We start from the raw sequence: 57671 nt of genomic DNA on the forward strand, positions 1-57671 counted from the left end.
TTATCCCGTTTTTTGTCTGCTGAATCCAGCTTTTGATCGACATCTTCTGTAGAGAAAACATCAAGATGAATGATATCACTGATTTCATCAAGGATACCTTTCATTTCATTGCGCTGCTCCTGCATGATAGCTTGTGATGTATTCTTCGCATGTATCAACTCATGTTCTAAAAATGACTCTTCCACAAACGAATCGGCCAATCCGGCATCAGCTACTTTTCCTGAAATACTGTTAAGAAACGCAATCTTCATATCGATCAGATCAAGCCAGCTGTCCGTGACGCTGGCGTGGTCTTGGAAAAAGGCTTTGATATTGTCGGCGCCTTTGCCTGAAAACTCACTGTCGTCTAAGTCAGCCATTTCCTGAAACGCTTTTCTGAGATTAATAAATTGTTCTCTAATCTGATCGTATTGTTTAGCCCGCTTTTCTGCGGCTGAAATGAACGAGGCTGCTTCAAATACTTTCATTTACGTCTCCTTTCCGCTTCTTTCTGTCTAAATTTTACCATAGGATATAATGCCTGAAGAACTTCTTTTTTGTTGCGTTGAACTTTCTCCGTTCATAAAAATAACCATCAAACTGATGTTTTCTCCCGCAAGTCAAATCGCGGAAAATGCATCGGCTGATGGTTATAAAGAGTATGGATCCCAGTCTTAAATGCAGGGAAGTGAGATAACGAGTACACCTAGATTCCTTCATATGTGACAACCCAATATTATTTATGCCAAAAACAGCTAACAGCGCAGTAAAGGTCATTACAGAATTCATTTCCCTCGAAGTTAGTCTTAAGATAGTTTAAATTAAGCCATTGAGTATTTTTTCAAACTTATTCACGCTCATCATCTCATGAGTGAGAAATGTCCCATTATAAAACACGCTGAAAGTCGTCCAAACTGCCGGGGATTTTTGCGCCATATCTTTTGACGTTATTCGCCGGGCCTGAAAATGAAGTCCTTTCTTTTCAATCAGTTCCTTTAAATCCTTTAACAATCCGACTGCAAATGGGCATTGAGCTGTATAAAATATTGTGATTCCCTTATCATTAACGGAATTACTTTTCACCTGTTTTTTAAATACAGGAGGATGTGCATGTTCATTCCACGTCAGTGACACCAACTGAAAATAGGGTTCTGCTTCATCTTGCACAGCAAATCCCATATGCTCGAAGAAATGCTTATCACTTAAATAAGGGAGTTTTTTCTTCCCCACTATATGAACTATCCCATCCATACCTCGGGATTTTGCATCTGACACACATTTTTCTAACAAGTGTTTCGCATGTCCGTTATTCTTATATTTACCTGAGACCCAAAGACAATTAATAAACATAAAATTAGGTGCGCTTACCGGAACCCATGCTTCTTCTGCAGGTAAATATTCAATAAAAACTTTTGCCCGTTTGTTTAGGCGATAGAACACCAAGCCATCAATCATTCGATCTTTGAGCCAGCTCTTCTTTTCATTTACCGCATCCTCATATTGTTTCGTACCTAATGCACAGCAAATATGATTGTCATCAATATTGTCCCTAGTCAACTCAATGTATTCCATTTTTCCTCACCCGCTTTCTGGATTCATCACATGAATTTCAATTTGAACAATGCAGACTGTGCATGGCGCTAGTCGGTCTTTTTTAGAAAATCAGCTTTACTTCTGGGGAGTATTGTAATTTCTCAGAAATATAGAGTCCCAGAACCAATATATGAACGCAGCAACAATGCTCATTATGTAATAAATGAAAGTTCTAAAAACTGAGAAATCAATTGGCGGATTATCTATGTACCAGAACAAGAACACAGCTAAAAAAGCGACTGCTGTATAAATGAAAAGATGAACCAAACTAAACTTTTTAGGCTTCTTTCTTAGCCATAGTTGCACAGGAACAGCAAACAAAAGGTAAGTAATGAATGCGTAAAAAGCAATGATAACCACAGTAACCAATGCAAATGGCACAAAACCCGAGTATACAAACATATATAGCCCGAAGATCAAACCATACGACAAACTTGAAAAAGCCAATGTGTAAGTATAGCTTTGACTTTTGCTCCAAGACGCTGCTTCCATATATTTCACCTGCTTTTTATAAAAATAAAGTATCCATTTTTTCCTATTGTTTAAAATCAGTATATATCCATCACTTTAAAAGATCTATGTTTTTTGGCAGATCATCAATTCACTATCTTAATATCCAGAAATTTTATTGCCATTAAAAAAGGTCAAGGAAATACCTTGACTGTGTATCGCTCACCAATCTGCATCCGGCTCATCGTGTTCGAATCCGTAAAAGCCTTTAATCCACACATCTCCGCAGCCGGCTCCTTCACCTTATCAGCCGCGCTCAAGTTCAAATGATTACCCGTGAAATTCTTTTCACAAAGGGTAAAATCATCTCCTGCCAGTGTAATTCTCTGCAGTTTAAGCTCAAATATCGGCAGAAAGATTATGACCACAAATTCAAAGCAAGAAACGACAGCCCCCATGCAGATAGACCAAACATTACAAAGAACCTAAGCAAAGCTTCGAATTTTGTAAGTCTTCGCTCCCTTTTCGTTTTACCCAATTTCCAATAAACGGCGTAGCAGGAAAACACCAAAATGAGTTGTCCAAGTCGCGACACAGATTCTAAGAATTCTATACCATTCATTGATTTTCACCTCGTTTATTTAAACAGAAAGTCTTTCTTACAGCGTTTATCCAAAGCACTGATTTCTTCGGTTATAAAAACCGCTTGAGGAATTTGTTTGTAAAATGGTTTGCCTGCCGCTTGATAAAAACAGCCCATCCTTACTCCCCATGTATCAATCAATATAAATTTTATTATCTCAGATGGAAAGACGATTTCCAACAGTTATGTAAAAATAAGTAACTGTAATATGCTAATTGTATAAGAAAAGTTGTCTGTTCCAGCAGAACCATGAGTGTTGCATTTCTCCATTAAAGCGCTAAAGGAAAATTATAAAAGAGCCGATTTTAGGCTCATTCGCGAAGCTTTATCATTTTATTTTTATGATTGTATCCTCCTGTCAGTCCTGCTGGGATAAATTTGCGGGAAGATTAGTTTTAATCCGCCGCCCTGCTCACCTTCGAACCTTCTTGCAGCTTCCCCACAAATAAATATCCAGATGAACAGCTTTCACCTCTTCCCTTTGTGAATCCCTGTGTGAAATCTGACTCTTCCCAAAACTTATCTGGCCTTTGCATCGTGGAGCGCCAATTCTCATGCATCAATTTAATTAATCCAGGATATTCGTATTTTGCTTTTCCGTTAGCTGAATAACGCTTTATAAGAAGCGGGGAATTCTTGATTTACGCGCTGCACTTCCAATGTAAATTCACGTTCCTCTTCTGTCACTCGTCTGAGTCTGTCAGATTTTTTTGTGTATCTATGTCGGCACCTGGAGGAACGAACCGATTCGGTGCAATTCGTACACCATTTGTGATAACAGCATTGTATGAAATAAATGATCCTTTTCCTATAATTGCATTGTATACGATTGCCTTAAAACCGATGAACGTGTGATTTCCAAGAGGGCCATGAATGAGAGCATCATGTCCGACACTTACATTGTTTCCGATATAAGCTGATAAAGGGCGCAAACTTAGTGAGCCGGTGATTGTCAAATTTATCTTCCGTCAGCTTTTTATCGCTCAAAAAAAGGCCTCCTTTGAAAACGTATCTATTCATGTATATATGTAAATTCTGTGCATTTGGAGATGACAAATCATCAATAGAATCCTCCCTGCACAGCTCCCTCAATTTTTGTAGAGACACTTATCCGCAAAATGTAAGGGTTTTCAAAATAAGAGCGGTATGTTAAATTGTAAGATAAGTAAAAATTTTCTGCTAATATTTGAAAGGGGTGTATGATTTGAAAGCAGTAGTAGCAACAAAAGACAAAAGTATAGCGATCGTACAAAAAGAATTACGTCCTTTGCGACATGGTGAAGCCAAAGTTAAGATGGAATACTGCGGTGTATGTCATACTGACTTGCATGTTAAAAATGCTGATTTCGGGGATGTTACTGGCGTCACTTTAGGTCATGAGGGAATAGGCATTGTAACTGAGATCGGTGAAGGTGTAACAAGTCTGAAAAAGGGCGACCGCGTCTCTATTGCCTGGATGTTTGAAAGCTGCGGCTGCTGTGAATATTGCCTAACTGGCCGTGAAACCTTGTGCCGGGATGTAAAAAATGCCGGCTATACAGTTGACGGCGCAATGGCTGAAGAAGCAATCGTAGCGGTTGATTATGCAATAAAGGTGCCGGAAAATTTAGATCCTGCAGCAGCAAGCAGCATTACTTGTGCAGGTGTAACAACTTATAAAGCGGTTAAAGTCAGTGAAATTAAACCAGGTCAATGGATCGGTGTATTTGGAGTCGGCGGTTTAGGCAACTTGGCTGTTCAATATGCAAAAAATGTCTTTAACGCTAAAGTAATTGCTTTCGACATTAGCGATGAAAAATTGAATTTTGCTAAGAGCTTAGGCGCTGATGCGGTTGTAAACAGTTTAAACGAAGACCCCGTCGCTAAAGCAAAAGAAGTGACTAACGATTCAGGGCTTGATGCTGTGGTCATCACGGCTGTCTCTAAAACCCCTTTCAATCAAGCGATTGATGTTGTAAAAGCAGGAGCCCGTGTAGTCGCTGTCGGTTTACCGGTGGACAAAATGGATTTAGATATTCCCCGTCTCGTGTTAGATGGGATTCAGGTAGTAGGTTCATTAGTAGGTACCAGAGAAGATTTGAAGGAAGCTTTTCAATTTGCCGCAGACGGTAAAGTTGTACCTAAAGTGACAAAGCGCCCGATTGAAGATGTGAATGATATTTTTGAAGAAATGGAGCAAGGTAAAGTGACCGGCCGCATGGTTATCGATTTTACTTCCTAATCTTAAGGCTGCCGGGAATGATACGGCAGCCTTTGATCTCGATTCTTGCTCAGCGCCCCACCCAGACTGAATGAGACTTTGTCATTTAGTTCAGAAAAGAAGCTCTACAGACCATTCAGCGGACATTCATTTAGCGAGTACTGCCTGAACTAACCCTGATACCAATATAATGCAAGGTCAGTCATTGCCGAAGCGTAGCCCTGCTGTCTTAACATAGTTGTTATGCTGCCCCGATGATAAGTTCCGTGATTGGCAACATGGAATAAAATTTCTGAGTAAGCAGTTTCTCTGTAACCTAACCAAGGATTATTTAAGTTCATTTTTTGTTCTAAATCTGTTTGGCTATTCATCCATTCTTCAAACTGTGAAGCCAGTTCTTCATAAGACGCCGCAAATTCATCTGCAGAATATAAATGAGCCCTTTCTGAATAACCCATAGAAGCTTCCAATGCTTCCTGCATGTCTATTCCTTTAAGTACTTGTAACCACATAACATCCACCGCGCAGATGTGACTGAACGTTTGAGCAATTGTAGGATATGAACTGTGAACCTCTTCATAAAGGACATTACTTGGTAATTCCTTTATTCTTTCTAATAACGCTTTATTCGCCCAAACATGGTACTGATACATGTTTTTCACATGGTTCATTTAACATCTCTCCTTTAAAGTTGATACTTGTGATTATAAAAAAAGATATATGACAGCAGATTGTCATACATCTTTATAAATTTTCATTATTTTTTCAGCTTCATCTATTAAAATTGATTGCAGTTCCACCGGTTTTATAATTTTAGCGCCACTGCCAAAGCTCAAAAGAATTGATTTAAGCCATCCGGCATGCTGAGGCCGATACACAGAGATTGTAAACGTCATACTTCCATCGCTGTTCATGACTTTTGAAGCGTTCTGAAATTGATCTAATACTTTAGCTATGGAATTAGGATTAACCCAAATGACTACATCCGCAAACCCTCCCAGGTCGGATTCTGAATAAGATGGTTCATCTTTTACTTTGTGACTGCGCAAAAACTCTTCTTGAGCAAGCGTTATATTCATCATACGTGATACTCTAAATTCTCTATCATCTTGACGTTCTCTGCAGAAGCCATATACATACCAATTACGAAACTTATAATGAAGGTGGATAGGTTCTACTTCACGTGATGTAAATTCATTTTTATTACTGACATAATCAAAGCGTACTGCCTTTTTTTCCTGTATAGCTTTTCGCAGCCGGATTAATGAATTCGGTTCTGTTCTAAGGCTTTCCAAGTTAACATACAAAGTCCTGCTGCTTTCGCTTGTATCCAGAGATTTTAATCTATCTATCGTGTGTTCAACTTCCTTATCTTCAAAAACACTCGACAAACTGCTTAATACTGTAATTAAATTCAATACATCATGAGAACCGATTAAACTTTTATCAAATTTGTATCCTCTCATTATCCCAAAACCGCCGTTAGCCCCTTGGTATGAAACGACTGGTATTCCAGCTGCACAAATCGCTTCGATGTCTCTATAAATTGTCCGCGTTGATACTTGAAATTCATCAGCTAAACTGGAGGCAGATAAAATTTCATTATGTAAGAGCTTGAATATGATTGATAACAAACGTTCTAATTTCAATTCTCAATTCCTTCCTTATTAGGGTTGGAAGTGCTCTTTTGGCTTTGACACATTTATGCCGCTCACCTCCTGTCACTTCAAGAAACCACGCAGAAAGCTTAATTTTTCCACCTAACCGCATAATACGCGAATACCATATGCTTTATCCCCGATAAACCCTTCTATCGCTTCATCTGATATTCAATAAAACGCCTGTTGAACCTTTGCTTATGTATACAGCTTCATCTTCACTGAGTAATTTGACGCCCAATTTAATCTACATAATAGTTCACTGAATCTCTCAACAATTTTAGAAGAGATGTTCGTTCAATCGACATCCTTGTGATATATATGGTAAAATTTATAAAAACAAACAAAGGAGTGTTGTTACATATGAGTCTTATCATTTTAGCATCCATGCTTTTATGGGGTGCAGTGATCCACGAGCTAAACAAACCTTCAAAAAAACAAAGTAAACGAAAAATGATCCCTTTGGTATCCCTCAGTTCTTTATCTACTTTAATCATCACAATTTCGCTTTTTTCTAATTTAATTGGTTGATATTTGTTATGAGGAAACCCGCCAGAGGTTCCTCATAACACTAAACCTACTCACTGCACACTTTACAGCAGACCTTATCAGAGTGTTTGCTTAACACTTTGTCCATTCTCCCCACAGGCATCTTCTTCTCACTCGGAAGTGTAAGATAAGCTGTTATCTCATCCCCTGATTTTAATGTTTTTCCGCAGATAGAGCATGTTAACTCAGTATTAAAGAAATTTTTTAATCCCATTCAGAAGCCTCCTTACTTACCTTTATAAAGTAATACGTTAATGCTTTATAAAAGTTTCAGGTTAAAGAAATACTCCTTGCCTGGGAATATACTTCGTTTCAGTTGATCCGCAGCCGCCCCGGTCATCGTTGCCTATAACTTTATCTGCACCACAAACCCGCAAGCAGCCTCCTTGTATCGTACCTTCCGTCCCTTTGTGATTTGTTTTGATTTGTCGTATACTGCGCTTGCCCGGGAAATGATGAATATTTTCGTTAACTATAATTTCCCTGTATCTCTTCGTATGTGGCTCTGCATGATGAAGTAACTTCATGGCTCACCACTTTCATACACAGTTTTATTGCATGTTTAGCCATATCCCTCCTCTATTATTTATTGTCTTAGAAGCTCTTCATTTTAGACATAACATCCATTTTTTCTTATTTAGACTTAAATCTATGTCGAAATTTATCGTCCGGCATATTATGTACTATCCTAACAACAGGAGGTGGCAATAATATGGGGAACTACGGTGGAAATTACGGTGGAAGCTCTTTCGTATTGATCGTTGTGCTGTTCATTTTGTTAATCATTGTAGGTGCTGCATTCCTTTTCTAGCACATTGACGATTTATATTCGTCTCCCAAACATTGCATCCCTTAGTTCGGACAGACGCCATAAGAAGTTTTATGGCGTTTTTACTTTTGAAAACAAATCCATTTAAAATAAACATTTTATTTTTACTCTGAAGTTTTTTCATAAGCAGGAGAGTTTCTTCCCCTGCCTACGGCTGCTAATCCTTTTCAGATCTTTTATGAAATACTCGGACTAATATTGCCGCTATGAAGATTAAGGCGAACAATCCAAAAGCAATTGATCCATTCTTTAAAATGATCCCAAAGATCAACAATGCGCAACCAGACAAAATAAATAGTATCTTACTTAAAATATTAATCATTTACATTTCTCCCAATCAAAGCTTGCATTGACACCAATAATACCTGCAGTATTTATACAAGCATAGCAAGCAGTTCCACATAAAATAGTTAAACCAGTGATTGCCCATTGGCTAATATTCTTATCGCATAAACAATCTGATACACATCCAGTCCAACCCTTAGCACTCATCATGTTTGATGATGAGCCCGTTTTATCTTCTGCAGACTTTTCTGTCTCAAAGACACCAGACTTGTCTTCATCTTTAACACAAGACTTGTTCATGAAAATAACCCCTTTGTAAAAAAATAATTGTCATCCGGCACCAATACTACATATCAAACAGACCATCTCATAAATCACCTTCTCTCTTTAATAAAACGCTACCATTCATATAAATAATTGTTAAGCAAAATGGCTTTCACATAAAAAAAGCCGGATTCCTCCTTTAAGAGGTTCCGGCTTTTCTTATTGTTCGATCTTTGTTAGTTCAATGGGAACTTTTTATCATTGGTACAAATGCAGGAAATATCTGGTGACGTGCTGCACACCCCGCTATTATAATATTTCAATAGAGCCTTCTGTTCCATGAACGCGTATTCGCTGTCCATCTTTTATCAATTGGGTTGCATTTTCAACTCCAACAACTGCAGGTAAGCCGTATTCACGCGCGATAACCGCTCCATGGGTCATCAGTCCGCCAACTTCAGTGACCAGGCCTTTTATGGATACAAACAATGGCGTCCAGCTGGGATCAGTATAGGAGGTAACTAATATATCTCCATCTTCCAAATCGGCATCTTCCATGTTTAAAATAACCCGTGCCCGCCCTTCTATGACTCCCGAGGAAACGGGCAGCCCTGCAATCGCACCGGCCGGGAGATTTTCTCGTTTGTACTCGCCTGTAACGATTTCACCGTCAGATGTGATAACACGCGGCGGAGCTAGTTTTTCATATACTTTGTACTCGCCTTTTCGTGTGCTGATGATTTGGTAATCCAATTTATGTGTGCGTACGACTTCCTGAAGTTCTTCAAAAGTGAGATAGTATATGTCTTCTTTTTCATGAATAACGCCCGCTTCTGCGAGTTGTTCGGCTTCTTTCAGTAAAGCCTGCTTATAAACGAAGTAGCGGCTGATCATGCCGTATTTTGGATATTCTCTGAACCCGCTGAAGTTCCGGATGATGCGGATCATTCGTTTGGTTTCTTTGGCTTTTTGTTCACCATCCGGTAATTGCTTCAATCGGTCTAATAACTCTTGTTCTTTCTTCAACGCCTCCTGCCGCCCTTGCTCAAATTTCCGCTGGCTGGCATTTGGCTCAAAGTTTTTGAGATTATTAAGAATCATAGGGACAAGTGCAGTTGGTTTTTCGCTCCATCGAGTTCTTGTCATATCAATTTCTCCGGCACATCGCATTCCGTACTTGTTGAGATAAGCATAGATAGCGTCATGGGTTTCCCGCCCGCCTTCAAACGTCACCAGCCCATCCAAAAAGTGATCATCTTTTACATTCTCTAAATAGGCAATTACTTCTGGATAAGGGCGGATCACATCAGCGACGTCTAATAGCGCAAGCCCCATTTCTGAGGTAATATTATGGGATACAGATTGAGAAAGCGTGTCTGCTGCGTTTTTTTCACCTAACCACTCGTTCATTTTTTCGTTAATCCATGATGAAGCATCCATTGCAGTTCGAATCAACACCGAACTTTTTGGGTTAAATAAAATCTTCTTTAATTCCTGGATATCTTCCAAAATAAAACGAAATAAATCAGATCCTGATTTCGCCTGGATGTTTTGTTTTAACTCTTCTATCGATGCTTGACTGCTCTTAATCAAATCAGAAACAATTGCCGGATCGTTTTCAGCTTGTTCCGGCATATCTGCATTGCCTTTGCCGGGAATCGGTGCCGTTTTATCAGGTATCGGCTTAATGAAATCATCTCGCTCTATTATGGTCATAAGTGCGTCTTTTAAGAGCGGATCGTGCTGCCCCATGCCTTTTAAGAAAACTTCTCTGACATTAGGAGATGCCAGCTGATGTGTGACATCAACGAATAGCCTTCCGCCGGCTTTACGCATGGGTGCAGCAGTCGTCAACAGAAAAAAAGACAATCCAAGGGGTTTTATGGGATCCGTCATCATTTGCTGATGACCAACAGAGATATAGACGTGATTTTCTTGATCGTTCGCTTCAGGAACGGGGTATAACGTTGTGATCGGACGACTTTGGACAATATAAAAAGTATCGCGGTCCAAACACCATTCGATATCTTGCGGCTGGCCGAAATGAGCTTCGATCTGTCTCCCGATACGTGCCAGCTGTAAAATTTGTTCATCAGTCAGTGTTTGAATCTTTTGCTGATCAAGAGCGATCTCCTGTGTTTCTGTTCCGCCTTCTTTTCGTCCATAGATAGCCAATTTTTTAGTTTCTATTCTCTTATCGACGATTTGCCCGTCCTGTACTTTATAACAATCGGCAGAGACTAAGCCGGAGACAAGTGCTTCACCAAGTCCAAAACCGGCATCGATGGATAGCAGCTTTCGGTTTCCGGTCATCGGATCAGCGGTAAATAAAATTCCCGAAGCCTGAGGGAACACCATCCTTTGGATGATAACGGATAAATAAACTTGGCTGTGATCAAATCCATTTTGCATACGGTAAATGACCGCGCGATCCGTAAATAGGGACGCCCAACATTTACTGATATGCTGCAAGATCGCATCGACGCCGGTAATATTTAAATAGGTGTCTTGTTGACCGGCAAAAGAGGCATGCGGTAAATCCTCAGCTGTCGCACTGGAACGTACGGCATAGGCATGTTCTTCGCCGAATCGGGAGAGATGGCAAGCAACTGCTTTGACTACATCTGAAGGAATTTCTGCTTCCATAATGGTTTGCCGGATTTTTTTGCTGACTTCACCAATTTGATTCCGATTCTCCACTTTCAGCATGGTCAGTTGATCCAACAGCGCTTGTAACGTTTCGTTTTGTTCAATGGCTTTTTGATATCCTGCGGTTGTGACACAAAATCCTTCCGGTACTTGTATTCCTTGAATTTTTGATAATTCCCCTAAATGTAACCCTTTTCCTCCAACGAGCAAAGGCTGTGTTTTTTCAATTTCGTGAATGCCGAGAACCAAAGAACTCATTCTATATCTCCCCTTCAAAAAAATTTGACAAGAGCTTTTCAGTATGATATAATCATAATATAAGATGGATAACTATGACTTTTCACACAAAAAGCACGCGTGTTCTGATTATATCACCGTGTCTGTTTTTGTGCAATATAAAAAGAACCTGGCCAATTTGGCGAGGTTCTTTCTTCATTTTTGTCTAAAGCTCTTTAAAGCTGTATTGAGATCTTTTGTGTGAACGTAAATGTTCTTATACAACTCGAATAGTGTTTTATATTTTTGAACATTTTGTTCTTTTGGATAAAATGCAGCTGCTTCATGAATGAACTGCTCTGCACATTCTTCAAGAGAGTCAAACCACCCGCTTCCGAAGGCAGCTAACATCGCAGCCCCCATGGCGGGACCTTGTTCATTTTCTAACTTAACCACCCTCGTATTGAAAATATCAGCTTGCATTTGAAGCCACGTTTCATTTTTAGCTCCCCCGCCAATAGAGACAACCGTATCAACTGATTTTCCCGCTTCGCGGAATAGCTCAATTGATTCATATAAAGAGAATGTGATGCCTTCCATTATCGCCCTCAAAAAGTGCTCTCTTTTATGGGCTCCGTCCATTCCGATCAAGCTTCCCCGAATAGATGAATCAGCATGCGGCGTTCTTTCACCGACTAAGTAAGGAGTGTACAGCAGTCCATTTGCTCCTATCGGAACAGATTCCACTCCCCGCAATAATTGTTCAAACGATTCGTTTGGCGCAAACGTTTTTTTAAACCAGTCCAAGCTGTACCCTGCAGCGAGCGTGACCCCCATCGTATAAAAAGAATCCTTTTTTCCATGATTAAAAAAGTGCACTTTCCCTTTAAAATCTCTTTCTTTGTCTTCCTCACAGGAAAGTATGACTCCTGACGTCCCAATGCTGCATAACGTTTTTCCGGAAGAAAGAATACCGGCTCCGACAGCACCGCAAGCATTATCTGCTCCCCCGGCGTACACTTTTGTTTTTTCCAACAGCCCAGTCTCCGCCGCAACGCTCGGAAGCAGCGATCCTACACAGTCATGGGATTCAACAAGCGGAGGACAAATTTCCGCTGAAATACCAAATTGATTGCAAATCTCATCGCTCCACTCTTTGCGGGTCATATGTAAAAGTAACGTTCCCGCCGCATCGGAGTATTCGGTGTGAATGGCGCCAGTCATGCGGAATCTCACATAGTCTTTCGGAAGCAAAAAAACAGCGGTTTTGTTAAAAAGTTCAGGCTCATGTTCCTTCACCCATAACATTTTAGGTAATGTAAACCCTTCAAGAACACGGTTTTTTGTGATATCAAGCAGATGATCGCCAAATGTCTCGGTTATCCTGCTACATTGAGGCGTCGTTCTGGTATCATTCCAAAGAATCGCATGACGCAGCACCCGCCGATCTTGGTCAAGCAGTACTAACCCATGCATTTGTCCTGAATAGCTAATCCCGTCAATATCCCCGGCTTGAACGTTGGATATCGAAATCAATTCAGCCAATGCTTCAATTGTATGCTGCACCCAGTCTTCAGGATTTTGCTCACTATATCCCGCCTTCTCTTGGATGAGCGGGTAACTTTTGGACGTTTCTGCACAAACCTTGCCGTTTTGATTGACTAAAATGGTTTTAACGGCACTCGTTCCAAGATCTATTCCAATGACATACTTCATTTTTTCACTCCTTCCTCTCTAAATAGATCCCCATTGAAATGACCCGCCATAACAGTAACTTCATGACGGGCAATTCCGGGAACTTGGCTGCCTGCATCTTTTTACAGCGGGATCTGGAGCTTCTTTTTTCATTATACCTGTAAAATGTATTGGTTTAATATCGCTTTTAACCGCTCCTGTCTCCCTGATTCGTTTTTAATTGGCTGATTGTTCAGCGCATATTGCTCAAGTGTCTTAAAATCAGCTCTTCCTTCTGCAATTTCAAGACCAATCCCTTCAGTAAAACTGCGGTAACGGTGTTGAATCACATCTTCAAACACACGATCTTCGATTAATTTGTGGGCGGCTTTCAACCCTCTTGCAAATGTATCCATCCCTGCAACATGGGCATATAGTAAATCATCAGGCTCAAAAGAAGATCTTCTGACCTTTGCGTCAAAGTTTAATCCGCCGCTTCCAAGACCGCCATTTTGCAGGATTTCGTACATTGCTAATGTCGCAGAATATAAATCTGTCGGAAATTCATCTGTGTCCCAGCCTAAAAGGGGATCACCCTGATTCGCGTCAACAGAGCCAAGAAGGCCATGCACTCTCGCCATGCGTAATTCATGTTCGAATGTATGCCCGGCTAATGTGGCATGATTGGCTTCGAGATTTAATTTAAAATGATTGTCTAAGCCATATTGCTTTAAAAAGGCAATGGTTGTTGCTGCGTCCGTATCATATTGATGGGTGGTCGGCTCTTTTGGTTTTGGTTCAATCAAAAACTGCCCTGTATACCCGATTTCCTTCGCATAATCCACTGCCATATGCATAAATCTGGCCATATTATCAAGCTCAAATTTTAAATCGGTATTTAACAAAGTTTCGTACCCTTCACGTCCGCCCCAAAATACATAGTTCTCCGCGCCAAGCTCTTTTGCTGTTTCTAATCCTTTTTTTACTTGGGCTGCGGCATACGCAAATACATCTGCATTACAAGAAGTCGCCGCACCATGGACGAAACGGGGATTCGTAAACATGTTTGCAGTATTCCATAATAACTTAACGCCGCTGGTTCTCATGTAGTCTTTTATCATGTCCACGATTATATCCAGATTTTGATTTGTCTCTTTTAACGTACTTCCTTCCGGTGCGATATCCCGGTCATGAAAAGCAAAAAATGGCGCATCCAGTTTTTCAAACAGCTCAAACGCTGCATCTACCCTCGCTCTCGCCAGATCCATGCCTTTATAGTGATCCCACGGTCTCTGCATCGTAGCTGCGCCAAAAATGTCTGTGCCGTCAGCGGTAAATGTATGCCAATAGGCAATAGAAAATCGCAAATGCTCTTTCATCGTTTTTCCGCCAATTACTTCTTGAGAATTATAGTATTTAAATGCTAAAGGATTCGTGGATTCTTTCCCTTCGTAAATCACTTTGTTTACGCTTTCAAAATAGTTGACTGAACCGGAATGAGAGTGAGCCATGTGTGATTTCCCCCTTAAAAATAAATTCTAAACATGATCATTCAAATACAGATGCTTTTATGTCATGTTGCACATTAGTTTGTTGCCCAAACAAACTAACTTATTTTCATCTTATATAACCTCATCAGTATTTTCAATATTTTTTTTAGTTTTTTACGAACACATTAGATATAATAAAGGTTGGATTCGCTATGTACTGCGTTTCGCACGATAACACAGAACGTTCAACTTAATTTAAAGATTATACAAATGGAGTGGATGAAGTGGATATCGCTGATCAAGCCTTTGTCAAAAAAGTTAACCAAAAGTTATTACTAAACGAAATACTTAAGAATTCTCCTATTTCAAGAGCAAAATTATCTGAAATGACCGGATTAAATAAATCAACTGTTTCGTCACAGGTAAACACTTTAATGAAAGAAAACCTCGTATTTGAAATAGGTCAGGGACAATCCAGCGGCGGCAGAAGACCTGTCATGCTTGTTTTTAATAAAAAAGCAGGATACTCCGTAGGAATAGATGTTGGCGTGGATTATGTTAATGGCATTTTAACAGATCTTGAAGGGACGATCGTCCTTGATCAACACCATCATTTGGAATGCAATTCTCCAGAAATCACTAAAGATATTTTAATTGAGATGATTCATCACTTTATTGCAAATATGCCGCAATCTCCATACGGGCTTATTGGTATAGGTATTTGCGTGCCTGGACTCATTGATAAAGATCAAAAAATTGTTTTCACTCCGAACTCCAACTGGAGAGATATTGACTTAAAATCTTTCATCCGAGAGAAGTTCAATGTGCCCGTTTTTATTGAAAATGAGGCAAATGCCGGCGCATATGGAGAAAAAGTATTTGGTGCGGCAAAAAATCACGATAACATGATTTATGCAAGTATCGGTACAGGAATAGGAATCGGAGTTATAATCAACAATCATTTATATAGAGGGGTTGGCGGATTTTCTGGAGAAATGGGACATATGACAATAGACTTTAAGGGTCCTAAATGCAGCTGCGGAAACCGAGGCTGCTGGGAATTGTATGCTTCAGAGAAGGCTTTATTAACATCTCTTCAGACGAAAGAGAAAAAAGTGTCCAGCCAAGATATCATAGACCTCGCCCATCTGAATGATGTTGGAACTTTACAGGCATTACAAAATTTTGGTTTCTATTTAGGAATAGGCCTGACCAATATTCTAAATACATTTAATCCGCAAGCCATCATTTTAAGAAACAGCATCATTGAATCGCATCCTATGGTTTTACATTCAATTAAAAGTGAAGTGTCATCCAGGGTTTATTCCCATTTAGACAATAGCTATGAATTATTACCATCTATCCTAGGAAAAAATGCACCCGCTTTAGGAATGTCCTCTATTGTGATTGATCATTTTCTCGACATGGTTCATAACTGAAATGTACATACTTCTATGTTTTACGCTCATCTTTAAAGATGGGTTTTTTTATTCTAGGAGTATTTCTGAATCAATACTGACATAGGACACTTTCTTATATGAAAAAGGAGTTCTAAAATAGAAATCTCCTTTTTCATGTGCTAATTATTTTTCTTTATAACGAAAATATCTGAAGTCGGCCGGAATATGATGACCGCTCGTATCTTGGCATTGCATCCCCACAAAAGCTCCTGTAAAGAATCCCCCACCGCGGATGTAATCATCTGATAATTTTTTCGATTCCAATGCAATGTCAATTTTGTGCCAATCTTCGTTGTTAAATGAATAGAAATAATAATATTTTTCGTTTTCAATATTCACTTTTAAATAGACATACTTGACTTCACGAGGAATCACAATTTTATTTTTTAACGGTTTTGAAAAAGAGAAGTTATCACATATCGTTAATTCAAGAATACGGCCAAGTTCTTCATCATACGTGACTTGAAGAGCCGTCCAGTTCTCTGTATTGTAATAGTTCACCAATCCAGCGGCTTGCTGAAAATGTTCCGGATAAAACGCAACAGCCGTTTCCGCTTCAAAATGGAGACTTTGCCAGCGTCTGGCTACAAATGCCTGAGTAAATGTCGAAGTTAAGGATTCACGGCCGTATAATCGTAAATGATTTGGCACTTGAGTTAATGATCCTAATTTCTCCGTAAACGGAATTCTTAACGTTTGAAAATTAATATTTAATGTTGCATCCTCAAATTCATCAACTTCCGGGTACGTTGCTTCAAACATGGTTTCGGGTATAGAAGGCGCATCCACCTCCAAGCTCCCTTCTTTTCCGCCTGCTACATAAGGCCATTCATCTTTCCAATAGAGCTTTTGAATAGCTGTTTCTCTGCCTAGAGGACAATATCCTCTCTGCTGAAAAATTGAATCATTGTCCGGATGAATGGGACGTCCCGTTAAATGAGCTAAATACCACTCACCTGTATGTGTTTGTACAATGGATGCATGTCCGCATTTTTGCAGCGGATTTTCCGGCGTATGCCATGACGTTAAGATAGGATTATCAGGATGAACTTCATATGGACCCTCAATATTTGCAGAACGGGCAATTGTAGCAGCATGTTCGAACCGCGTTCCTCCTTCTGCGGTTAATAAATAATAATAGTTCCCGATACGGTAAAGGTGCGGCGCTTCTGTCAGCTTTCTTTCAGTTCCTTTAAATATCACTTTCGGTTTACCGATTAGTTTTTGCTCCTTATCAGAATATTCCTGCATGACAATGCCTCCAAAGGAGTGCCGATCAATACGCTGATCCCATAACATATTTAATAAATATTTTTTTCCATCCGTATCATGGAACAAAGAAGCATCAAAACCCGAGCTGTTTAATGGTATCGGCTCCCCCCACTCACCATTAATCGTGTCACAAGTCACTAAATAATTGTGACAATCTTTCCAGGCGCCATCTACGACCTTAACATCCGTATAGATCAGCCAAAACTTTCCGTCACTGTAACTTAAACATGGCGCCCAGACCCCGCCTGAATTAGGATTTCCTTTCATGTCTAATTGCGATACTCTCTGTAATGGATGTGCAACTAAGTGCCAATTGACTAAATCTTTTGAGTGGTGTATCTGGACTCCCGGAAACCACTCAAATGTAGATACAGCGATATAATAATCCTCTCCAACCCTGCAAATACTCGGATCGGGGTTGAATCCTTTAAGTACTGGATTGATAATCTTCATTTTGAACTCCTCCTCAGCTATTTTCTGTTGACTCATCATGTTTTAAGCTTTGAAATCGTCAATATGATCCAAATAAACTTTGTCTCTATTCTCTAATTCTCGAACCATGCTTTTATATTTTTTCTCATCTAAGTTATAGAAATTAATATCAATCATGGCCAGAACCAGTAAGAACACGGGAATAATGGTTGTTGTAATTAAAATTCCCGTCAATGCCTCCGGCGTTTGCACCTGATTTGCCACATATCCAAACTGATCTAGAACCAAACCCGGTACAACCCCTCCCAAAGCCATACCGAATTTAAAGAAAAATCCGATAATAGCGTATATGAGACCGCCCATTCTTTTCCCGGTCTTATACTCTCCATATTCTATTGTTTCAGGAATAAGCGCCCACATATATCCCCCGGCAGTGAGACTTCCGGCAGCGGCCAGTAATCGAAAGGAAAGTATGAGGAATACATTACTTGACGGAACGAAAAGTAAAGCTAAGAGGCCGATCATATTCAGTAATAATGCATAGTTTAGTAATTTCTTCTTCCCTAATAATTGATGAAGCTTTGGAATAAACGGTAAAATGACCAAAGCAGGCAAACTTCCCAACAAACCGTACCACTTCACTAAATCCGCTCTTTCTAAATTATATGTTACGTAATAGATGCCAACCGAATTACTGATTGAATTCACTCCAAAAATAATAATAAAGAAAATACTTAATACAACTAGAGGCCGATTCACACGAAATTGCTCAAATATATCCGAAAATTTAATTTTTTCTTCGGATTTTTGAAGCGTGACACGCTCTTTTGTGCTTTTAAAACAAAAGATTAAAAGGCACCCGCCTATAACTCCCATAATACCCATGGTTAGCTGCCAGCCAAGAGATTCGCTGCCGGAAGTATCGCTTAAATAAGCAGCCAGTAAGGGAACAAAAAATGCAACGACAAGTCCCCCAAGATTCGCAAATAACATACGGACAGACGTTATACTAACAACTTCTTGATTATTTCTGGTCATTGCAGATGTTAACGCGCCATATGGCACGTTTATCATGGTGTATGTAAGCGACAAGCCGACATAGGTGATATAGGCATATATTAATTTCCCCATATCCGAAAAATCCGGGGTTGTAAAACAGAGTATTGCCAATATGACAAAGGGAAAAGCTCCGAATAAAAGATACGGTCTAAAGCGGCCAAACCTGCTGTTTGTTCTGTCAACTATTGTTCCGATAAAAGGATCAGCGAGAGCGTCGATGATTCTAACCACTAAAAACATCGTACCGGCTGCTGCTGCCGATAAACCAAAAACATCTGTATAGAAGAACAAAAGATACGTAGACACTGTTGCATAAATTAAATTACATGCAAAATCTCCAGACGCATATCCAACTTTTTCAACCATGCTGATCTTCTTTACATTTTCACTGAGCATGATTTCCTCCCCTTTTCGATCCTTTACATAAGGAACATGATGAAATGGTATAACATTTCTTCAATTTTATCGGCCAGTGAGCGGCATATAAAAGCGCTTTCAAAAAATGACAGCGGTTTACTTTCACAGAGCATTTTCAACATCCAAATGGTGATCAGATAGCAGTGAACAGGATAAAAACTTGGCTTTCGCTTTCTACACCTCCAATTAAATCGAGCCTCTTATCCCCCTCCCATTTAAGACCTTTACATGATGGATAATTAAAGCGGGTTTCATTAGTTTGTTGATCGAACAAACTAACTTGATTTCATATTATAAAATCTTTTCTGCTTTTTCAACTCTTTTTTCAGAGAATTTGAATCGGTCTGAAATAATATGATTGACTCTCTGCAGCAACACCTCCATTGTATGTCCTTTTGATTCAAGCTGTTGTGCTATTTCACTTGTCATACGCGGTTTTCTGTGTCCAAAAACGGTTTATAATGTAGGTGCCAGAAGAGCTGAAATCATTCAATTTAAAAGAGACAATCTTATGTCATGGCTCACAAAGTTCTTGGAAAAGGAAAAGGCGAAGGAAAACCCCTCGACTACATGATTAACACAGAAGCTCTGGAATATTTGAAGCTTTGGCATGAACAACGGGGATATGACCATGAATATCTATTTACTACACAGTACGGTGGTCAACCAAGACAAATGTCAGAGGGTTGGGCTGACTATTTTTGTTCTGATGTTCTTTCTGATATCCTCGGCCGCCGCATTAACCCTCACCTCTTTTAAGCCTCCTGTATTACCTACCTTCTTGAAGTCAAGAAAATTAAGATTGAGCTCGTGAGTAAATATGTTGCACAGCATAATAACGTGTCTACAACAATTAAGCATTACGACCTTCGTGATTTTAAAGAAGAAAAGAATCAAATCTTCTCGTAAACATTATGAGTCTCTTCAATCCTCACCAAAGTTCAATTGAGAAAATGCAACAGCAAATTGATGAATTGGCCGAAGCTGTTGCTGAATTAACTAGGCTGCTTGATACTAAAGCAGATAAGAATCAATTCGGGTCTAAACAGATTGATGAATCCAAAATCAGTGATGGTAAAGTTCTTGTTTACAACGCAAGCACCGGTAAACTTGAATACGGAAAGATTAAGAAAAGCCTGTTGGGAGACATATCAATTGATTTGCTTTAGGCAGCACTCTTTATGAAATCCCTCTTTTATGCAGAATCAAGATCCTTCAATTGAGGGGTTTTGCTTATGTATGAAATAAGCTTTGTAGTCACCTTTCTTCTTTAAAATTTCCATTTGTGTCCGATAATCACCTTGAGGTGAACATTTTGGACAATGAAGCATATTACAAAAAATATTTGGAAGAGAGCTTAATTAAATTAAGAAGTTCAGAACTTATAGAATTTATTAAAAGAGAATTTCCAGAAGAAGTGGAATATGATCATGATCTTCACCGAAAAAAAATTGAAGTGCTGAAAACATTATCTAAAACAGACTTATCGGCTGCGATAGCCCGACTGGCTAGAATTCAACGGAAATTTGACCATACCAAATTATGGACTGTTGCCGCTGTACTTATTGGTACAATGCTTGTTGTTTTACAAATCTTATTTAAAGTAAACCTTGCAAAAATTACAGACGAAAACTATATAAATTTTTTATTGTACGGTATTGTTGCTATGATAATAAGTAAGATTATATATAATTCTGCCAGAAAGGATATTAAAATTTCAAATACAGCAGCTTATTTTAAAGATTTGCTCGAAGAGCTTAAGTCAGATAAATAAATTTTCTTTAATGTAGAGTTATTACCTAAGAGATGGTAAGTAATCACTCGCTTTATTTCATATTGTTAGTTCTACACTTTTGGAAATCATGCTATAATGTAGGAAAATAATACTGGCGGTGATTGGATGATATGGGCTATCATTCTAATTTTAATTGTCGGCTCTTTCATTATTATTGGGGTTTTAGCATCGGATAAGCAAAAAGAAATAGATAAAAAAAGGGCAAACGAGATTGAGATGGTTGGGAACTTCCCTTCTAATTGCAAGTCGATTATTAATCCAGATAAAAATGCAAAGCTTACATTGATTGAACCGGAAGATAAATTTATGATTCACAAATTCAATCAATATGGAACACTTGAAGAAACAATTATCCCCTTTGAAAAAATCATTGAAGCCGAGGTTTCAATTGATGATAGTACAATTACAAAAGTGTCCAAAGGAAGTCAAATAACAGGCGCTGTTGTAGGTGGATTAGCCGCAGGCAGTATTGGAGCTTTAGTTGGCGGGCTGACTTCCAATAAGACAGAAACAAAGTATTTCAAAAAAATTGATTTGAAATTAAAGCTCGATGATTTCTCCTCCCCTATTTACAGATTTAATTTCCTGCCGAGTAAAGATGAATTTGGACTAGAGAATGTTAAAGGGTTTAAACAGGATGATCCAAAAGTTAAGGATGCTTTATCAAATGCTGAAATATGGCAAGGGATTATGGAGATAGCAATACGGAAAGCAAACAAAGTCGCTCAATAATGAGTGGCTTTTTTATATGCCCTAAAAATCACTCTCCCCTATTCGAAAGGATGTGACCTATATTTGAGTCAAGATTTAAAGATCATACTCACACCCAAAGCTGATACATCTTCAAAAGCTGTCGAACAGTTAAATCAGCAAATTAAATCTTTAGAGAAAAAGCTTAATTCCCTTAATTTAAAGACCAATATTGATGCTTCTGCTTTATTGACACTTACCAAAAACATCTCAAATGCTTCAATCAAACAGTTAAAGAAAGCACAACGGTTACCAGAAATGCTGATGGCACTGTTAATAAGCAACAAATTAAATACCTATCCCCTTTCTTTCTTTTATTTTGAAGGGGGACTCTATCTTATTATTGGTTTACAAAAATCAAAACAAGAATATGTTACAATTCTTAAGAGGTGAATAGAGTGAAAAAGCTCTTCAAGGTTTTTTTATTTATTTTTATAGGTACTGCTTTTTTAGTTTTTAATGGTTGGCATCTCTTTAATTCCTTTGGCGCTCCGGAATATTATCAAAAAAACAACATTTCTTCTTCTGATATTGCAAAATTTCAAAGAAATTTCAATATACATTTTCCAGAAAAAACCCGCTTTATAAAAGCAGAAGAATATCTAACGAGTCTAGGAGGCGATGATTCGATAAAACTTTATATTTCTGTGCCTTCTAATCTAATAAAACAATTATTTGCTGATTATTCTTCCCTACCCATTCATTATAATGATACAAACTTCATTGATTACGGGGTGAATATTACAAAATCCAAGGGCAGCGATACATATATCACACTTCAAACAGCAGATGACAAAGGATATATATTTGATATAAAAAAAGACCCTGAGTGGAGTTATAAGGGTGTCACAGGAACTCAATATCTCACCACTACTATTTTGTATAATGCTCTGTTTATTTTAATCATATATGTCTGTAACAAAATGTATAGAAAACATAAATCTTAACCAATATCCGTATATCAATAACTCTTTAAGTCGAATAAGAAAAAGACCTCTGAATGTTGGAGGTCTTTTTTAAATACTTGATTTTCATTTTTTAATTCTTATGTTCACCTATCAAACCTGGTCCAATGCAATACGGTGCCTCAGGTGTTTAAGAAACAGCTTGTAAGATCGCTTTTGATCTGTATTATTTCTTATTCCGTCCATCACAAATTCAAGTTTTCTCCTTTTTTCATTATCTTTTTGAAACAGACTTAACGGATGAAACAGGTAATGAAAATTTAATTGTTAATGTCCCTAAAACTGCTAGCAAAATTCCCAACATTATATTTTTTGTTAATTCCTCCTTAAGGAAAAGGACGGCAAGCCCCCCTGTGACTTCTGAAATTGTACTTGTAATAATTCCACCTTCAATTGCTGTGGTTGTTATTGTAAGTCCATATAACATAAAAATACACCAGATAGTGCTTATAAAAACAGGATCAATAAATCTCCCTTACTAATAGTAAGGATACCCTTCAAATTTTATCAATAATGGAACTAGAATAATACTGCAGCACGAAATCTTAGTGATAAGAACACTGAAAAACTTTGAACGATTAGTTTACCTACTACAACTGAACTTCCCACAATAATCATGGCCAAACTGATTTTCAAACCTGTTCGTTCAATACAGTTTACTTCTCTCTGATAAAGATGGATTGATCATATCCGTTACTACACCAAATAAATTTTCCGGATATTCAGCTATTCGATGGCATAAATACAAGTACCACTCTTTTCCGTAAGTCAAATATGCTTTACAGTTGTACCCTTTACTTTTTAAATTCCTTAACAAATCGGGACGGATTCCGTAGAGCATTTCCATTTCTACGCGGGGATGATTAAAATATTGTCGGTGTTCCATTTCTTGAATAAGCATCTCATCATGTGTAGCTATGGATACTGAGTGATTAGCTTGTATTACATGTTGTACAAGTTTAAGATAACGGTTATTTAATTCCTTTGATCTGGGCATAGAAATATCGACAGATTCTTGATAAGCTCCTTTGACAACTCGTACCTTCCCAGGATAATGAACGAGTTCCTGAATATCATTGTTAGATCGGTATAAGTGAGCCTGTATCGTTATCCCAACATTAGGGTACTTCTCCGTTGTTTTTTTATAGATATCAAGAATGTCATTTGTTTTCGATGATTCTTCCATGCTTATCATAAGTGTAATCCCGTACAAATTTGCTTTCTCGGCTACCTCCAGCAAATGAATATAAGCTGTTTCTGAATCCACAGATAACCCGATATGTGATAAATCAAGCGAGACAGTTTGCTTCATAGACAGAGAACCCATTTCTTCAATAAGATTCAAAAACTCATTTTTTGCTTTTCGGCATTCTTCTAAATCAGTTGTATTTTCCCCTATGTATTCCATTGAAATAGAATAACCTCTTAGGATTAGTTCTTTTGCAGTTACAATCCCATCCTGCCTATGTTCCCCGGTGACAAATCGTTGTGCAGCTTGTAATAATAAGGGATAGAGTTCATTGGATTGTTGAATGTAGGATTTAATATGTTTATTTCGTGCAATCGATTTAAGTTCTTGGGCGAATTGGACTTCTGGACTAATCATCATCATACATCTCCTTTTTACTATTTGAATTAACTTTATCATGATAAAATGGTTTATATTAGTACCATTCATTATAATTTTTGATGGTACCAATTTTATTTAAGGGGAAAATGTAATATGCTTTGGATACCCATTGATCGATCGTTGGATATACCTTTAATAAGACAAGTTTATCAGCAAATACGGGAACGAATTTTAAATGGCGGCTTACAATCAGGAGAGAAACTACCATCTACACGTGAACTATCTTCTGAGTTAAAAGTGTCTAGGAATGTGATTTTAGAAGCTTATGATCAATTATCGTCTGAAGGGTTTTTAGTTTCACGGATGGGTGCAGGGACATTTGTTGCAAAAGGGACTTTTTTAGAACAAAATAAAAAGATGCCTTTATTTTATTCTTTAAATTGGGATGAGGATAAAAACAAAAATAAGCACATCATCAACTTTCGTTCGGGGATACCCGCATTGGATTTATTTCCGCGTAAGACATGGGCAAAATTGTCTCACGCCGTATGGAATGATACATCAACTTCTGCGTTTGGGTATGATATTCCTGAAGGACGTCCGGAATTAAGGCAAGTTTTATCACGTTATTTAGCGAAAACACGAGGTGTGGATTGTCATCCAGAACAAATTGTGATTACTTCTGGTGCAACTCAAGCTTTAACGCTTGTTTCTAAATTACTCTTATCTCCGAATGACATGGTGATAATTGAAGACCCAATAACGAATGATATTCAAACCATTTTTAAAACTCCAGGTTCTTCCCTTTACCCTATACCCGTTGATGAATATGGTATGAAGTCATCTTTGCTGCCATTAAATAAAAGTCCGAAGTTTGTCTTTATCACCCCTTCACATCAGTTCCCGTTAGGAGGAACGTTACCGATTCAAAGACGAATTCAATTGATTAACTATTCGAGAAAAACAAATTGTTATCTTGTTGAAGATGATTATGACAGTGAGTTTCGATATGAAGGTCCACCTGTAAGTTCATTACAAGGATTGGATCCAGAACGAGTGTTATACATTGGTTCGTTTAGTAAAATCTTATCACCAGCCCTTAGAATGGGATATTTAATACTTCCTTCACATCTTATTGAAAAATGCCGCAGGCTTAAATGGTTTTCGGATCTGCATACCCCTTCCTTAGATCAGATTATCCTTGCACGTTTTATTGATGAAGGTTATTTGGAACGACATATTACCAAGATGAAAAAGATTTATAAAAAACGGAGAGATTTTCTTATTCACTGTATTAAAACAACATTTTCGAATGAGGTTAATATTTTTGGTTATTCGACAGGATTGCACCTAATTGTTGAATTGAAAGACTTCGATTTTTCAAAAGAATCACTTAAACAAATCGAACAATCAGGAGTTAAAGTATACCCGGTAGAAGGTCATACAATTGAAAAAGGAAAACATCATAATCAAATTATTTTGGGTTATGGGCATCTGAATAATGAAGAAATAAAAGAAGGCGTCACCAGACTGTATGAAGCAATATACAAATGTTAAATTCAAAAGGAAAAGCTGATTAACTCCTTGGCGTAAGGAAAATCGGCTTTTTGTATCCAGTAGTTTTCCAGGACCCCAATAGTGCTAAAACGTGTTAATATCAATAAAATGCCGATCCATGTATTACACCATACACATACAGTTTTACTTTTAGAGTCAGGCGCTTATATGAAATACATCAAGAACGTTTAGGCATAAAAGCATAATGGTAACTGCCGATGTTTATTCACATATTAGTAAGAAGCTTGACCAAAACCGAATAAAGGATTACGAGAAATACGTGTCCTCAATTGTGGAGTTAGATTCATAACTTCAAATTTTTTTGGTCATATTTTGGTCAAGGACCAAAATATGACCAAAATCAAAAAATCCCCTGACACCAATAGTGCCAAGGGATTGAGAGATTAATACTGAGACATATACTGTTCGCGCTCCCACGGATGAACCTGTGTGCGGAACATATCCCATTCGATTTCTTTTGCTTCGATGAAGTGTTCGAACAGGTGCTCGCCGAGCGCTGCAACCATGACTTCGTTTGATTTGAATTCGTCGAGAGCTTCCGCCAGTGTCGCCGGAAGATCTACGATGCCGTTTTCCATGCGCTCTTCTTTGCTCATGACGTAGATGTTACGGTCAATCGGAGCCGGTGCTTCAAGTTTATTTTTGATTCCGTCAAGGCCTGCTGCAAGCAATACGCTTAACGCCAGGTACGGGTTTGCCGCCGGGTCTACGCTGCGGACTTCAACACGCGTGCTGATGCCGCGGGAAGCCGGGATACGGATCAGCGGGCTTCTGTTTTGCGCGCTCCATGCCACGTAGCAAGGTGCTTCATAGCCCGGAACAAGGCGTTTGTAAGAGTTCACCGTCGGGTTTGTGACAGCCGTAAAGCTTGTCGCGTGTTTTACGATACCGGCAATGAAATGTTTTGCTGTTTCACTCAGCTGAAGATCAGCGTCTTTATCAAAGAATGCGTTAACGCTATCTTTAAAGAGTGATAGGTTGCAGTGCATACCGGAACCGTTTACGCCGAACAGCGGTTTTGGCATGAATGTCGCATGCAGACCGTGTTTGCGGGCGATCGTTTTGACAACCAGTTTGAAAGTTTGGATGTCGTCACAAGAACGGATGGCACCGGCATATTTAAAATCGATTTCGTGCTGACCCGGAGCAACTTCATGGTGAGATGCTTCGATTTCAAAGCCCATTTCTTCAAGCTCAAGCACGATATCGCGGCGGCAGTTTTCTCCCAAGTCAGTCGGAGCCAGGTCGAAGTATCCGCCTTTATCGTTCAATTCAAGCGTCGGTTCGCCTTTTTCATCTAATTTAAACAGGAAGAATTCAGGCTCAGGTCCAAGATTGAAATCGCTGAAACCGAGTTCTTTCATTTCTTTCAGAATCCGTTTGAGGTTGTTACGCGGGTCACCTTCGAACGGCGTGCCGTCCGGATTGTAAATGTCACAGATGAAGCGTGCTACTTTACCTTTTTCAGCCGTCCATGGGAAGATTACAAATGTGTTCAGATCAGGATATAAGTACATATCAGACTCTTCGATACGGACAAAACCTTCGATGGAAGAACCATCGAACATGCATTTATTATCAAGTGCTTTTTCAAGCTGGCTCACAGGAATTTCCACGTTTTTAATCGTTCCGAGAATGTCTGTGAACTGAAGGCGGATATACTTTACGTTTTCCTCATTTACTAATTTTACGATGTCTTCTCTTGTGTACTTTGCCATTTCGTAAAACTCCTCCTCTAAAAGGTAAATGTATATAGCAAAACAGTTGCTAACGGATTAATGAAAGAATCGGGACATGTCACCTTGGCGGAAAGTATTTCCCCGCTGGAAACGGCCTGCCTGCATCAGTTCGTTTTTCAGAAGCTTTCTGAGTTCGTCATCAGACAGATCGTGCTTCATCGGTTTGGCGGTTTTTTCGGATTTTTCTTCCGGTTCGGCAGATGCCTTATCCAGAATTTGTTTGATCCCCGCCATATTGACGCCTTGTTCAATCAGATTTTTGATTTCTAACAGTTTATCTACATCATGGAATGAAAATAATCGTCTATTTCCTTCGCTTCTCGCTGGAAATATCAATCCATTTTCCTCATAATATCGAATTTGCCGGGCAGAAAGTTCTGTTAACTGCATGACAATCCCAATTGGAAATAAAGGCATTGAGCGGCGAATGTTATCACTCATCTCAATTTCCTCCTTTTCTTATCTTAGTCTCATTATAGGTGATGTTATATTTTGTGTCAACACAATGTGAGGAATCTTAACATCAAATTCTTTGAAAATTGCAAACGGCCTAGATCAGCTCTTTTTCCATTAAAGCATTTACAGCGCTGCAAATCGCATTTTTCACGTGCGCGTAGGTTAATCCTCCTTGGACATACGCAACATAAGGCGGTCTGATAGGTCCATCTGCTGATAATTCAATGCTTGCTCCCTGTACGAAAGTGCCCGCTGCCATAATGACATCGTCTTCATATCCCGGCATATAGCTCGGATAAGGCGTCACATGCGCATTAATCGGTGAAGCATATTGTATCGCCTGGCAAAAAGCGATCATCTTTTCAGGGTCCTGAAACTCAACTGATTGAATCAGATCCGTTCTCGGCGCATTCCATGCAGGGTTTGACGTAAAGCCGAGCTTTTCAAGAAAACGGGCGGTAAATACCGCTCCCTTCAAGCTTTGCGCCACTACATGCGGAGCGAGAAAGAAACCTTGATACATTTCCTGCAGTGAATAAAGCGAAGCCCCGGCTTCACTTCCGATTCCCGGGGAGGTCATCCGGTAAGAGCAGGCCTCAATCCACTTGGCTTTCCCTACAAGATAGCCGCCCGTTTTAGCAAGGCCGCCGCCCGGGTTTTTAATCAGGGAGCCGGCCATAAGATCCGCTCCGACGTGGCAGGGTTCCCGCTCTTCTGCAAATTCTCCGTAGCAATTGTCCACAAAAACAATGACATCTTCTTTGATTTCCTTTACGAAACGAATCATCTCTTCAATTTCATTTATTCTGAAAGACGGACGATTCGCATATCCTTTTGAACGCTGGATGCCGATCACTTTTGTATTCGGCCGGATTGCAGCCCGGACCGCTTCAAAGTCCACTCTGCCTTCTGATGTTAAATCGACTGCATTGTATCCGATTTGAAATTCCTTAAGCGAGCCTGAATACTCCCCGCCTCTTACTCCGACGATTTCCTCAAGTGTATCGTAAGGCTTGCCTGTAATATAAAGCAATTCGTCCCCGGGTCTCAGCACACCGAAGAGCGCGATTGAAATCGCATGCGTTCCGGAAATGATTTGCGGCCGCACGAGTCCCGCCTCTCCTCCGAACACATCAGCATAGATCTTCTCCAGTGTATCTCGTCCGATATCGTCATAACCGTATCCGGTTGAAGGCGTAAAATGCGTATCGCTTACTTTATGTTTTCTGTAGCTTTGCAGGACTCTCCATTCATTCCGTTCACTGATTTCTTCTATTCTTTTATGAACGGCGGAGATTTCCGCTTCTGTTTCTTCGGCGGTTTTTTGTAAAAGAGCGCCGTGGGTCAGTGTGTCAAACATGTTGTGTATACCTTCCTTACATGAATTTCTTCAGTTCTCCGAGTATGCTTTGTTCTTCCTGTACATAACCTGAGACTTCGTAGCGTTCATTTTCTTCATTAAAATAAAGGCTGTCGATCATGGTCTCTGATTTGATGCGTGACATCAATTTGCCTTCGGCGGCAGGCATATGAACTTCATACGGCGTCATCAGCTCCCGGCGCAAATAAGCTTCGATTTCCGCTTTTAGTTTTGCTTCATCCCCGGCGATTCTGGCGCTGATCATGATGTGGCCTTCTCCCGCTGTCGGGATGAAGTCAGGAAGTGTCTCATCACGTTTGTTATAAGCGGTCAGCACCGGAATATCATCTGCCTCAAGCTCTTTTAACAGACCGAGGACAGTCTGTTCATGCCCGGCATAATCTTCATTGGATGAATCAATGACATGAATGATCAAGTCTGCTTCCTTCACTTCCTCAAGTGTTGAGCGGAAAGCGGCAATCAGCGTCGTCGGCAGATCCTGAATGAAGCCGACCGTATCAGACAAAAGGATGCTGTAGCCGCTTGGGAGCGCCATCTTTCTCGTCATCGGATCAAGTGTTGCAAACAGCAGATCTTCTTCATAGCTGTCTGAGCTCGTTAATTGATTGAACCATGTTGATTTTCCGGCATTGGTATACCCGACGAGTGCAGCCTGAAGCACGCCGTTCTTTTTTCGTCTCTCCCGATAACGGCTTCTGTGGCGGATAACCGTTGAAAGCTGCACGTTAATTTCGTGTATGCGGTTTCTAATGTGGCGCCGGTCTGTTTCAAGCTTTGTCTCACCGGGCCCTCTCGTCCCGATTCCGCCGCCTTGTCTTGAGAGATTGATTCCTTGTCCGCTCAGACGCGGCAGCGCGTATTGAAGCTGGGCCAATTCGATCTGAAGCTTTCCTTCTCTCGTCTTCGCCCTTTTTGCGAAAATATCCAAAATAAGCTGCGTGCGGTCGATGATCTTCGCTTCAATTGCAGTGGCGAGTGATTTAAGCTGGCTCGGTGACAGTTCATCATTAAAAATGACCAGATCCGCTTCAAGCTCTTCACACAGCGCCTTCAGCTCGTCTACTTTCCCCTTGCCTATATATGTAGCAGCATCCGCTCTGTTCCGTTTTTGCGTAATCCGGGTCAGCACCGTTCCGTCAGCCGTTTTTGTCAATGAAGCAAGCTCTTCCATGGAATGTTCAAAGTGCTCATCTGTCATGTGCGGAAGCTGGCAGCCGACCAAAATGACCGTTTCTTTTTTTCCTTCCTGTTCGTTCAAATGGATGTTCCTTTCTGTGTCGTATTGGGCAGTAGTACTATCATACCAAACCCGCAGGGCGTATACCACACATCCGGCGGGTTTTAAAGAGAGAAATAAAAAAGAGACCCCTCAGACCGGCTGAGAGGCCTATTCGTGAGCTGCCGTCTCATCTTTTATAAGTAAATCCTGGCTCTTGATCGTCATTAAATCGTTTTTTAAGTATTGGTCTCCCATTAAAAGTCTCATGGCCTGAGCGCGGATCGATTTTTCAATCACGTTTCTGACAAAGCGCCCGTTGCTGAATTTAATGGGGCTTGTCGTGCTTTTCACTGTCATTAAGTAATCTTTTAACTTCCACTCGGCTTCCTGGCTTAATTGATACTCCCGCTCTGCTATCATGCGCTTTGCGATGTCCATCAGCTGAGTGACAGAGTAATCCGGAAAATCGATGCTGATAGGGAAACGCGATTGCAGGCCGGGATTTAATGACAGGAAATGTGTCATTTCTCTCGAGTACCCTGCCAGGATCAGAATAAATTCATGCTGTTTGTCTTCCATATGCTTGACAAGCGTATCAATCGCCTCTTTACCGAAATCCTTTTCTCCGCCCCTTGCAAGTGAGTATGCCTCATCAATGAATAAAATGCCGCCGAGCGATTTTTTAATCAGATCTCTCGTTTTTTGCGCCGTGTGTCCGATGTATTCACCGACCAGATCGGCACGTTCCGCTTCGATCAGATGTCCTTTGGAAAGCACGTTCATTTCGAAGAAAAGCTTGCCGATCAGTCTTGCAACGGTGGTTTTCCCGGTGCCGGGGTTCCCTTTGAACATCATATGAAGAGCTTGTTTTCCGACTTTCAGCCCTTGTTCGGCCCGTTTTTGGTTGACGAATATCCACGCGTAAATTTCTTTAATGTTGCGTTTCATTTCTTCCATACCCACTAATGTGTTCATTTCTTTTTCAATTTCTTTCAGAATGCTGTGCTTGGCTTCATTTTTTTGCAGGGCGGCCTGATATTCCGCCTCAGCTTCCGCATTTGTCAGCACTTGCTTTTGGCCATTAAGAATGATGTTAATTTGTCCGTTATTTTTATAGGTTACAGCGCGCTCCAACATGCTCACCTCTCTGTTCTCTCTTTATCTTACTCATGATGAAGCGGTTCCGTGACATCCGCCTATCATCATGAGGCCCGTTTTCCTCTTTATCTGTCACTTTTTCCGTTCTCTTCGGGAATGATGTTGAATCCTGCGCTTTCCCGAGAAATATTTTTCATTTCTTATTGTATTCAGCAGAAACGGGAGGACAAACCATTTATTTTTATTTTCCGGGAAATGTTGGGTATATTTCTCATTTTTTTCATGAATGACAGCCGTACAAGCACCTTTTGAATATCATCATATGCTGTAATGAGGTGATGGAGAATGGTTAAAATTTTTATAGACCCCGGTCATGGCGGAACTGATTCAGGTGCAACCGGAAACGGACTTCAGGAAAAAGCGGTCACGCTGGAGATCGCGCTGGCTTTGCGCACGATTCTGACGAATGAGTATGAAGGAGTTTCTGTCACGATGAGCAGGACAAGCGATAAGACGGTCAGCCTGACGGAAAGAACGGATGCCGCCAACAGCTGGGGCGCAGATTATTTTTTATCCATTCATATTAACTCAGGAGGCGGAACCGGATTCGAAAGCTATATTTACCCCGGTGTCGGAGCGCCGACCTCGACTTACCAATCAGCCGTCCACACGCAAGTGATTCAAGCATCGGGTTTTAATGACCGAGGAAAAAAAACAGCTAACTTCCATGTGCTGCGGGAGACAAGTATGCCGGCGATTTTGACGGAGAATGGTTTTGTTGATACGTCAGCTGATGCAAACAAACTGAAAACAGCCAGTTTTATTGAAAGCCTTGCAAGAGGACATGCCAAGGGCTTGGAGCAAGCTTTCGGTCTAAAAAAAAAGGCTGACTTATATAAAGTGCAAATCGGTGCATTCAAAGTGAAAGCAAATGCTGATGCGCTTGCCGCCGATGCGGTGTCTAAAGGTTTTGACGCGATTGTGCTTCCAAAAGGCGGCTTATTTAAAGTGCAGATCGGCGCATTCTCTTCCAAAGATAATGCTGAAGCGTTGGCAGCACGGGCCGAAAAAGCCGGATTTGATGCGTTCATTGTGCAAGACTAAATGAAAAAACCCCTGCTCTCCCTTTTTTGGGACGAACGGGGGTTTTTTGTTATTGAAGTATATCGGCGACAAACTGAGACCAAGCTTCAAGACGCTGATACACATTTTCCTCTTTCAGTTCGCTCAGTTTCATCCAGCGCCCGGCGATTTGATCTTTTTCTTTCACTTCGACTTGTGCCGCAGACGCTAACTGGAGCGCAGAAAGGATGCCGATATGCACCTTCCCTACATCGTTTTCATCATCATTGATCAGGCCGAGTGTGACAATGTTTAGTTTGTCCTCCTCGCGAATGTACAGTTCTTCCGCCAGCTCCCGGTCGGTATTCTGTTTCAGCACTTCCGAAAATGAAGCCGCCCCTTCCATAGGGTTCATGTGTCCCCCGAAGCCGAGAGAAAGCTTATTATGGAGGCGCGATTCCCCTCCGCCCGCGAGCCGTTCATACACAAACACCTCATCATCACGGCGGATGACGACATACGGAATCGGCTGTTTAAATCGCGGGTCCTCTTCCGCGTCGCCTCTTCTGATTTCAAAAAAATGCGCCTCAATTTGAGCCATAATGTTTACGATACGTTCATCCTCACTGTTGACTCCCTGAAATGTCAGCATTTCGTTTTGAAAGACGTCACTCCGCGGTGCAGCCAAGATGATTTCATCCATTTTATTCATGCCCGTTCCTCCTGTCTTACCTCTCCATCCAAGCCAAAAGAGCAGATATTATATCTGCTCTTCATCTTGGCCAAAATAAAAATCTTCGTCCTTAATCGGCTCTACCGTCGCTTTTTTGTAGCCGTTCCCTTTCATGGAGAAGAAATCATGTGATTTTGTTTTGGTGTTTAATCCGTTTAATACGATCGGATTAATATCCTCTTCTTCAAAGTAAGGATCGAACCCTAAGTTCATCAAAGCTTTATTGGCGTTATAGCGGATGAATTTCTTTACATCGTGTGAGAGTCCGACTTGATCGTACAAGTCCTCTGTATATTCAAGCTCATTTTCATATAACTGATTCAGAAGGTCAATCGCAAATTCACGAAGCTCTGCTTTTTTCTCTTCTGTCTGTTTATTATAAATTTCCTGAGCAAGGAGACCGACATACACGCCGTGAATCGCTTCGTCACGAAGGATCAGGTTAATGATCTCACCGCTTTGCATCAGTTTTCCTTGTCCGTAGAAATATAACGGATAATAGAAACCGCTGTAGAAAAGGAAGCTTTCCAGATAGACGGAAGCAACCATCGCTTTGAACAGTGAAATTTCATCATCTTTTTGAATGGCTTTGTAAAGCCCGACAATCATTTGCGCTTTTTTCTGCAAATATTTATTTTGTTTAACCCATTCAAATACTTCATTAATTGTTTCAGTCGGTGCAAGGGTCATGAAAATATTAGAGTACGACTTCGCATGGACAGCGTTCTCCATCATCGCCATAAAGTTCAGCACCGCTTTCCGCTGATGGCCTTCGACGTGCTCGGCCACAATCGGCATGCCCGTGTTCCCCTGCTCTGTATCAAGCAGTGTCAGGCCGGCGAGCACCTTCATGTACGTATCCTGCTCATTTTTTCCCAAATACTTCCAAGTGAGAAGATCGCCGTTTAATGCGATCTCTTCCGGAAGCCAAAACTGCTTTACGTTTTGGTTGTAAAACATTTGGGTGAAATCATCTTCATGCTTTGACCAGTTTGCTGCGTCATAAATTTTTGTCACTGTAAACTCTCCTTTAATCAAACGACACAAGAAAGACAGCTGTCCTGCCCGGTATCTTTCGTTCTTGCATAGTAAATGGTTTTGATGCCTCTATGGTGGGCATACAGATCAATACGGTTCAGATCACGAGTTGTCATCGTATCTTTCAAAAACAGGGTAAAGCTGATTCCCTGATCGATATGCTGCTGGATTGTCGCGATCATATCCACCACTTTGAACATGTCCATATCATAAGCTTCTTTGTAGAAGAACCAGTTATTAGACGCTAACCCCGGCATCGGGTAATACGTTTTTGAATTTCCGTATGTTCTTTCTTCGATCCGTTCCATGATCGGCATAACGGACGCCGTGCTGGATTGGACGTAGGAAATGGAGCCTGTCGGCGCGATGCACAGTCTGTAGCTGTGGTACATGCCGTTTTCAGCGACAAACGCCTTCAGCTCTTTCCAGTCTTCGATTGTCGGAATGTGCATGCCTTCAAAGAGCGCAGCGATTTTTTCGTATGCCGGTGAGAACTCTTTTTCGATGTATTTATTGAAATATTCTCCCGTTGCATAAGTGGAGCCTTCATAATGCTCAAACGTTTCGCCTTTTTCTTTCGCAAGCTCAGCTGAACGCTGGATGGAATAAAAGTTCACCATCATAAAGAACGTATTCGCGAAATCTCTTGCTTCCGGGCTTTCATACGCGATGCCGTTTTGGGCCAGGTAGCCGTGAAGGTTCATGGCGCCTAAACCGATTGACTTCATCGCTTTGTTCGCGCGTCTGACTGCCGGCGCGTTGCGGATATCCGTCGTCTCAGATACATGAGTCAGGGAATCCGTCGCGAGTTTCACCGTGCGCTCAATCGATTTATGTTTCATGACATTCAAAATATTTAATGAACCAAGGTTGCAGGAAATGTCCAAGCCGATTTCGTCTTCCTCGTCATAATCTGTGTAAGCCGAAACCTGTGACGCCTGAAGCACTTCAGAGCAAAGGTTCGAGAATTTCACTTTTGATACGTGGTTATTCGCGTGCTCTTTGTTTACGTTATCCTGGAACATAATGTACGGATAACCTGACTCAGAACGGAGAACGGCAAGCTTTTCAAGCAGTTTGCGCGCATTCACTTTTTCTTTTTTGACACGCGGGTTGTCGACAAGCTCTTCATACATCGCCGTCATGTCCATTTCGTCCATATGCTGGCCGTATTCTTTATAAATCGTATGCGGATAGAATACATAAGCCGCTTTATCCTCACGTGCAAGCTCAACGAACTTATCCGGAATGACGACACCGATAGAAAGCGTTTTGACGCGCACATCTTCATCCGCAGAAATCTTTTTCGTATCAAGAAAATCATTGATATCGCGGTGGAAAATATTTAAATACGCCGCGCCTGAGCCTTGTCTTTGGCCCATTTGGTCAGCGTAACGGAACGCATTATCAAGAAGCTTCATGACGCCTACAACACCTTTTGTGGCGTTTTCAACATCTTTAATCGCTTCGCCTTTCGCGCGAAGCTTGGACAGATTAAGAGAAACCCCGCCGCCCAATTTAGACAGCTGCATGGAAATATCGATCGCCCGTGAAATATCGTTTAAGGAATCATTGACTTCGAGCAAGAAGCAGCTCACCAGTTCTCCGCGGCGTTTTCTGCCGGCATTCAAAAATGTCGGTGTACTCGGCTGATATTCCTGATTGATCATCAGGTTTACATATTCTTTTGCTTTCTCAGTGTCGCCGTTTGCGAAGAACAGCGCGACGATTGAGATTCGGTCCTCATAACGCTCGAGAATTCTTTTCTTGTCATTCGTTTTCAAAGCATAGTCATTATAAAATTTAAACGCACTCATGAAGGAAGGAAAACGAAACTTCTTTGCGTAAGCTGTCTTAAACACTTCTTTAATGTCTTCAAAAGAGTAAAGGCTTAAGAATTCCTCTTCGTAGTATTGGTTTTCAATCAAATAATCCAGCTTCTCTTTTAAATCGTGAAAGTAAACTGTGTTTTGATTGATATAGTCAACAAAATAGCTATGTACAGCCTCTTTATCTTTATCAAACTGGAATTTTCCATCTTGTTGGATCATGATTTCGTTATTTAACTGGATCCATTTTGGCACTTGATTTTGTGACAAGTCTTTCTACCTCCTGAGTAAACAATTCAACGTCTTTAGATGTGCCGCTGAGTTCAAATTTGTGCAAGATCGGCACCTGATATTGTCTTGAAATGGTATCGGCGCTTTTTGCAAAGTTATCGCCCCATACTTTGTTGCCGCTCGCAGCGACTCCTAATAAGAGATGGGCGTATTTTTCGAGAAATGATTGTGTTGATGCCGGTACCTGGCCGAAGTTTGTCGTGTAGGTGACCAAAACAAACGGAGTGTCCACGTGGTCCGTTTCGTCCACCTTGCGGATCAGCTGAAAGTCTGTTTTATTCACAAAACGCTGAACATTCCCTGTCTTTGAATCAAATATGATTTGAACCATCCTTATCACGACCTATCAAAAATAATGAATCTCTTAACACTATATATAGTATACTAACCTCTCAGAAAAACACAACATATTGAGATCGATTTATAAAAAATTCATATTTTTGAAAGAGCGGACTTTGGCTCTGGCCCGATTAACGCCCAAAAAAGAGAGCAGAACGAGAATCATCTCTCATCCTACTCAAGGTGTCATGTGTAAGCCGATGTCTATCATAACATGAAAAAAAACTGCTTAGTAGTCTAGACTTTTATTCTTATTTTTTGTAAGAATCACATTTTTTTTCGCTTTCAACGGTTTCTTCAATCTCCACATCAGCACCGATTTCTTTCAGCACGGCTTTCAGAGCGCTTGTGATGGAAGCCTCTCTGATCAGTTCTTTGCCGTCAACGATGATGCTGGTTCCATATTCATAGCAGGAATCATCTTCACAAGTTTCTTCCCAATGGTTGATTATCACCTTGTGTTTCAATCGTCTCACCCTCTGCATGATCAATGTCAGTACTTAGTGTAGCTTGTGCGGCCCGCTTTGTAAATTCGAACGCTTGTGAAATTTATTCAAGCTCATCCAGCGCCGTTTCTTTTTTCAGTTCGATTTTATTCGTTTTTTCATCATAGCGGTATATTTTTAAGTAACCGTCCTTAACGATGCCGAAACGATTATGTTCCAGCTGCACCATGCCTTCTGTCTGCGGTTCGGTATCCGCCAAGCCGCCGTCATCATCCGTCACCACCGTCTCATGATTGCTGCAAGCTCCAAACAGCAAAAAAACAGCGATCCAAACGAGCGTAATCCTGATTCTTCTCAGTTCATTTTCACTTTCGAACACGATTTTCCGAACCCCCTTTTATGTTTCCGATATACAGCCTGCAATATACAGATGCGCATAGAAAAAGACCATTGTTCATGGTCTTTTTCAAAAAGTCTATTCAAGCTCAAGCTGGACGTTTTTTTGCGGGGCGAACGTGGAGATGGCATGTTTATAAATAAGCTGCTGCTTCCCCTCCGTTTCGAGCAAAACGGTAAAGTTGTCAAAGCCTTTTACCTGGCCGCGAAGCTGGAAGCCGTTGAGTAAAAACACCGTGACGAACGTATTGTCTTTTCGGATTTGATTCAAAAACTGATCTTGAATATTAATCGGTTTCATGTTTCGTCCTCCTTGGTTCTCAATACAATACTGTTTCGATTAAATTTCCAGTTTTCCTGCTATGCACTCGAAAATTTCCTTTTTTTTCTGCTCAATATCAACAGGCGGCGTCATATCTGTCCATGAAACGGGCATTTTATTGCGAAACCAGGTCAGCTGGCGTTTCGCATATCGCCTAGAATTTTGTTTTAATTGCTCCACAGCCTGAGGGAGCGGCACTTTTCCATCAAGATATTCATACAGCTCTTTATAGCCGATCGCCTGAATCGATTGGCTGTCCCGGATATTCATATCATACAGCCGCTTTACTTCGTCAAGAAGGCCGGTTTCCAGCATCAGGTCAACGCGCTCGTTAATCCGGCCGTATAGCACTTCTCTGTCCATTGTAAGACCGATAAGAACCGCATTGTAAAGCAGCTCCCGTTTTTGGGTTTTAAGATGCTCTGACATTGTTTTTCCCGATACATGCAGGATTTCGAGCGCGCGGATGACTCTTCGCGTATTGTTTTGATGAATGGCTGCCGCCGCTTCCGGGTCGGCTGCCGCAAGATTGGCATGAAGCGCTTCCGCCCCTTCTTCAGCTGCCAGTTTCTCCATGTGCTCCCGGAATACAGGGTCGCCGGAGTTTTCCGTGAACGTATAGTCATACAGCACGGACTGAATGTACAGACCCGTCCCCCCGACAATCATCGGCAGCTTTCCTCTATCGGCAATCTCGGTGATTTTTCCTCTCACCATTTTTTGATAATCCGCCGTTGAAAAAGTGTCGGACGGCTCCAAAATATCAATCAGGTGATGCGGCACGCCTTCTGTCTCTTCTTCGGTGACTTTGGCCGTTCCGATGTCCATCCCTTTATATACCTGCATGGAATCTCCGCTGATGATTTCTGCATTCAGCATTTTCGCGAGTCCGATGCTTAGTTTTGTTTTTCCGACTGCCGTCGGTCCGACGAGTATGACGACAGGCTGTTTTTTATTTTTCAATATGTATCACTCTCTTTTATAAATCTCCCCCTAATTATAGCATTCATTTCTTCAGGCACCTATCCATTTTGCCCTTTTTCCTGAGCGCTAAACGTCCACTACCACCCGATCGGCTCGTTTCCGACAACCTCTCTCGTTTTTCCTTTGAGTGTATGGCGGTGCGTTTTCCGTCCTTCCTCCCGCGGATCGTAAACGACGCCGCCGTGCTGGATCTGAATCGGCTCATTGTAGGCGGCAAAGGTGGTCTCTGAAAGCTCATGGTAATGTGTTCCGTCAACCCTCGGGATGGCAGGGCCGGAAATGCCGTAATACCTATGAAAATGGCCGTTTTCAAACGAGGTGATGCCCGTATAGAAATGTGTATGCTCATCTGTATTGCTGCCGTTCTCCGGCTGCGAAAAGCCTTCGATCAAATGGTAATGCCCCTGCACAACATCCGTAACCGCCCGGTATGCGTGTGTGTGCGGAGGTTTTTTTGACCAATCGGACTGATACAGACCCACAAAAGCTCACTCCTTTATTTTTTTGATAAACGCCCAATCAAAAATTGGTGGGCTGAATACTCTGTTATCATCTCAAATTTATTCTTGGAGGTACCTTAATTATGAATGAAGAATACACATACGCAGTAGATAGTGATATGAGACCGTTTGGGCGGCCTGGATTTGGGTTCGGCCGGCCGGGCTTCGGATTCGGACGGCCCGGATTCGGATTTGGATTCGGACGGCCTGGTTTTGGATTTGGCCGGCCTTGGTTTGGTTATGGATTCGGACGGCCGTTTGGTTTTTACGGCGGACCGTTTTTCGGAGGGCTTGTCGGGGGGCTTGTCGGAAGCGCTTTATTCAATCCGTACTTGTACGGGGGTTACGGCTACGGCTATCCGTATTTCTATTGACGAATCAAAAAGGCTCCTCCCCGGGGGCCTTTTTGTATAGGTCTAATGTCTTGACTTGGCGGGCAAAGTTCGGATATTATTTTACTTTACTGCCTTAAACAAAAGGCATAAGGATTATGATGAGAGGGGGATTTGATATGATTCTGGGTTATATCTTCCTCACAATTGCTATTTTATCAGAGTCAATCGGCGCGGCCATGCTGAAAGTCTCCCGCGGATTTACGCGGTTTTTGCCGAGCGCGCTTGTAGTGGCAGGCTATTCATTGGCCTTTTATATGCTTTCACTGACACTGAATCTCATTCCGCTCAGCTTATCCTATGCAACATGGAGCGGAGCCGGAACGGTGCTCGCATCCATTATCGGAGCGAAATGGTTTCATGAAAAACTGGACAAGCAGGCCGTCATCGGACTCTTTTTCTTATTGGCCGGTGTCATTTTGATGAATTGGTAGAAAGGAGAGGCATGCTGATGAAAGGATTACTCTGCCTGGCATTAGCCATTGTATCAGAAGTGTTCGGGAGCACGATGCTGAAGCTGTCGGACGGTTTTACGCACCTGTGGCCCGCTCTCGGCGTCATTGCCGGAATCGGAGCCTCTTTTATGTTTTTGAGCTTCTCATTGAAAAGCCTTGATTTATCCGCCGCATACGCGACATGGTCAGGTGTCGGCACCGCTTTAACGGCAATTGTCGGCTTTTTTGTTTTTAAGGAGGCCATGACAGTCAAAATGATGATCGGGCTTGTTTTTGTCATCACGGGCGTCATCCTGCTGAACCGTTCCAAGTCTCAAAAAGCTAAAAAAAATCAAACGGCCCGGAGCTGACCGTTTGAACTCGTCAAGCGCGGGCAGCTTTTACTTCAACCTCAAGCTCCATCTCCACGTTTCCTTGGACCGCTCGTGAAATCATACATGAGGACTCCGCTTTTTGCGCTAACTTCCTGGCGAGCGTAAAATCCGTTTCGGCTGCATCCGGCTTTAATAATATAAACGGGCGGTGAATGATTTTCTGGTACGTGAACACACCGTTCGTGACGTCTACAATTCCTTCAGATTCCATATGTAGATCTTCTTTATCCAGGCCGCTTCTTTCCATCATCGCCGCAAGCGTTATAATATAACAGGTCGCGGCCGCTCCAAGCAGCATTTCATCAGGATTTGTGCCTTCTCCGGGTCCGTCCATTTCCTTAGGAATGGACACAGCCGTCTCCAGCCGGCCGCTTTTAATATCGCCGACGTCATTCCGATTTCCGGGCCAATTTGCTTTTAAATAGAAGTGATGTTTTGCCAAGGGACAAACCTCTTTTTTTTCAGTTTACTCATCTTTCACTGGTTTGTCTTTTTTTAAGCTCACGAATACTCTTGATTGATCACTCTTTTTATCGTACGGACAAACCGGTAAAATTCCTCCGTTTTTGTGAATTCCCTTTCGCGGTAATCAAAATTATCAAAAAACGCTTCCCGCTGTTTTCTGCTGATCTCAAGCTGTATGCTCAGCCCGGTTTGCGCCTGGTTATTGATATTTTCGGTGTCAACCCCGGCCAGACCGGTTTTTGAGGTTGCCAATTCTGCAGAAAATCCGTTTCGTTCGAGAGCTCTCACCAATTTTTTCGCCCGCTTCCGGTCGCTTCCTCCGACAAGAGTATTTTTCTCGTCGCCTTTATAACCGTGAACTGCGATAACATAATGGTGCTGCTTAATGCTTTCGACTGCTGAAGGCTCATCGAACTTGGTGCTCGTAATATGAAGAGTCTGGTTATCATGCGCTTTTAATCCCTCAAACAGGTAGGTTGAATAATCATCCCTGAAAGAGCGGACGATCTCGCTCACCCCGCCCTCAATTCTCCCTCCGTGCGGCGACATGATCAATACGGGGCTCCCCTTTCGCTTATTGTACGATATATGATAATCATCGGGGTCTTCGTGTTCAGCCAGATCTTTAAAATCTGTGTATGTATCAGAAGAATTCGAGGGATCAGGGTCTGACGCATAATGAGCACATCTTATTAGTAAGACCATTGCTACGATAATGATGACATTAAGTAAAATTCTTTTCATCAGCTCTCCTTCTTTGCTCCTTTCTGAAAAATGACATGTTCATTATATGGATTTTTGTCAATAGGTCTTATCTTAACATTCTATTAACATTATCATCAGTGAAAAACTTCCCGGTTTCGAAAAATCAATGGATTGTCACGGTTCAAGCGCTCAAATGCCGGGCATCAGTGAAAAAAGGTTGAGAGAGGGCAAAAAAAAAGGGAGGAACGCCCGAATTTTCAGGGGCGGGAGATTCACGGCCGGAAACGGACGGCATCAAGAATACGCTTTTAAAAATGAATATCCGCCTCCCGAAGCAAATGCACAGGACAGAATGGAGCCCGTCAAAAAAGTTCTCATCTGCCTTTTTGTACAGCAAAATGCCGTTACAGCCCGCTCATCCCCTTTTTTTACAATAATGGTCCGTTTTGAAATGGAGCCGTCTTTTTTCATATATATAATATCAATCGGAAGCTGTTTTTCCAAGGAATGTCTCAATATTATGTTCATGTATATACCTCCTTCCGCCGGCTTCATTATAAACGCGTTCCGTTTCAACTCGGTTTCTTCTCCTGAAAAAGCCGCAAGTAACCAGCTCTCCTGAAGGACAAACAAACTGACCGAACATACTGCCTGTTCATATGGTATAGAGAGAATCGCCAGAATGGGAGGAAAAGTATATATGTTTGGTTACTCAATGGTACAAATGGTGCGGTCAAATGCTCATAAGCTGGACTGGCCGCTCAGAGAAAACGTATTACAGTTATATAAACCTTTCAAATGGACACCTTGCTTTTTGCACAAGTTTTTCGAAAAAAAGGTGAAAAACAGAAAGAAAATGTCAGTCATCATTGAATTTGAAGAGGGCTGCCATGAATCCGGTTTTCACAGCACAGGACAGGTCTTATCAAAAGAAAAACGCTGCACTATAAAAAAGCAGTTTCAAACAATCAATTGCTGCAGCGCCGAAGTCACTCCGTCCGCCCTTCACATGCTTCTTTCGCAATGCCGGGATATCCGTAAAATCTATTTAAACCGTGAAGTAAAAGCGCTCCTTGATACGGCAGCTGAATCGTCTCATGCAAAAGAAGTGACCCGTAACGGCACCGTATTAACAGGAAAAGGCGTAACCGTCGCCGTTATTGATACCGGAATCTATCAGCATCCCGATTTAGAAGGCAGAGTTATCGGATTTGCGGACTTCGTCAACCAAAAGACAGAACCGTATGACGACAACGGGCACGGCACCCATTGCGCCGGTGATATTGCAAGCAGCGGCGCTTCATCTTCCGGTAAATATCAGGGGCCGGCGCCAGAAGCCGATCTGATCGGAGTCAAGGTTTTAAACAAATCAGGATCAGGAACCTTGGCTGATATCATTGAAGGTGTGGAATGGTGCATACAATATAATAAAGAACACACGAAGAATCCGATCAGAATCATCAGCATGTCACTGGGCGGAGATGCGCTCAGATATGATAAAGAAACGGACGATCCGCTCGTCAAGGCCGTTGAAGAGGCATGGAATGAAGGAATCGTCGTCTGCGTCGCCGCGGGCAACTCCGGTCCGGAAGCTCAAACGATTTCAAGCCCCGGTGTCAGCGAGAAGGTCATCACGGTAGGCGCCTATGATGACAATAATACGGCCGGCAATGAGGACGATACGGTCGCTTCATTCTCAAGCCGCGGCCCGACGGTGTACGGAAAAGAGAAGCCTGACATTCTTGCGCCCGGGGTCGATATCGTATCTCTCCGTTCTCCGCGTTCATATCTTGACAAATTACAGAAATCAAACCGTGTAGGCTCCTTGTATTTCAGTCTGTCGGGCACGTCCATGGCCACTCCGATCTGTGCTGGCATTGCCGCCTTAATCCTTCAGCAGAACCCGCAGCTTTCGCCTGACGAAGTGAAAACACTGATCAAACAAAGTCCGGATCAATGGACAAATGAAGATCCGAACATTTACGGAGCGGGCGCAGTAAACGCTGAAAACGCCGTGCCGAAAGAGTAATCTTTTTATCATGAGAACGGGGTCGTCTAAACCTGCAGATGACTCCGTTTTTCAGGTGAACAGATGAAACATTTATAATGAAGGAACTCGGAATGCTTCAGAACCGGCTGTCAGAAAAAAAGATCAATCAAGGCAGTGTATTTCTAAAAAAATAGGGAATAAGTATGGTGTAGATAAAAGGAGGAATCACAATGGCACTTACAAACACCGAATTGTATGAATGGCTGCAAAAACAGATCGGACAAACGCTTGATATCAGAAAAGGAGAGCTGACAGACAGCCGAAACGAGATTTCTGATATGGACCAGATCATGCTTCACCTTGATGATGTTCTCGTCCGCCGGACAAACCATCCCGATGACTATGTAGCGGACGAAGAGCTCGTCTTAAAAGGGCACGGCACAACCTATACGGAGGAAGGAAATGTCCCGCTTCCTCAAGATGCGTATGAAATCCCTCTGCTCGGCGATATTACCATCCAAAAGGAGCAAGACGGATTAAAGGTACATACAGATCGGGCCGTGTATACAATCGGGACCCGGAAAGAGCAATAAAAAGAAAAAACGCCCTGAACCAGCGGCGTTTTTTTATTGGTTTTTTTCTTCAGAATATCCGTGGAACATCGTGAATGCGCAAAGCATAATGCCTAAAATAATGATAATCGGAAGCCAGATCACGGCAAACTTATAATCCGGTTCGGCAAAAGCGCCGATGACCGCCCCAAAGCAATACAGAACCAAGGCAAGCGCGCGCAAAACAGCATCTCTCGTAAACTGCTTCCGCTTGTCCGCTTTGTAAAACCTTGCGGTGAGATCTTCAAAAAAATTAGCGAGCGTTCCCGTTAATACGGTCGTGGAAATCCCCGCTACACCAAGTTTTCTCGCGGCTGTCGTCTGCATTCCCATTGCGAAGCTGAGCAGCATAATCAGCACATAAACAGAAATTGCGTCTGCAAAAAAGCAAGAGAACAAAGCAAACAGCAGCAAAACAGCTCCTTCAATAGCTAAAGCGGCAGTTACCGCAGGGGGCCAGAATGATTTCTTTTTATTGCCCACAAGCAGGGCCGCGGCAATAACGCCGGCAATAAATCCGATTAACGAGGTTAACGATTTGAGTACGGCAAGGTGCCATGAGTTGCCGATCGCCAGGCCGAACAGAACGATGTTCCCCGTCATATTGGCGGTAAAGATATGTCCCAGGCTTAAATAACCGATCACATCCACAATTCCCGCTGTTAAACAAAGAAGTAAAAGTGCAATATTTCGGTATGTAGTCACTGTCAATGTGATCCAATCCTTTCTCATGCTGATTCCAACATATAAGTTTACTCTTTGCCATTTCATATGTCCAGCCGGCGTGCCGCTTTTTCAGAGCATAAAAAACTCCGGCGAACCGGAGAAGCTACTGAACGATAAATAGTACTCTCGTGCCGTCGGAGTATCCGCTCATTTGATTTCCAACCCATGAACCGGCCCCGCGATTATCCGACGGGGTTACATATCTGATATCAGCCCCCGCCCCGCCTTCTGTGCAGACTGCCATGGGCCATTCATCACGGTCAAACCCGGGCTTTGTCGGAATTCCTTTCAATGATTCTTTCCTTCTATTCTCCGCTCCGCCCCGATCAATTGTACAAATCTCAGAATGACCTGCCGAAATGGCGTCTTTTATATGATTTCCCGTCTCCGGATATTTTGACAGCGGGAAATACAGCACCTGATCGTATCGGGATGCGGCACGAGCAGCACTGTCCGAATGGATGCCGGCGCCCGTAAGGCCGACCTGAAGAGAGATCACCAAAAGCAGACTTGCCGCCCATTTCATAAACGCATTAATTCACATCCTCCTTAAGAAGTTGATATGAAGCGTAAATATGTATATTAGCCGGATTTAACACACATGATGAAATGGGAAAAAAAGTTTGCTGTTTTGTTGATAATCAACGAAAATGGCGGCTTTACGATTTGTCTATTGAACCGGCTTCTGTTTCCTTATATATTTTAGTCATACTTATGAGCCGTTGTGATCAGTGTCTTCGGCAGATAAAAGGAGGAATGCCGTCCGGTCGGCAGGCACCGGCTGTTTGTTATGTCTTTTCAAAAACATGAAGGCGGGGAAATCCAGATGGAAAAAACAATGTTTCACCCACACTCACCCGAGTTTCACGAAAACCCTTTTGCGGTTTTAAGCAGATTCAGAGAGCAGGACCCCATACATAAATTCGAACTGCAGCGTTTCGGAGGCACCTTTCCGGCTTGGCTCATCACGCGTTATGATGATTGTATGGCGTTTTTAAAAGACGGCAGAATTACGAGAGATGTAAAACGGGTCATGCCGAAGGAGCTGATCGCGAAGCTGAATGTCAGTGAAGATATCGATTTTGTCTCAGAGCATATGCTGGCAAAAGACCCTCCGGATCATTCACGTCTTCGATCTTTGGTGCATCAGGGGTTCACTCCCCGGATGATTGAGCAGCTTCGCACCGGGATAGAGCAGATCACAGAAGAGCTGCTGGATGAAATGGAAACAAAAGCAGACCCTGATATCATGAGAGATTTCGCCGCACCGCTTCCGTTTATCGTCATTTCCGAACTGCTCGGGATTCCGAAAGAGGACCGCGCCAAATTTCAAGTGTGGACAAACGCAATGGTCGACACGTCAGAAAGCGGACAAGATGCGACCAACCAGGCTCTCAAAGAATTTAAACAATATATGAAAACACTGATCGAAGAAAAAAGAAAACATCCGGCTGAAGATCTGACAAGCAAGCTTATTTACGCTGAAGAGGACGGCCAAAAGCTGAGTGAATCAGAGCTGTATTCCATGCTGTTTTTGTTAGTCGTTGCCGGGCTTGAAACAACGGTTAACCTTCTCGGCTCCGGCACCCTGGCGCTTCTTCTGCACAAAGACCAGATGGAGAAGATAAAGCGGCAGCCGGAAAATATCCAGACGGCAGTCGAAGAGCTTTTGCGTTATACCTCTCCCGTCATCATGATGGCGAATCGATGGGCGATTGAAGATTTCACTTATAAAGATGTTTCTATTAAAAAAGGTGATATGATATTTATCGGCATCGGTTCAGCCAATCGGGACCCGGAATATTTTGATGATCCTGATACATTAAATATAGCGAGAACACCGAACCGTCATATTTCTTTTGGATTCGGCATTCATTTTTGTCTCGGGGCTCCGCTCGCCCGGATGGAAGCATCCATTGCCTTTACCGCGCTTTTAAAACGGTTTCCGAATATAGAGCTGAAAGGCGCGCCCGAGGATGTAACATGGAGAAAAAATGTGTTTTTGAGAGGGCTTGAAACATTGCCTGTCAGATTTTAATATCGTCCCCCTGTTATTGGGGGTTTTTTTAATGTCTTATAAACTGAAATCAATATGACAATGAAAATTTAGTACATAGTGAATTTAGTTCTATATAGATAAAAAAAGCGGCCGGATTGCTCCGGCCGTTCTCTATTACCGTTTTACCAGCTCATTTGTTTCGTCCAGCTTTTTTCTGAAAGATTTAAGGAAATTTGCGCTGATCGTTCCTTTGTTTGCGTACAGTTTTTCGCAGAATGCCTTAATGGCGTTTTGCGGCATTGGTTCCGACAGCATTGTGACATGATTGGAAGAGTGAACGTCCAGCAGGTGAAACTGTTTCATCTGGCGTTCCCATTCTTTCCAATACGCATCATGGTCTAACGGGATTTGTTCTTCCTCTGCTGTCAGATAACGTTCAAGATCTCCGAGGAACAAACCGCTTTTATTACGGAAGTAGTAGCATTGCAGCGCTTCCGGATGAGGCAGCGGCTTCATGTCATACTCTTCCATTCCGTAAGCGAGCTGCGTCTTCATCATTTGCTCCAGCTGCATCCGGATCGCTTCTTCGGATTTTGGCAGACCGCGCTTTTTGGCAAGGCCGGTCAATTCTTTCAATACTTCTTCTTCCTCAGCCTGGACGGTAATGTCTTCTCTGCTGATTAATGCCTCTTCAAGGTTTTCAGGCTTAAGATATGCTGTAAGCATCGTATTGATCGTTTGCAGCATGACCGACTTAACAGATGGTTTTCTTTCTTTCCATTTTTCACTGTACGGGGTGTCGATCATGACGGCGCTTTTTACCGTATGACCTTCCTCTTGCAAGAGGCGCGCGGTTTCATATGCAAGCATTCCGCCTAAGGAATATCCGCCGAGGTCATAAGGGCCTTTCGGCTGTACCGCTTGGATGATTCTCATATAAGAAGCGGCCGTCTCTTCGATTCCTTGCAGCGGCTCTTTCCCTGTCAAACCTCTTGCCTGGATGCCGTAAAAAGGTCGCTGACTCTTTTTGGCGAATGGCTGGTATGCTTCAACGCCTCCCGTTCCGCCGTGAAACCAAAAAACAGGACGGCCTTTTTCTCTATCATTCAGCTTGACGAGTTCTGGAAAATTTCGGCCCGCCTCCTGCGATTGGTTCGTTTTTAACAGCATGCTAATCTCCTGAACAGTGCTGCATTTCTGAAGAGCCTCCAGACTGATGCGGCTGTCTCCGTCCTCAAGTTTTTTCAGCAGCTGAATAGAGGAGATTGAATCGAAGCCGTATTCAGTCAGCGGCTTATTTTGATCCATTTCCGCTGGCTCCATCCCCAAAATGTCTGCCACAATGTCAGCCGCGCTCTCGCAGCGGATCTGAGGATTCTGTGATACCGGTGCAAGGCTGATGTCTTCTGACTGACCGCCGTTCCAATACTTATGGTTTTCAAAAGGATATGTCGGAAGCGGCACTCTTTGAACAGATTTGCCTTGGTGGAGTCTGTCCCACGGTATATCCGCACCTTTCACCCAGCAAAATGCAAGTTTTTCCAGATTGTTTTCAGCCAACAGCGTCTCCGTGACGACTGTACCGAGAGTCCCTTCCAGTAAAACGCCGATATCTCCTGATCCAGTCTGCTGACTGCCTGTAAAGAAGCTTTTCATTCCATTGCTTTCTTCGGAAAATGCTCTGTACTCTTTCAGTTTTTCCAGCAATTCATCTTGATTGCGGGCAACGAGTGCCAGGCGGCAGTTCATCGCCTCACGGCCGGTCTGAAGCGTATAAGCAATATCCCGCAATGACGGAGTATCTCCAGTTTGCACAAAATCAGCCAGCTGACCTGCGGCCGCCTTAAGACGTCCTTCGCTCTTAGCAGAAAGCACGATAAGCTGCGGTTCACACGCAGATTCTTTGTCTTTATGGCTCGGGCTGTACTGTTCCAAGACGACATGCGCATTCATGCCGCCGAAGCCATAGCTGTTAATTGCGGCCCGGCGCGGAATCGGTCTGCCCATATGGTCGGTGAGCTGTGTCCATTCCTGATTGTCTTCGGTGAAACGGAAGCGGCTTTTCTGAATGGCCATTTGCTCATTTGCAGCTGTAAATCCGGGAATGCCCGGGATGGTATGATGCTTCATGGCCATCGCCGCTTTTATAAGGGCGGCCAGTCCGGAAGCGAGTTCGCCGTGCCCGATGCAAGGTTTCACGGTGCTGATATAACAAGGCGCGCTTTCCCCTTGATTTGCAGACTCGCCGTAACCCGCTTTGATTGCATTAAACTCCAGCGCATCTGCCATTTCGGAGGCAATGCCGTGCGCTTCAATATAAGTGACGGTTTGCGGATCAACATCGGTGTCTTCGTACGCTTTTTTCATCGCGGCCTTCATTCCCGCCGGATTCGGTGCGTGAAGCGACATGCCTTTACCGCCGTGAGACACTCCTGTTCCTTTAATGACCATGTGAATATGATCGCCGTCTTCAATTGCCGCCTCAAGCGGTTTGATGATGATCACGCCCGCCCCTTCGCTTCTGACAAAGCCATCGGCATCTTTTTGGAACGATTTCGCCCGGCCGTTTTTGCTTAAATATCCCATTGAGTCAAAACCGATAAAGCCCTTCGGCGATTGCAGAATATTGGCGGCCCCCACGACAGCCTGCTCACATTCGTTATGACGGATTGATTGAACCGCCCTGTGCAATGCCACCAGCGTTGACGTGCAGGCAGCCTCGTAATATTCACTCGGTCCTTGTAAATTCAAGGCATATGATATTCTGTTCGGAATGATGGACGGGATGGCTGTTCCATTGTTCGGATCGCTGTTGCCCGCGGCAACGAAAACGCCTGTCGGTCTGCTTGATAACGCCTTATTTGTCAGGCCCGCATCCTCCATTGCCTTCCATGTATGCATCAAAAGCAGAAATTGCTCCGGCCCCATTTGTGATGCCTCTTTAGGGGAAATTCCGAAAAAGAGCGGGTCAAATTCGCCGACACCGTCAATAAAACCGCCCCATCTGAGACTCGTGTCATTCTCATCACCGGCGTAACGGCGCCAGTCCCAGCGGTCCGCCGGAATTTCGGTAATACAGTGATCCCCGTTTACGATGTGCTCCCAAAAAGACTGGATATCCGGGGATTGCGGAAACTGAGCTGACATACCGATAATCGCGATTCCTTGCTTGATATCGGCGTTATCACAAGGCGGATGCTGTTTCTTCGGTAAAGTGCGCTCTTCTGCTTCCGTGACCCTGACCTCTTCTGAATGCTTATGATCGGCAAGCAGTTGAGAAAACTTGCTCTTATATGCTGACGCGAAGTGGCGGGTCAGCTCCTCCGCGGTCGGATACTCGAAAAACAATGTTGGATTCACATCGATGTCCGCCTCTTGGCCGATCTCTTTTGTCAGCCCGATCAGGCTCGCTGAATCAAGTCCCAATTCCATGATATTCGCGTCAGACGGGAGAGATGGCGCGGGTTCATCCATCATCTTGGCGAGCTTGCCAAGGACGTAGCTGCGGATATCATCTGTCAGACTGCCGGAAGAAATCGGTGCTCCCGCATTCTTAACAGCCGTTCGGGCCGGCTGATTCATCTGTTCGGTTTTCGGGCGGAACCGTTTCAGGGCATAGCCTTCAAAACGCATCACCACTTCCGATCGGCTGCTGATGACATCTGCGTTAATCAGAATCATTTCCCCCGTTTGTTTGGCCAGCTTGATGTGCAGCCAGCAATCGGTAAGAGCTTCCGGGCTGCTGAAGGTGACGGAATTAATGCCGAACGGCAGATAGCTTTCCGCCTCCGTTTGGTCCAATAAAGAAAGCGAGGCCAAGTAAGCACTGTTGGCGATTAACGGATTTACGGCATAATGATGCGCTTGTTGTGAGTCGCTATTGTTCAGGTTCACTTTCGCTAAAACGGCATCAGAGCCTTTGTACAGGCGGGTGATCGTTTTAAATTCTTCTCCCCACACGACAGTTCCCGTTCCGTCTCCGTATAACTCATCTATCCGGCCCACTTCCCGGTAAGAGCGCTGAATGGCCGCCAGATCCGCGTGCTGCTTTTGAAACGGATACGGGCTGCACTCGGCATACGCCGCTATGCTCCAATCAGGAGACGTGCGGCTGCGGTGCATTATGCTCAGCTCAAATGCATCCCCATTTTGTTTCGATTCTGTTTTCAGCTCGATGCGATCGCCTTTTTTTACGGTAATGGGGCTCGCGTAATTCAGTTTTTTAATTTGTCCTCCTTCCGCTTCAGGAAAAAGATCACAAAAATGATCGACTGCCAGACTGTTATATGTAGCGCCGACGAGTACCGGTTCTCCGCTGAATTGATGCCCTTTCACGTATGGGTCGACATCACTGTATACCGCCTGAACGCCGGCAGCGTTTTCTGATTCACCGAATTGAAAAGAAGTCCCGTGGTCAAAAGCGTAGGCCGGCAGATGAACGGCGTGCTCCTGCCGCAACTGATCAAACGCGATATTCTCTCCTTTTTCCCATTGCCGCGCACGCCGGCCAATATCAGAATCGGAGAAATTGAGATTCCGCTGATCCATGCGGTAAGCGGCCAGCTTTTCCAGCAGTTCCAGAACGGAAGCAGCCGTAAATGCCGCACGATACTCCGAATGATGCGTTCTTTTTTGCAGCGCGGATGCGATGGCGGCCGGATGAAGAGATGGCGTCTTTTCTAAAAAGGCCGCCAGTCTGTCAAGATAGGCTTCAAAACTCCATTTTGTTTTCGCTGACACAGGGAAAATATATTCCTCATCGCCGTGACGGGCCTGATCGGAATTCGGTCTGATATATTCTTCTACGATGAGATTTGCATATGCCCCGCCTGCCCCGAAGGAATTGATCATGCTTCTCCGCGGTATGATGTCTCCCGTCTCGGCATCCTTCAGACGTTCCCAATACTCGGTTTTCTCCTGCAGGTAAAAAGCCGTTTGTTCAAGCGCGATATTCGGATTTTGCGGTTTTGCGTTAATCGTCGGGACTAATGTTTCCCGCTCCATTTGCAGCAGCACTTTCGCGAGCTGGGACATGCCGGAAGCCGCCTCTAAATGCCCGAGATTTGACTTGACGGATCCAAGCGCGCAAAAACGTTTTTTATCAGTATATTGCGCGAACGCATTTGTCAGGGCAATGACCTCAATCGGATCTCCCAATACAGAGCCGTTTGCCGCTGATTCAACATAACTGATTGTTTCCGGATTGATTCCGGCCTTGTCGATGGAAGCCGCCATGAGCTTCGCCTGCTGTTTCGGATCCGGAGCCGTGTACATCTGCCTTCCGCCGCTATGGCACAACGCGCTGCTTTTAATGACCCCGTAAATATGGTCTTTGTCGGCAACCGCTTTAGAGAACGGCTTCAAGAGCACCGCCCCGACTCCTTCTCCCGGCATCAGGCCCGTGCCGGTTCCGAAGCTTTTGCTTTCACTTCCCTGTTCAAGCAAATTCGCCCGTTCGAGCGCATCATATTTAGACGGTTCAAGCGTGAGATTGACCCCTCCGGCAATCGCCATGGAACAACTGTTAAGCTTCAGGCTTTCACAGGCGAGATGAATGGCGCTCAGTGAGCTGGAGCATGCGGTCGTAACGCCCATGCTCGGGCCCGTTAAATTGAAAAAGTGGGAAATGCGGTTGGCGATATGCCAATCCCCTCCGTTAGAGCTGAGCGCAGCTTTTTCCAACGACGGGATATTCCAGAAATATTGATTGTACATACTTCCCATAAATACACCGATGCCGCTGTCTGATTCCTGCCATTCGTTTACTCTTTCTAACGAGTAACCGCCGTTTTCAAATGTTTCCCATACGGTTTCTAAGCTTAGACGGAGCTCAGGCGTCATCTCCATCACATGGTCTTCCCGGATGTCAAACAAGTGATGGTCAAAAGCGTCAATATGCTGCAGAAATCCGCCGTACCGTGTTTTGCGTTCTTCTTTTCGTGTTTCTTTTGCCATTGTTTTCAGAAGACCGGATTTCCATCTGTTTTCCGGAGCTTCCGTAATACAGCTGTCTCCGGCTTTTAAATGCTCCCACAGCTCATCGAGGGTTTCAGACTCGGGATAGCGGCCGCTGATGCCGATAATGGCAATGTCGTCACGATCAGAACGATTAACGGTGACGGTTTCTGTTTCCGGCTTTGGCGCTTTTGGCTCTATTTGTTCAGTGATAAACCGCCGCGTTTCCGTGACAAGCGGCACCGGTTCATTCATTGCAGGTTCCGGATGCTTTGTTTCAGGAGGCGCTTGTTCGGCTCCGAATGCCTGTTGCAGCTTATCCGGGTAAGTTTCCAGCAAATACTCGGCAAGTTCTTTCGTATTCGTGTGTTCAAATAAGACCGTTTTCGGCAGCTCGCCCGTCAATGTTTCCAGTTCGCGGATAAAATTCACCTGCAAAATGGAGTCGATGCCGTATTTTTCAAAGCTGGTTTCCGGCTGAATGCGCTCGGGAGCAAGCTTTATGGACTTGGCTAACGTTTCTTTTATGAATTGCACAGTCCGGTCTGTGACTGAGAAAGACGGTTCTGTGAAATCAGCCGGCTCTTTGGAAGCCGCAGTTTCTTCAACCGCCTGCGCGTTCGGCTGCTTTTGCCTGATGACGCCGTCGCTTTCTGCCGCCACGATCTGCTGGCCGAGGTGATGTGACGATTCCGCCATAAATGTAACGTACCGATATCCCTCGCTTTCCAGCGCAGACTGCCACGCTTCAGGATACAGCCCCGGGCATCCGGGAATGCGCAGTTTGGCGTCTTCATACAGCCACCAGCCTTCCAAAAGACCGAATGTCAGATGAGAATAAACCGAATGGCTGCTAATCTCATTTAATAGCAAAATCCCATTCTTTTTAAGCACCGCTTTGGCATTGCGAAGTGTCCGCCGAATATTTTTTGTCGCGTGAAGCACATTTGCCGCAATTACCGCGTCATATGCGCCCGCCTCTATACCCTGCAAAGCCGGGGGCTCTTCCACATTAAACCGCTTATAAGTCAAATACGGATTGTCGGGACCGTATTCTTTTTCAGCATGCATGAAAAAGGCCTTTGACAGATCGGTGTAGCAATATTCTTTCACATGATGTTTGTACTCTTTTAATCTTTTGAAAACGGCCGCGCTTGTCCCGCCCGTCCCCGCTCCGATCTCTAATATCCGGATTTCCGCGTTCGGGTCTTCTTTCAGCCGTTCCTCAATGAAAGCCGCCAATGTGTCAGCGAGCACCTCATTAAAGTAGTCTGCCGTTTCATTGTTTTTATAGATTCCTTCCACCAATTCCATTGAGGAATCGGGAAACAGAACATCAGTGGCAGAAACTCTGCCGGATAAAATATCCGGCAAAGCTCTGAGAGCGGTCTCCACTAAGGTGATCATCGCCTGTTTGCTGCTGTCCTTGAGTAAAGGAGCTTTCTTTTCATCCCATTCTTGCCACAGAACGTCCGCACGCTCTATCGGACCCGTTAACACATACGTACTGCCTGACTGTTTCAAAAAGCCTTTTTGCACCAAGATGGAGATGCTTTCTTCCAGCCACCTGCCGTAAAACCCCTGCATGACAGGCTGCGTTTCGTTTTCCGTAAAAAATCCGACAGATTTCAGCTGGCCTGCCAATAGTTTGTAAAGAAGATCTTCAGTGTTTTGCAAAGCCGTCCCCTCCTTAACTCAATTGTTGTACATGTCTTGTTACTTTAGGCTGATAGCTTCGCAGTTTTTGCATCGCCGAGCCGTGATGTTCAGGGTATACTTCTATCATTTCTTCCGGTTTTTCCTCCGGCTCTTCCGCCTGTTTCATCATGACGAACTGATTCAACGGGCCGCCGAGCAATCGTTCAAGCGCCGCCATTGCTTCCGGCGCTTCAATTGATCCGACTCCCGCCTGTTTCATCCGTTCTTGATATTCGGCAGATGATACGATTCCGACACTGCCCCAGTAGCTCCAATTCATCACTGCCGCCGAATACGGCCGAACTTGAGCCAAATGAGCGGCAAAGGCATCTTTGAAACTGCATCCGGCAGCATAATTGCTTTGTCCGGCCGCTCGTGCAAATGATTGAACAGATGAGAAGAACAAAGCAAAGTCCAGCGGCTCATTTTGGAACACGCGGGCCATATTCACGCTGACATTGACTTTTGCAGCGAGCACGCTTTTAAAACGGCTTTCCGGCATATTTTTCAGGCTCTGATCCTCTAAAACAATTGCGGAATGGATGATTCCGTTAATTTGCGGGTGCGTGCGTTTGATCGTTTCATACGCCCGTGTGAGCTCATTCGGATTTGCCGCGTCAGCTTCAATATAAATCGGCGCCGGGCCGAATTGGCTGAGTCTGTCGATTTTTTCCTGGATGGCGCTGTTATGTTTTCGTCTGCCGATCCAAACGACTCGCGCCTGATATGTTTTCACGGCATATTCGCTCCATGCCTCGCCGATGCCCCCCGCGCCGCCGATGACGACATAAACGCCGCCTTGTTGGTAAGCGGGCCGGCTTGACACCGGCTGCTGTACAGGAATAAGGCGCTGTTTGTACCAGTGATTGTTCCGGTACGCCCATGTATTGCCTTGCTCATCAAACGGCGCTGAGAACAGCTCCGCCTTTGAAACATCTTCCGGACATCCGGCATCAATCAGCCTTGTTTGCCAGTTCGGATACTCTTTTGCGAGCGAGCCGACCAAACCGTGAATGCCTGCATGAGCCGGATCAATCATGTCCGCCGGCTGTACGGACTGTGTTTTTATTGTGACTGCAGTCAAGCTGATTCGCTTGCCTCCATATCCTAAAGCAAGCATGGCCTTAATCACTCTGTACATCTGGATGACGCCCGTATCCTGAGCTTTTACCATGTCATCAGCGCTGTGAAAAGGAGCGATCCATACGATATGCCCGAAAGACCCTCTTGCTTTCAGTTCAGCCGCAACAGCCTCTATTTCATCCTCCGGGTTGATATGAAGCCGTTTCGCAGAAGGATGATGCAATTGAAAAACCGCGCTTTCCTCATCCCCCGCGATAAAGACAACCTCTTCCGTCTTATATGCCGGGCTTTGATCACGGAATTCCGCGAGATCCCACACCGGAGCCAGAAGGTTTGCTCCATTTAATGATGTTTCCGGCGCGGGGCCTTCCATCATTCTGGAAGAAATCCCTTTAATTCTGACACAGACCCGGCCGGTCTCATCGCATAAGTCAATGTCCAGCCGCTGTATTTTTTCATCCGTTCCCCGGGAGCTGACATACGCCCACATGCTTGTCGTGCACGGACTGAAAATGTCCAGTTCTTCAAGGGCGAACGGCAGTGACAGCTGGTTATCATCTGCGTGCAGCTTCAGACCGATTGTCGCTTGCAAAGCTGAATCAAGCATACACGGGTGAAGAACGTATTGATCTGCCGTTTCTTCGAGGAAGGAAGGCAGCCGGAGCTCAGCTAATGCTTGATTGCTTCCGATATGAATGTGCTGAATTCCTTGTTGTGCTGGACCGTAGTCAATGCCGATTTTGCTGAATAAGCCGTAACACTGTTCAGAAGTCAGTATACTGAGGCCGCATTGAGCTTTCAGTGCGCCTATATCACGGTGCGGAGCCTCCCCGGCGCTGAGAATGCCGGCAGCCCCCTGACAGTGTATCTGCCTGCCGCTTGCTTCTGTTTGTGAATCCGTGTAAATGTCATACACGATTTCACCGTTTTCCCTCGGGTTCAGGCTGATTTGCGCTTCAATCGGGCGGTTTCCCGCTTCGATCGGCCGAACCCAAACGATGTTTTTCAGGCGGGTGACAGACGGACGTTCCTTTTGCCCTTTGACTGCCTGAGCAACCGCCGCCCTAGCCATTTCCAAGTAGGCGACGCCCGGCATAACCGGCTTGCCTTTAATAAGATGATCGGTGAAAATCGTCTCTTGTCCCGTAAATTCGGATCGGTACCGCTGCTCTGTTAAATCTGATACATTTTCGTGAAGCAGCGGGTGCAGCACCCGCGACGTCGGCACAGCTTGCGGTTTCTCTGCTTTCGGCCGATTGTCCGTGATCCAGTACCGCTCTTTCGCAAACGGGTAAGCAGGAAGACTCATCCGTTGGGGCTTGATATCTGAATATAAGCCGTCCCATTTGATATCCGCGCCCTGCACCCATAATTCCGCAAGCTTATCATTCTCTCGGCGGCTTATCAGCTCTTCGATATCCGCTTCGCCGTTTGCGCCTGCCAGAATGGATTTCAGGGAGGTTTTACCCGCTTTTCCTTTATAAATGCCCGCTATATCATAACGTCCTTTCGCACAGCTCTTTAGCTTGTCCCGCAGTTCTTCGGCCGAGGAAGCGATAATAGCCGCTCTTTCTTCCATCGCGTCACGTCCCTGCTGAAGCGTGTAAG

Annotated in this window: 50 protein-coding genes and 4 pseudogenes (1 of these 54 running past the window's edge); 17 read left to right on the top strand and 37 right to left on the bottom strand. The window is 43.2% G+C overall.

Going from position 1 to position 57671, the window contains the following annotated elements:
• The 5 genes and pseudogenes from G9F75_RS08215 to G9F75_RS20240 form a co-directional block, all read right to left on the bottom strand.
• Window positions 1-467, bottom strand: a 467-nt coding sequence (locus G9F75_RS08215) for a T7SS effector LXG polymorphic toxin (RefSeq protein ID WP_167409040.1), incomplete at its 3' end; no start/stop codon positions are given.
• A 328-nt stretch (window positions 468-795) separates the two neighbouring features.
• Window positions 796-1551 (bottom strand): N-acetyltransferase, encoded by a 756-nt coding sequence (locus G9F75_RS08220; protein ID WP_014417998.1) that lies wholly within the window; start codon window positions 1549-1551, stop codon window positions 796-798.
• 96 nt (window positions 1552-1647) lie between these two features.
• On the bottom strand, window positions 1648-2064 hold the full coding sequence (locus G9F75_RS08225; protein ID WP_014417997.1) for a UPF0715 family protein: 417 nt from the start codon (window positions 2062-2064) through the stop codon (window positions 1648-1650).
• A 376-nt stretch (window positions 2065-2440) separates the two neighbouring features.
• A complete protein-coding gene (locus G9F75_RS20075) occupies window positions 2441-2644 on the bottom strand; it encodes a hypothetical protein (protein WP_017417852.1) in 204 nt (67 codons plus the stop codon).
• Window positions 2645-3080: 436 nt separating this feature from the next.
• Window positions 3081-3215 (bottom strand): annotated as a pseudogene (locus G9F75_RS20240) (hypothetical protein); the annotation flags it as partial.
• 654 nt (window positions 3216-3869) lie between these two features.
• Here G9F75_RS20240 and adhP point away from each other — a divergent pair.
• Complete coding sequence (gene adhP, locus G9F75_RS08245; protein ID WP_014417995.1) at window positions 3870-4886, top strand: alcohol dehydrogenase AdhP; 1017 nt, start codon at window positions 3870-3872, stop codon at window positions 4884-4886.
• A 149-nt stretch (window positions 4887-5035) separates the two neighbouring features.
• On the opposite strand, the gene G9F75_RS08250 is transcribed toward adhP, so the two are convergent.
• Window positions 5036-5536, bottom strand: a complete 501-nt coding sequence (locus G9F75_RS08250; protein WP_167409041.1) for a DinB family protein — start codon at window positions 5534-5536, stop codon at window positions 5036-5038.
• A gap of 63 nt (window positions 5537-5599) precedes the next feature.
• Window positions 5600-6514 carry a helix-turn-helix transcriptional regulator gene (locus G9F75_RS08255; protein ID WP_121984440.1) on the bottom strand — a complete coding sequence of 305 codons (915 nt, stop codon included), beginning with the start codon at window positions 6512-6514 and terminating at the stop codon, window positions 5600-5602.
• 1270 nt (window positions 6515-7784) lie between these two features.
• Between G9F75_RS08255 and G9F75_RS08265 the strand changes: the two genes are divergently transcribed.
• Window positions 7785-7883, top strand: a complete 99-nt coding sequence (locus G9F75_RS08265; protein ID WP_003154037.1) for a YjcZ family sporulation protein — start codon at window positions 7785-7787, stop codon at window positions 7881-7883.
• A gap of 336 nt (window positions 7884-8219) precedes the next feature.
• Here the strand turns inward: G9F75_RS08265 and G9F75_RS08270 are convergent, their stop codons facing one another.
• The 4 genes from G9F75_RS08270 to xylA all read right to left on the bottom strand — a co-directional run bounded on the left by G9F75_RS08270 (window position 8220) and on the right by xylA (window position 14500).
• Entirely contained in the window at window positions 8220-8486 is a 267-nt protein-coding gene (locus tag G9F75_RS08270) for a hypothetical protein (protein ID WP_021493437.1), read from the bottom strand.
• 273 nt (window positions 8487-8759) lie between these two features.
• Window positions 8760-11357 (bottom strand): phosphoenolpyruvate synthase, encoded by a 2598-nt coding sequence (gene ppsA / locus G9F75_RS08275; protein ID WP_121984438.1) that lies wholly within the window; start codon window positions 11355-11357, stop codon window positions 8760-8762.
• Window positions 11358-11531: 174 nt separating this feature from the next.
• Complete coding sequence (gene xylB, locus G9F75_RS08280) at window positions 11532-13031, bottom strand: xylulokinase (RefSeq protein ID WP_088056496.1); 1500 nt, start codon at window positions 13029-13031, stop codon at window positions 11532-11534.
• Between the two features lie 131 nt (window positions 13032-13162).
• Window positions 13163-14500: a xylose isomerase gene (gene xylA, locus G9F75_RS08285; RefSeq protein WP_017417840.1), complete on the bottom strand. Its 1338-nt coding sequence runs from the start codon at window positions 14498-14500 to the stop codon at window positions 13163-13165.
• Window positions 14501-14763: 263 nt separating this feature from the next.
• Between xylA and xylR the strand changes: the two genes are divergently transcribed.
• Window positions 14764-15918 (top strand): transcriptional repressor XylR, encoded by a 1155-nt coding sequence (xylR, locus tag G9F75_RS08290; RefSeq protein ID WP_167409042.1) that lies wholly within the window; start codon window positions 14764-14766, stop codon window positions 15916-15918.
• 144 nt (window positions 15919-16062) lie between these two features.
• On the opposite strand, the gene xynB is transcribed toward xylR, so the two are convergent.
• Together xynB and G9F75_RS08300 are read right to left on the bottom strand one after the other, a co-directional pair.
• A complete protein-coding gene (gene xynB / locus G9F75_RS08295) occupies window positions 16063-17664 on the bottom strand; it encodes a xylan 1,4-beta-xylosidase (RefSeq protein WP_154817677.1) in 1602 nt (533 codons plus the stop codon).
• A gap of 42 nt (window positions 17665-17706) precedes the next feature.
• Complete coding sequence (locus G9F75_RS08300; RefSeq protein ID WP_021493442.1) at window positions 17707-19098, bottom strand: MFS transporter; 1392 nt, start codon at window positions 19096-19098, stop codon at window positions 17707-17709.
• Window positions 19099-19570: 472 nt separating this feature from the next.
• On the opposite strand from G9F75_RS08300, the pseudogene G9F75_RS08305 reads away from it, so the two are divergent.
• The 6 genes and pseudogenes from G9F75_RS08305 to G9F75_RS08330 all read left to right on the top strand — a co-directional run.
• Window positions 19571-20028: pseudogene (locus tag G9F75_RS08305) on the top strand (site-specific integrase); the annotation flags it as partial.
• A gap of 44 nt (window positions 20029-20072) precedes the next feature.
• Window positions 20073-20288, top strand: a complete 216-nt coding sequence (locus G9F75_RS08310; RefSeq protein ID WP_109567370.1) for a hypothetical protein — start codon at window positions 20073-20075, stop codon at window positions 20286-20288.
• A 146-nt stretch (window positions 20289-20434) separates the two neighbouring features.
• Entirely contained in the window at window positions 20435-20893 is a 459-nt protein-coding gene (locus G9F75_RS08315; protein ID WP_109566959.1) for a hypothetical protein, read from the top strand.
• A 126-nt stretch (window positions 20894-21019) separates the two neighbouring features.
• Window positions 21020-21646: a hypothetical protein gene (locus G9F75_RS08320; protein ID WP_109566958.1), complete on the top strand. Its 627-nt coding sequence runs from the start codon at window positions 21020-21022 to the stop codon at window positions 21644-21646.
• Window positions 21647-21709: 63 nt separating this feature from the next.
• Window positions 21710-21960 (top strand): annotated as a pseudogene (locus G9F75_RS08325) (hypothetical protein); the annotation flags it as partial.
• Window positions 21961-22062: 102 nt separating this feature from the next.
• Window positions 22063-22611 (top strand): hypothetical protein, encoded by a 549-nt coding sequence (locus tag G9F75_RS08330; RefSeq protein WP_109566957.1) that lies wholly within the window; start codon window positions 22063-22065, stop codon window positions 22609-22611.
• Between the two features lie 148 nt (window positions 22612-22759).
• Here the strand turns inward: G9F75_RS08330 and G9F75_RS20080 are convergent.
• The 3 genes and pseudogenes from G9F75_RS20080 to G9F75_RS08340 all read right to left on the bottom strand — a co-directional run.
• Window positions 22760-22866 (bottom strand): annotated as a pseudogene (locus tag G9F75_RS20080) (DNA polymerase); the annotation flags it as partial.
• Window positions 22844-23056: a hypothetical protein gene (locus G9F75_RS08335; RefSeq protein ID WP_109566956.1), complete on the bottom strand. Its 213-nt coding sequence runs from the start codon at window positions 23054-23056 to the stop codon at window positions 22844-22846. The gene G9F75_RS08335 and the pseudogene G9F75_RS20080, both read right to left, overlap by 23 nt.
• A gap of 219 nt (window positions 23057-23275) precedes the next feature.
• Window positions 23276-24235, bottom strand: coding sequence for a proline dehydrogenase family protein (locus G9F75_RS08340; protein ID WP_109567369.1), 960 nt, complete (start codon window positions 24233-24235; stop codon window positions 23276-23278).
• 117 nt (window positions 24236-24352) lie between these two features.
• Between G9F75_RS08340 and pdxR the strand changes: the two genes are divergently transcribed.
• Complete coding sequence (pdxR, locus tag G9F75_RS08345; RefSeq protein WP_154817674.1) at window positions 24353-25756, top strand: MocR-like pyridoxine biosynthesis transcription factor PdxR; 1404 nt, start codon at window positions 24353-24355, stop codon at window positions 25754-25756.
• 404 nt (window positions 25757-26160) lie between these two features.
• On the opposite strand, the gene glnA is transcribed toward pdxR, so the two are convergent.
• The 5 genes from glnA to spoVK all read right to left on the bottom strand — a co-directional run bounded on the left by glnA (window position 26161) and on the right by spoVK (window position 31709).
• Window positions 26161-27495 (bottom strand): type I glutamate--ammonia ligase, encoded by a 1335-nt coding sequence (gene glnA, locus G9F75_RS08350; RefSeq protein WP_007410365.1) that lies wholly within the window; start codon window positions 27493-27495, stop codon window positions 26161-26163.
• A gap of 57 nt (window positions 27496-27552) precedes the next feature.
• On the bottom strand, window positions 27553-27957 hold the full coding sequence (gene glnR, locus G9F75_RS08355; RefSeq protein ID WP_007611631.1) for a transcriptional repressor GlnR: 405 nt from the start codon (window positions 27955-27957) through the stop codon (window positions 27553-27555).
• 109 nt (window positions 27958-28066) lie between these two features.
• The gene (locus tag G9F75_RS08360) at window positions 28067-29332 is read right to left on the bottom strand and encodes a methionine gamma-lyase family protein (RefSeq protein ID WP_014417839.1); all 1266 of its coding nucleotides are present in this window, start codon (window positions 29330-29332) and stop codon (window positions 28067-28069) included.
• 16 nt (window positions 29333-29348) lie between these two features.
• On the bottom strand, window positions 29349-30611 hold the full coding sequence (hflX, locus tag G9F75_RS08365; protein WP_053284971.1) for a GTPase HflX: 1263 nt from the start codon (window positions 30609-30611) through the stop codon (window positions 29349-29351).
• 129 nt (window positions 30612-30740) lie between these two features.
• Window positions 30741-31709 carry a stage V sporulation protein K gene (gene spoVK, locus G9F75_RS08370; protein ID WP_014721211.1) on the bottom strand — a complete coding sequence of 323 codons (969 nt, stop codon included), beginning with the start codon at window positions 31707-31709 and terminating at the stop codon, window positions 30741-30743.
• A gap of 306 nt (window positions 31710-32015) precedes the next feature.
• On the opposite strand from spoVK, the gene G9F75_RS08380 reads away from it, so the two are divergent.
• Window positions 32016-32774 carry an N-acetylmuramoyl-L-alanine amidase gene (locus tag G9F75_RS08380; protein WP_088056503.1) on the top strand — a complete coding sequence of 253 codons (759 nt, stop codon included), beginning with the start codon at window positions 32016-32018 and terminating at the stop codon, window positions 32772-32774.
• A gap of 49 nt (window positions 32775-32823) precedes the next feature.
• Here the strand turns inward: G9F75_RS08380 and G9F75_RS08385 are convergent, their stop codons facing one another.
• The 9 genes from G9F75_RS08385 to G9F75_RS08425 form a co-directional block, all read right to left on the bottom strand.
• On the bottom strand, window positions 32824-33444 hold the full coding sequence (locus G9F75_RS08385) for a hypothetical protein (protein WP_088056504.1): 621 nt from the start codon (window positions 33442-33444) through the stop codon (window positions 32824-32826).
• A gap of 48 nt (window positions 33445-33492) precedes the next feature.
• Window positions 33493-34482 carry a class 1b ribonucleoside-diphosphate reductase subunit beta gene (gene nrdF, locus G9F75_RS08390; protein ID WP_012117608.1) on the bottom strand — a complete coding sequence of 330 codons (990 nt, stop codon included), beginning with the start codon at window positions 34480-34482 and terminating at the stop codon, window positions 33493-33495.
• Between the two features lie 17 nt (window positions 34483-34499).
• Window positions 34500-36602: a class 1b ribonucleoside-diphosphate reductase subunit alpha gene (gene nrdE, locus G9F75_RS08395; RefSeq protein WP_007611605.1), complete on the bottom strand. Its 2103-nt coding sequence runs from the start codon at window positions 36600-36602 to the stop codon at window positions 34500-34502.
• Complete coding sequence (nrdI, locus tag G9F75_RS08400; protein WP_014417834.1) at window positions 36562-36954, bottom strand: class Ib ribonucleoside-diphosphate reductase assembly flavoprotein NrdI; 393 nt, start codon at window positions 36952-36954, stop codon at window positions 36562-36564. Before nrdI ends, nrdE begins: the two co-directional genes overlap by 41 nt.
• 259 nt (window positions 36955-37213) lie before the next feature.
• A complete protein-coding gene (locus G9F75_RS08405) occupies window positions 37214-37429 on the bottom strand; it encodes a hypothetical protein (RefSeq protein ID WP_003154062.1) in 216 nt (71 codons plus the stop codon).
• 82 nt (window positions 37430-37511) lie between these two features.
• On the bottom strand, window positions 37512-37787 hold the full coding sequence (locus G9F75_RS08410; RefSeq protein ID WP_167409043.1) for a YmzC family protein: 276 nt from the start codon (window positions 37785-37787) through the stop codon (window positions 37512-37514).
• Window positions 37788-37883: 96 nt separating this feature from the next.
• A complete protein-coding gene (hfq, locus tag G9F75_RS08415; protein ID WP_003154064.1) occupies window positions 37884-38105 on the bottom strand; it encodes an RNA chaperone Hfq in 222 nt (73 codons plus the stop codon).
• Window positions 38106-38144: 39 nt separating this feature from the next.
• Window positions 38145-39089, bottom strand: a complete 945-nt coding sequence (gene miaA, locus G9F75_RS08420) for a tRNA (adenosine(37)-N6)-dimethylallyltransferase MiaA (protein WP_167409044.1) — start codon at window positions 39087-39089, stop codon at window positions 38145-38147.
• 98 nt (window positions 39090-39187) lie between these two features.
• Window positions 39188-39592 (bottom strand): YmaF family protein, encoded by a 405-nt coding sequence (locus G9F75_RS08425; protein ID WP_014417831.1) that lies wholly within the window; start codon window positions 39590-39592, stop codon window positions 39188-39190.
• A gap of 137 nt (window positions 39593-39729) precedes the next feature.
• On the opposite strand from G9F75_RS08425, the gene G9F75_RS08430 reads away from it, so the two are divergent.
• From G9F75_RS08430 to erbB, 3 genes are all read left to right on the top strand, one after another.
• A complete protein-coding gene (locus G9F75_RS08430; RefSeq protein WP_370530899.1) occupies window positions 39730-39984 on the top strand; it encodes a hypothetical protein in 255 nt (84 codons plus the stop codon).
• Between the two features lie 137 nt (window positions 39985-40121).
• Window positions 40122-40436, top strand: coding sequence for an SMR family multidrug efflux transporter EbrA (gene erbA, locus G9F75_RS08435; RefSeq protein WP_007410378.1), 315 nt, complete (start codon window positions 40122-40124; stop codon window positions 40434-40436).
• A gap of 17 nt (window positions 40437-40453) precedes the next feature.
• Window positions 40454-40807 carry an SMR family multidrug efflux transporter EbrB gene (gene erbB, locus G9F75_RS08440; RefSeq protein ID WP_029973435.1) on the top strand — a complete coding sequence of 118 codons (354 nt, stop codon included), beginning with the start codon at window positions 40454-40456 and terminating at the stop codon, window positions 40805-40807.
• A 13-nt stretch (window positions 40808-40820) separates the two neighbouring features.
• Here the strand turns inward: erbB and G9F75_RS08445 are convergent, their stop codons facing one another.
• The 3 genes from G9F75_RS08445 to G9F75_RS08455 all read right to left on the bottom strand — a co-directional run bounded on the left by G9F75_RS08445 (window position 40821) and on the right by G9F75_RS08455 (window position 42529).
• Entirely contained in the window at window positions 40821-41273 is a 453-nt protein-coding gene (locus G9F75_RS08445) for an OsmC family protein (protein ID WP_014305039.1), read from the bottom strand.
• Window positions 41274-41332: 59 nt separating this feature from the next.
• The gene (locus G9F75_RS08450; RefSeq protein ID WP_014417828.1) at window positions 41333-42040 is read right to left on the bottom strand and encodes a poly-gamma-glutamate hydrolase family protein; all 708 of its coding nucleotides are present in this window, start codon (window positions 42038-42040) and stop codon (window positions 41333-41335) included.
• 255 nt (window positions 42041-42295) lie between these two features.
• On the bottom strand, window positions 42296-42529 hold the full coding sequence (locus G9F75_RS08455; RefSeq protein WP_095272140.1) for a hypothetical protein: 234 nt from the start codon (window positions 42527-42529) through the stop codon (window positions 42296-42298).
• Window positions 42530-42701: 172 nt separating this feature from the next.
• On the opposite strand from G9F75_RS08455, the gene aprX reads away from it, so the two are divergent.
• Complete coding sequence (gene aprX / locus G9F75_RS08460; protein ID WP_014417826.1) at window positions 42702-44030, top strand: serine protease AprX; 1329 nt, start codon at window positions 42702-42704, stop codon at window positions 44028-44030.
• A 191-nt stretch (window positions 44031-44221) separates the two neighbouring features.
• Window positions 44222-44584: a protein YmzB gene (gene ymzB / locus G9F75_RS08465; protein ID WP_128496647.1), complete on the top strand. Its 363-nt coding sequence runs from the start codon at window positions 44222-44224 to the stop codon at window positions 44582-44584.
• Window positions 44585-44617: 33 nt separating this feature from the next.
• On the opposite strand, the gene G9F75_RS08470 is transcribed toward ymzB, so the two are convergent.
• Both G9F75_RS08470 and G9F75_RS08475 read right to left on the bottom strand, forming a co-directional pair.
• Window positions 44618-45373 (bottom strand): YoaK family protein, encoded by a 756-nt coding sequence (locus tag G9F75_RS08470; RefSeq protein ID WP_003154084.1) that lies wholly within the window; start codon window positions 45371-45373, stop codon window positions 44618-44620.
• A gap of 58 nt (window positions 45374-45431) precedes the next feature.
• Window positions 45432-45866 (bottom strand): NucA/NucB deoxyribonuclease domain-containing protein, encoded by a 435-nt coding sequence (locus tag G9F75_RS08475; RefSeq protein ID WP_021493650.1) that lies wholly within the window; start codon window positions 45864-45866, stop codon window positions 45432-45434.
• A 288-nt stretch (window positions 45867-46154) separates the two neighbouring features.
• On the opposite strand from G9F75_RS08475, the gene G9F75_RS08480 reads away from it, so the two are divergent.
• Window positions 46155-47366 carry a cytochrome P450 family protein gene (locus G9F75_RS08480; RefSeq protein ID WP_167409046.1) on the top strand — a complete coding sequence of 404 codons (1212 nt, stop codon included), beginning with the start codon at window positions 46155-46157 and terminating at the stop codon, window positions 47364-47366.
• Window positions 47367-47501: 135 nt separating this feature from the next.
• Here G9F75_RS08480 and G9F75_RS08485 read toward each other — a convergent pair whose 3' ends face one another.
• Together G9F75_RS08485 and G9F75_RS08490 are read right to left on the bottom strand one after the other, a co-directional pair.
• A complete protein-coding gene (locus tag G9F75_RS08485; protein ID WP_167409047.1) occupies window positions 47502-54959 on the bottom strand; it encodes a beta-ketoacyl synthase N-terminal-like domain-containing protein in 7458 nt (2485 codons plus the stop codon).
• Between the two features lie 13 nt (window positions 54960-54972).
• Window positions 54973-57671, bottom strand: the final stretch of a protein-coding gene (locus G9F75_RS08490) for a non-ribosomal peptide synthetase (protein WP_167409048.1). 13603 nt of this gene lie beyond the right edge of the window; the window shows 2699 of its 16302 coding nt (coding positions 13604-16302); its start codon lies off the right edge, out of view; it ends in the stop codon at window positions 54973-54975.

Source organism: Bacillus sp. EKM208B (genome assembly GCF_011800725.1).
In the GTDB taxonomy this organism is placed as follows: Bacteria; Bacillota; Bacilli; order Bacillales; family Bacillaceae; genus Bacillus; species Bacillus velezensis.

Bases quoted from the DNA above. Each gene is read 5' to 3' on its own strand.
- G9F75_RS08220 (WP_014417998.1), bottom strand. From the start codon at position 1,551: ATGGAATACATTGAGTTGACTAGGGACAATATTGATGACAATCATATT.
- G9F75_RS08225 (WP_014417997.1), bottom strand. From the start codon at position 2,064: ATGGAAGCAGCGTCTTGGAGCAAAAGTCAAAGCTATACTTACACATTG.
- G9F75_RS20075 (WP_017417852.1), bottom strand. From the start codon at position 2,644: ATGAATGGTATAGAATTCTTAGAATCTGTGTCGCGACTTGGACAACTC.
- G9F75_RS08250 (WP_167409041.1), bottom strand. From the start codon at position 5,536: ATGAACCATGTGAAAAACATGTATCAGTACCATGTTTGGGCGAATAAA.
- G9F75_RS08265 (WP_003154037.1), top strand. From the start codon at position 7,785: ATGGGGAACTACGGTGGAAATTACGGTGGAAGCTCTTTCGTATTGATC.
- G9F75_RS08270 (WP_021493437.1), bottom strand. From the start codon at position 8,486: ATGAACAAGTCTTGTGTTAAAGATGAAGACAAGTCTGGTGTCTTTGAG.
- ppsA (WP_121984438.1), bottom strand. From the start codon at position 11,357: ATGAGTTCTTTGGTTCTCGGCATTCACGAAATTGAAAAAACACAGCCT.
- xylB (WP_088056496.1), bottom strand. From the start codon at position 13,031: ATGAAGTATGTCATTGGAATAGATCTTGGAACGAGTGCCGTTAAAACC.
- xylA (WP_017417840.1), bottom strand. From the start codon at position 14,500: ATGGCTCACTCTCATTCCGGTTCAGTCAACTATTTTGAAAGCGTAAAC.
- xynB (WP_154817677.1), bottom strand. From the start codon at position 17,664: ATGAAGATTATCAATCCAGTACTTAAAGGATTCAACCCCGATCCGAGT.
- G9F75_RS08300 (WP_021493442.1), bottom strand. From the start codon at position 19,098: ATGCTCAGTGAAAATGTAAAGAAGATCAGCATGGTTGAAAAAGTTGGA.
- G9F75_RS08310 (WP_109567370.1), top strand. From the start codon at position 20,073: ATGCAACAGCAAATTGATGAATTGGCCGAAGCTGTTGCTGAATTAACT.
- G9F75_RS08320 (WP_109566958.1), top strand. From the start codon at position 21,020: ATGATATGGGCTATCATTCTAATTTTAATTGTCGGCTCTTTCATTATT.
- G9F75_RS08335 (WP_109566956.1), bottom strand. From the start codon at position 23,056: ATGTTATATGGACTTACAATAACAACCACAGCAATTGAAGGTGGAATT.
- G9F75_RS08340 (WP_109567369.1), bottom strand. From the start codon at position 24,235: ATGATTAGTCCAGAAGTCCAATTCGCCCAAGAACTTAAATCGATTGCA.
- pdxR (WP_154817674.1), top strand. From the start codon at position 24,353: ATGCTTTGGATACCCATTGATCGATCGTTGGATATACCTTTAATAAGA.
- glnA (WP_007410365.1), bottom strand. From the start codon at position 27,495: ATGGCAAAGTACACAAGAGAAGACATCGTAAAATTAGTAAATGAGGAA.
- glnR (WP_007611631.1), bottom strand. From the start codon at position 27,957: ATGAGTGATAACATTCGCCGCTCAATGCCTTTATTTCCAATTGGGATT.
- G9F75_RS08360 (WP_014417839.1), bottom strand. From the start codon at position 29,332: ATGTTTGACACACTGACCCACGGCGCTCTTTTACAAAAAACCGCCGAA.
- spoVK (WP_014721211.1), bottom strand. From the start codon at position 31,709: ATGTTGGAGCGCGCTGTAACCTATAAAAATAACGGACAAATTAACATC.
- G9F75_RS08380 (WP_088056503.1), top strand. From the start codon at position 32,016: ATGGTTAAAATTTTTATAGACCCCGGTCATGGCGGAACTGATTCAGGT.
- G9F75_RS08385 (WP_088056504.1), bottom strand. From the start codon at position 33,444: ATGAATAAAATGGATGAAATCATCTTGGCTGCACCGCGGAGTGACGTC.
- nrdI (WP_014417834.1), bottom strand. From the start codon at position 36,954: ATGGTTCAAATCATATTTGATTCAAAGACAGGGAATGTTCAGCGTTTT.
- hfq (WP_003154064.1), bottom strand. From the start codon at position 38,105: ATGAAACCGATTAATATTCAAGATCAGTTTTTGAATCAAATCCGAAAA.
- G9F75_RS08430 (WP_370530899.1), top strand. From the start codon at position 39,730: ATGAGACCGTTTGGGCGGCCTGGATTTGGGTTCGGCCGGCCGGGCTTC.
- erbA (WP_007410378.1), top strand. From the start codon at position 40,122: ATGATTCTGGGTTATATCTTCCTCACAATTGCTATTTTATCAGAGTCA.
- erbB (WP_029973435.1), top strand. From the start codon at position 40,454: ATGAAAGGATTACTCTGCCTGGCATTAGCCATTGTATCAGAAGTGTTC.
- G9F75_RS08450 (WP_014417828.1), bottom strand. From the start codon at position 42,040: ATGAAAAGAATTTTACTTAATGTCATCATTATCGTAGCAATGGTCTTA.
- G9F75_RS08455 (WP_095272140.1), bottom strand. From the start codon at position 42,529: ATGAACATAATATTGAGACATTCCTTGGAAAAACAGCTTCCGATTGAT.
- aprX (WP_014417826.1), top strand. From the start codon at position 42,702: ATGTTTGGTTACTCAATGGTACAAATGGTGCGGTCAAATGCTCATAAG.
- ymzB (WP_128496647.1), top strand. From the start codon at position 44,222: ATGGCACTTACAAACACCGAATTGTATGAATGGCTGCAAAAACAGATC.
- G9F75_RS08470 (WP_003154084.1), bottom strand. From the start codon at position 45,373: ATGAAATGGCAAAGAGTAAACTTATATGTTGGAATCAGCATGAGAAAG.
- G9F75_RS08480 (WP_167409046.1), top strand. From the start codon at position 46,155: ATGGAAAAAACAATGTTTCACCCACACTCACCCGAGTTTCACGAAAAC.